The 56,419-nt window shown below is 53.2% G+C and carries 56 protein-coding genes and 1 pseudogene (1 of these 57 cut by a window edge); 26 read left to right on the forward strand and 31 right to left on the reverse strand.

The window, feature by feature from the left end:
* A partial coding sequence (locus AC2FNV_RS14775; protein WP_496773724.1) for a VOC family protein occupies positions 1-217 on the reverse strand: 217 nt, incomplete at its 3' end.
* A 135-nt stretch (positions 218-352) separates the two neighbouring features.
* Here AC2FNV_RS14775 and AC2FNV_RS14780 point away from each other — a divergent pair.
* Complete coding sequence (locus tag AC2FNV_RS14780) at positions 353-1,069, forward strand: response regulator (RefSeq protein ID WP_170607228.1); 717 nt, start codon at positions 353-355, stop codon at positions 1,067-1,069.
* Positions 1,070-1,320: 251 nt separating this feature from the next.
* Here AC2FNV_RS14780 and aspS read toward each other — a convergent pair whose 3' ends face one another.
* The 4 genes from aspS to AC2FNV_RS14800 all read right to left on the reverse strand — a co-directional run bounded on the left by aspS (position 1,321) and on the right by AC2FNV_RS14800 (position 5,565).
* Positions 1,321-3,096, reverse strand: a complete 1,776-nt coding sequence (gene aspS / locus AC2FNV_RS14785; RefSeq protein WP_170607230.1) for an aspartate--tRNA ligase — start codon at positions 3,094-3,096, stop codon at positions 1,321-1,323.
* A gap of 77 nt (positions 3,097-3,173) precedes the next feature.
* Complete coding sequence (locus AC2FNV_RS14790; RefSeq protein WP_367648177.1) at positions 3,174-3,845, reverse strand: CPBP family intramembrane glutamic endopeptidase; 672 nt, start codon at positions 3,843-3,845, stop codon at positions 3,174-3,176.
* Positions 3,842-4,489: an aminotransferase class IV family protein gene (locus AC2FNV_RS14795; RefSeq protein ID WP_170607232.1), complete on the reverse strand. Its 648-nt coding sequence runs from the start codon at positions 4,487-4,489 to the stop codon at positions 3,842-3,844. The genes AC2FNV_RS14790 and AC2FNV_RS14795 overlap by 4 nt, the downstream gene beginning before the upstream one ends.
* Positions 4,444-5,565 (reverse strand): aminodeoxychorismate synthase component I, encoded by a 1,122-nt coding sequence (locus AC2FNV_RS14800; protein ID WP_254442586.1) that lies wholly within the window; start codon positions 5,563-5,565, stop codon positions 4,444-4,446. The genes AC2FNV_RS14795 and AC2FNV_RS14800 overlap by 46 nt, the downstream gene beginning before the upstream one ends.
* 184 nt (positions 5,566-5,749) lie before the next feature.
* Here AC2FNV_RS14800 and carB point away from each other — a divergent pair, with 184 nt between their 5' ends.
* Together carB and AC2FNV_RS14810 are read left to right on the forward strand one after the other, a co-directional pair.
* Entirely contained in the window at positions 5,750-9,094 is a 3,345-nt protein-coding gene (carB, locus tag AC2FNV_RS14805) for a carbamoyl-phosphate synthase large subunit (protein WP_170607236.1), read from the forward strand.
* Between the two features lie 112 nt (positions 9,095-9,206).
* On the forward strand, positions 9,207-9,617 hold the full coding sequence (locus AC2FNV_RS14810) for a VOC family protein (RefSeq protein ID WP_170607238.1): 411 nt from the start codon (positions 9,207-9,209) through the stop codon (positions 9,615-9,617).
* A 19-nt stretch (positions 9,618-9,636) separates the two neighbouring features.
* Here AC2FNV_RS14810 and AC2FNV_RS14815 read toward each other — a convergent pair whose 3' ends face one another.
* Genes AC2FNV_RS14815 through AC2FNV_RS14825 form a run of 3 tightly spaced genes read right to left on the reverse strand, consistent with a single transcriptional unit; the run spans position 9,637 to position 14,191 of the window.
* A complete protein-coding gene (locus AC2FNV_RS14815) occupies positions 9,637-12,678 on the reverse strand; it encodes an efflux RND transporter permease subunit (protein WP_170607240.1) in 3,042 nt (1,013 codons plus the stop codon).
* 11 nt (positions 12,679-12,689) lie between these two features.
* Positions 12,690-13,727, reverse strand: a complete 1,038-nt coding sequence (locus AC2FNV_RS14820; protein WP_170607242.1) for an efflux RND transporter periplasmic adaptor subunit — start codon at positions 13,725-13,727, stop codon at positions 12,690-12,692.
* Complete coding sequence (locus tag AC2FNV_RS14825) at positions 13,724-14,191, reverse strand: MarR family winged helix-turn-helix transcriptional regulator (protein WP_170607244.1); 468 nt, start codon at positions 14,189-14,191, stop codon at positions 13,724-13,726. Before AC2FNV_RS14825 ends, AC2FNV_RS14820 begins: the two co-directional genes overlap by 4 nt.
* Before the next feature lie 156 nt (positions 14,192-14,347).
* On the opposite strand from AC2FNV_RS14825, the gene AC2FNV_RS14830 reads away from it, so the two are divergent.
* Complete coding sequence (locus AC2FNV_RS14830; protein ID WP_170607246.1) at positions 14,348-15,472, forward strand: beta-ketoacyl-ACP synthase III; 1,125 nt, start codon at positions 14,348-14,350, stop codon at positions 15,470-15,472.
* A gap of 56 nt (positions 15,473-15,528) precedes the next feature.
* On the opposite strand, the gene AC2FNV_RS14835 is transcribed toward AC2FNV_RS14830, so the two are convergent.
* Entirely contained in the window at positions 15,529-15,990 is a 462-nt protein-coding gene (locus AC2FNV_RS14835; protein ID WP_170478472.1) for a hypothetical protein, read from the reverse strand.
* A 357-nt stretch (positions 15,991-16,347) separates the two neighbouring features.
* Between AC2FNV_RS14835 and AC2FNV_RS14840 the strand changes: the two genes are divergently transcribed.
* Positions 16,348-16,926 carry a thymidine kinase gene (locus tag AC2FNV_RS14840; RefSeq protein WP_170607248.1) on the forward strand — a complete coding sequence of 193 codons (579 nt, stop codon included), beginning with the start codon at positions 16,348-16,350 and terminating at the stop codon, positions 16,924-16,926.
* 137 nt (positions 16,927-17,063) lie between these two features.
* Here the strand turns inward: AC2FNV_RS14840 and AC2FNV_RS14845 are convergent, their stop codons facing one another.
* The 4 genes from AC2FNV_RS14845 to AC2FNV_RS14860 all read right to left on the reverse strand — a co-directional run bounded on the left by AC2FNV_RS14845 (position 17,064) and on the right by AC2FNV_RS14860 (position 19,321).
* Positions 17,064-17,402, reverse strand: a complete 339-nt coding sequence (locus tag AC2FNV_RS14845; protein ID WP_170478467.1) for a tRNA-binding protein — start codon at positions 17,400-17,402, stop codon at positions 17,064-17,066.
* A complete protein-coding gene (proC, locus tag AC2FNV_RS14850) occupies positions 17,395-18,210 on the reverse strand; it encodes a pyrroline-5-carboxylate reductase (protein ID WP_170607249.1) in 816 nt (271 codons plus the stop codon). The genes AC2FNV_RS14845 and proC overlap by 8 nt, the downstream gene beginning before the upstream one ends.
* Positions 18,211-18,248: 38 nt before the next feature.
* On the reverse strand, positions 18,249-18,749 hold the full coding sequence (locus AC2FNV_RS14855; RefSeq protein WP_170478462.1) for a type III secretion system chaperone family protein: 501 nt from the start codon (positions 18,747-18,749) through the stop codon (positions 18,249-18,251).
* Positions 18,750-19,072: 323 nt separating this feature from the next.
* Entirely contained in the window at positions 19,073-19,321 is a 249-nt protein-coding gene (locus AC2FNV_RS14860) for an accessory factor UbiK family protein (RefSeq protein WP_170478459.1), read from the reverse strand.
* Positions 19,322-19,418: 97 nt separating this feature from the next.
* Here AC2FNV_RS14860 and lgt point away from each other — a divergent pair, with 97 nt between their 5' ends.
* The 5 genes from lgt to AC2FNV_RS14885 all read left to right on the forward strand — a co-directional run bounded on the left by lgt (position 19,419) and on the right by AC2FNV_RS14885 (position 23,636).
* Complete coding sequence (lgt, locus tag AC2FNV_RS14865; RefSeq protein ID WP_170607250.1) at positions 19,419-20,306, forward strand: prolipoprotein diacylglyceryl transferase; 888 nt, start codon at positions 19,419-19,421, stop codon at positions 20,304-20,306.
* Positions 20,303-21,370, forward strand: a complete 1,068-nt coding sequence (locus AC2FNV_RS14870) for a class I SAM-dependent methyltransferase (protein ID WP_170607252.1) — start codon at positions 20,303-20,305, stop codon at positions 21,368-21,370. Before lgt ends, AC2FNV_RS14870 begins: the two co-directional genes overlap by 4 nt.
* The gene (gene pgeF, locus AC2FNV_RS14875) at positions 21,367-22,125 is read left to right on the forward strand and encodes a peptidoglycan editing factor PgeF (protein ID WP_170607254.1); all 759 of its coding nucleotides are present in this window, start codon (positions 21,367-21,369) and stop codon (positions 22,123-22,125) included. Before AC2FNV_RS14870 ends, pgeF begins: the two co-directional genes overlap by 4 nt.
* A 271-nt stretch (positions 22,126-22,396) precedes the next feature.
* Positions 22,397-22,525, forward strand: a complete 129-nt coding sequence (locus AC2FNV_RS14880) for a hypothetical protein (protein ID WP_302477842.1) — start codon at positions 22,397-22,399, stop codon at positions 22,523-22,525.
* 328 nt (positions 22,526-22,853) lie between these two features.
* Entirely contained in the window at positions 22,854-23,636 is a 783-nt protein-coding gene (locus tag AC2FNV_RS14885) for a Hint domain-containing protein (protein ID WP_170607256.1), read from the forward strand.
* Positions 23,637-23,754: 118 nt separating this feature from the next.
* Here the strand turns inward: AC2FNV_RS14885 and AC2FNV_RS14890 are convergent, their stop codons facing one another.
* Entirely contained in the window at positions 23,755-24,255 is a 501-nt protein-coding gene (locus tag AC2FNV_RS14890; RefSeq protein ID WP_170607258.1) for an Lrp/AsnC family transcriptional regulator, read from the reverse strand.
* A 226-nt stretch (positions 24,256-24,481) separates the two neighbouring features.
* Here AC2FNV_RS14890 and trxB point away from each other — a divergent pair, with 226 nt between their 5' ends.
* The 3 genes from trxB (at position 24,482) to AC2FNV_RS14905 (ending at position 29,152) form a co-directional block, all read left to right on the forward strand.
* Positions 24,482-25,423 (forward strand): thioredoxin-disulfide reductase, encoded by a 942-nt coding sequence (trxB, locus tag AC2FNV_RS14895; RefSeq protein ID WP_170607260.1) that lies wholly within the window; start codon positions 24,482-24,484, stop codon positions 25,421-25,423.
* A 121-nt stretch (positions 25,424-25,544) separates the two neighbouring features.
* Complete coding sequence (locus AC2FNV_RS14900; protein ID WP_437440881.1) at positions 25,545-27,239, forward strand: adenylate/guanylate cyclase domain-containing protein; 1,695 nt, start codon at positions 25,545-25,547, stop codon at positions 27,237-27,239.
* A gap of 197 nt (positions 27,240-27,436) precedes the next feature.
* Positions 27,437-29,152, forward strand: a complete 1,716-nt coding sequence (locus AC2FNV_RS14905) for a bifunctional sulfate adenylyltransferase/adenylylsulfate kinase (RefSeq protein WP_170607264.1) — start codon at positions 27,437-27,439, stop codon at positions 29,150-29,152.
* A 120-nt stretch (positions 29,153-29,272) separates the two neighbouring features.
* On the opposite strand, the pseudogene AC2FNV_RS14910 reads toward AC2FNV_RS14905, so the two are convergent.
* The 3 genes and pseudogenes from AC2FNV_RS14910 to AC2FNV_RS14920 all read right to left on the reverse strand — a co-directional run bounded on the left by AC2FNV_RS14910 (position 29,273) and on the right by AC2FNV_RS14920 (position 30,913).
* Positions 29,273-30,151 (reverse strand): annotated as a pseudogene (locus AC2FNV_RS14910) (PhzF family phenazine biosynthesis protein).
* Between the two features lie 118 nt (positions 30,152-30,269).
* Positions 30,270-30,494 carry a DUF1150 family protein gene (locus AC2FNV_RS14915; RefSeq protein ID WP_170478432.1) on the reverse strand — a complete coding sequence of 75 codons (225 nt, stop codon included), beginning with the start codon at positions 30,492-30,494 and terminating at the stop codon, positions 30,270-30,272.
* Between the two features lie 5 nt (positions 30,495-30,499).
* Positions 30,500-30,913 carry an Hsp20 family protein gene (locus tag AC2FNV_RS14920; protein WP_170478429.1) on the reverse strand — a complete coding sequence of 138 codons (414 nt, stop codon included), beginning with the start codon at positions 30,911-30,913 and terminating at the stop codon, positions 30,500-30,502.
* A gap of 163 nt (positions 30,914-31,076) precedes the next feature.
* On the opposite strand from AC2FNV_RS14920, the gene AC2FNV_RS14925 reads away from it, so the two are divergent.
* From AC2FNV_RS14925 to AC2FNV_RS14935, 3 genes are all read left to right on the forward strand, one after another.
* A complete protein-coding gene (locus tag AC2FNV_RS14925; protein ID WP_170478426.1) occupies positions 31,077-31,301 on the forward strand; it encodes a YdcH family protein in 225 nt (74 codons plus the stop codon).
* A gap of 75 nt (positions 31,302-31,376) precedes the next feature.
* Entirely contained in the window at positions 31,377-31,865 is a 489-nt protein-coding gene (gene purE / locus AC2FNV_RS14930) for a 5-(carboxyamino)imidazole ribonucleotide mutase (protein ID WP_170607265.1), read from the forward strand.
* The gene (locus AC2FNV_RS14935) at positions 31,858-32,925 is read left to right on the forward strand and encodes a 5-(carboxyamino)imidazole ribonucleotide synthase (protein ID WP_170607267.1); all 1,068 of its coding nucleotides are present in this window, start codon (positions 31,858-31,860) and stop codon (positions 32,923-32,925) included. The genes purE and AC2FNV_RS14935 overlap by 8 nt, the downstream gene beginning before the upstream one ends.
* A 37-nt stretch (positions 32,926-32,962) precedes the next feature.
* Here AC2FNV_RS14935 and AC2FNV_RS14940 read toward each other — a convergent pair whose 3' ends face one another.
* The 6 genes from AC2FNV_RS14940 to AC2FNV_RS14965 all read right to left on the reverse strand — a co-directional run bounded on the left by AC2FNV_RS14940 (position 32,963) and on the right by AC2FNV_RS14965 (position 38,757).
* Positions 32,963-34,114 carry an alpha-D-ribose 1-methylphosphonate 5-triphosphate diphosphatase gene (locus tag AC2FNV_RS14940; RefSeq protein ID WP_496773737.1) on the reverse strand — a complete coding sequence of 384 codons (1,152 nt, stop codon included), beginning with the start codon at positions 34,112-34,114 and terminating at the stop codon, positions 32,963-32,965.
* Positions 34,111-34,884, reverse strand: coding sequence for an alpha/beta hydrolase (locus tag AC2FNV_RS14945; protein WP_170607271.1), 774 nt, complete (start codon positions 34,882-34,884; stop codon positions 34,111-34,113). Before AC2FNV_RS14945 ends, AC2FNV_RS14940 begins: the two co-directional genes overlap by 4 nt.
* A gap of 38 nt (positions 34,885-34,922) precedes the next feature.
* The gene (locus tag AC2FNV_RS14950) at positions 34,923-35,765 is read right to left on the reverse strand and encodes a DMT family transporter (RefSeq protein WP_170607273.1); all 843 of its coding nucleotides are present in this window, start codon (positions 35,763-35,765) and stop codon (positions 34,923-34,925) included.
* 166 nt (positions 35,766-35,931) lie between these two features.
* Positions 35,932-37,575, reverse strand: coding sequence for a chaperonin GroEL (gene groL, locus AC2FNV_RS14955; RefSeq protein WP_170478410.1), 1,644 nt, complete (start codon positions 37,573-37,575; stop codon positions 35,932-35,934).
* Between the two features lie 54 nt (positions 37,576-37,629).
* Positions 37,630-37,917, reverse strand: a complete 288-nt coding sequence (groES, locus tag AC2FNV_RS14960) for a co-chaperone GroES (protein ID WP_170478407.1) — start codon at positions 37,915-37,917, stop codon at positions 37,630-37,632.
* Between the two features lie 165 nt (positions 37,918-38,082).
* Positions 38,083-38,757, reverse strand: coding sequence for a DUF2161 domain-containing phosphodiesterase (locus AC2FNV_RS14965; RefSeq protein WP_170607275.1), 675 nt, complete (start codon positions 38,755-38,757; stop codon positions 38,083-38,085).
* 127 nt (positions 38,758-38,884) lie between these two features.
* Here AC2FNV_RS14965 and AC2FNV_RS14970 point away from each other — a divergent pair, with 127 nt between their 5' ends.
* The 7 genes from AC2FNV_RS14970 (at position 38,885) to AC2FNV_RS15000 (ending at position 45,167) form a co-directional block, all read left to right on the forward strand.
* Entirely contained in the window at positions 38,885-39,865 is a 981-nt protein-coding gene (locus tag AC2FNV_RS14970) for a TraB/GumN family protein (protein WP_496773741.1), read from the forward strand.
* Between the two features lie 106 nt (positions 39,866-39,971).
* Positions 39,972-40,892: a manganese-dependent inorganic pyrophosphatase gene (locus AC2FNV_RS14975; protein ID WP_170607279.1), complete on the forward strand. Its 921-nt coding sequence runs from the start codon at positions 39,972-39,974 to the stop codon at positions 40,890-40,892.
* A gap of 221 nt (positions 40,893-41,113) precedes the next feature.
* The gene (locus tag AC2FNV_RS14980) at positions 41,114-41,989 is read left to right on the forward strand and encodes an HAD family hydrolase (RefSeq protein WP_496773743.1); all 876 of its coding nucleotides are present in this window, start codon (positions 41,114-41,116) and stop codon (positions 41,987-41,989) included.
* 101 nt (positions 41,990-42,090) lie between these two features.
* Positions 42,091-42,534 (forward strand): MaoC family dehydratase, encoded by a 444-nt coding sequence (locus AC2FNV_RS14985; protein WP_170607283.1) that lies wholly within the window; start codon positions 42,091-42,093, stop codon positions 42,532-42,534.
* Between the two features lie 190 nt (positions 42,535-42,724).
* Positions 42,725-43,657, forward strand: coding sequence for a bifunctional riboflavin kinase/FAD synthetase (locus AC2FNV_RS14990; protein WP_170607285.1), 933 nt, complete (start codon positions 42,725-42,727; stop codon positions 43,655-43,657).
* Positions 43,654-44,127: a YcgN family cysteine cluster protein gene (locus tag AC2FNV_RS14995; RefSeq protein WP_170478388.1), complete on the forward strand. Its 474-nt coding sequence runs from the start codon at positions 43,654-43,656 to the stop codon at positions 44,125-44,127. Before AC2FNV_RS14990 ends, AC2FNV_RS14995 begins: the two co-directional genes overlap by 4 nt.
* On the forward strand, positions 44,127-45,167 hold the full coding sequence (locus AC2FNV_RS15000) for a threonine aldolase family protein (RefSeq protein WP_170607287.1): 1,041 nt from the start codon (positions 44,127-44,129) through the stop codon (positions 45,165-45,167). The genes AC2FNV_RS14995 and AC2FNV_RS15000 overlap by 1 nt, the downstream gene beginning before the upstream one ends.
* A gap of 56 nt (positions 45,168-45,223) precedes the next feature.
* Here AC2FNV_RS15000 and AC2FNV_RS15005 read toward each other — a convergent pair whose 3' ends face one another.
* Positions 45,224-45,823 carry a 2-hydroxychromene-2-carboxylate isomerase gene (locus AC2FNV_RS15005; RefSeq protein ID WP_170607289.1) on the reverse strand — a complete coding sequence of 200 codons (600 nt, stop codon included), beginning with the start codon at positions 45,821-45,823 and terminating at the stop codon, positions 45,224-45,226.
* A 107-nt stretch (positions 45,824-45,930) separates the two neighbouring features.
* Here AC2FNV_RS15005 and AC2FNV_RS15010 point away from each other — a divergent pair, with 107 nt between their 5' ends.
* Positions 45,931-46,950: a ribose-phosphate pyrophosphokinase gene (locus AC2FNV_RS15010; RefSeq protein WP_170478380.1), complete on the forward strand. Its 1,020-nt coding sequence runs from the start codon at positions 45,931-45,933 to the stop codon at positions 46,948-46,950.
* 51 nt (positions 46,951-47,001) lie between these two features.
* Here AC2FNV_RS15010 and AC2FNV_RS15015 read toward each other — a convergent pair whose 3' ends face one another.
* The 7 genes from AC2FNV_RS15015 to AC2FNV_RS15045 all read right to left on the reverse strand — a co-directional run bounded on the left by AC2FNV_RS15015 (position 47,002) and on the right by AC2FNV_RS15045 (position 53,666).
* Positions 47,002-47,316 (reverse strand): hypothetical protein, encoded by a 315-nt coding sequence (locus AC2FNV_RS15015; protein ID WP_170478377.1) that lies wholly within the window; start codon positions 47,314-47,316, stop codon positions 47,002-47,004.
* A gap of 449 nt (positions 47,317-47,765) precedes the next feature.
* A complete protein-coding gene (locus AC2FNV_RS15020) occupies positions 47,766-48,176 on the reverse strand; it encodes a F0F1 ATP synthase subunit epsilon (protein ID WP_170607291.1) in 411 nt (136 codons plus the stop codon).
* Between the two features lie 12 nt (positions 48,177-48,188).
* Positions 48,189-49,613 (reverse strand): F0F1 ATP synthase subunit beta, encoded by a 1,425-nt coding sequence (gene atpD, locus AC2FNV_RS15025; RefSeq protein WP_170478371.1) that lies wholly within the window; start codon positions 49,611-49,613, stop codon positions 48,189-48,191.
* 18 nt (positions 49,614-49,631) lie between these two features.
* Positions 49,632-50,507: a F0F1 ATP synthase subunit gamma gene (locus tag AC2FNV_RS15030; protein WP_170607293.1), complete on the reverse strand. Its 876-nt coding sequence runs from the start codon at positions 50,505-50,507 to the stop codon at positions 49,632-49,634.
* Positions 50,508-50,519: 12 nt separating this feature from the next.
* Positions 50,520-52,058, reverse strand: coding sequence for a F0F1 ATP synthase subunit alpha (gene atpA, locus AC2FNV_RS15035; RefSeq protein WP_170478365.1), 1,539 nt, complete (start codon positions 52,056-52,058; stop codon positions 50,520-50,522).
* A complete protein-coding gene (locus AC2FNV_RS15040; RefSeq protein WP_170607295.1) occupies positions 52,059-52,619 on the reverse strand; it encodes a F0F1 ATP synthase subunit delta in 561 nt (186 codons plus the stop codon). It abuts the gene before it with no gap.
* Positions 52,620-52,931: 312 nt separating this feature from the next.
* A complete protein-coding gene (locus tag AC2FNV_RS15045) occupies positions 52,932-53,666 on the reverse strand; it encodes a class I SAM-dependent methyltransferase (protein ID WP_170478360.1) in 735 nt (244 codons plus the stop codon).
* A gap of 61 nt (positions 53,667-53,727) precedes the next feature.
* Between AC2FNV_RS15045 and gloB the strand changes: the two genes are divergently transcribed.
* Positions 53,728-54,495, forward strand: coding sequence for a hydroxyacylglutathione hydrolase (gene gloB, locus AC2FNV_RS15050; RefSeq protein WP_170478356.1), 768 nt, complete (start codon positions 53,728-53,730; stop codon positions 54,493-54,495).
* A gap of 171 nt (positions 54,496-54,666) precedes the next feature.
* Positions 54,667-56,419, forward strand: partial view of an ATP-dependent Clp protease ATP-binding subunit ClpA gene (gene clpA / locus AC2FNV_RS15055; RefSeq protein WP_170478353.1) — the 5' portion only. 572 nt of this gene lie beyond the right edge of the window; the window shows 1,753 of its 2,325 coding nt (coding positions 1-1,753); it begins with the start codon at positions 54,667-54,669; the stop codon falls past the right edge of the window.

Genomic DNA, 56,419 nt, shown 5'->3' on the forward strand with positions numbered 1-56,419 from the left:
GGTTCTTTTCAAGGAATCCGTTTATCGGGCTGTTTTCACCCAATGGATACAGAAGTTCGATCTTTGTATTAGGTAGCTCGATAAAGACAACGGTAACACCGTGATCAGGTTCGTCCTGAGGGTCGCCCACCTTTGCGCCCAGCGCATTGCGATATTGTGCCGAAGCTGCATCAAGGTCGGGGACGGCGATAGCGACGTGGTTCAGGCGACCGATCATGGATATCTCCTCTGTTCTGCGTTGCAGCGGTTATGGGCGCTGCCCGGCCAAAGGGCAAGTGCGCCAAATTGCCCGTTAACCCGGTGTTAGCTGAGAGTTCCTAGCGTGGGGCATCTGCTGATTAGGAGTTCTGCCATGGACGATTCGGGACAATTCATAACCCGCCCCACGCCCACTAAAATGCGGCCGCTTCTCGGCCAGACCGTACTTGTGGTCGAAGATAGCCGATATGTTTGCGATGCAATCCGCTTGATGTGTTTGCACAGCGGCGCGCGCTTCAGGCGGGCAGACTGCCTAAAGTCAGCGCGGCGGCATCTGCAGATTTACCGCCCATCCGTTATTGTCGTGGATATGGGCCTGCCTGACGGCATTGGGTCAGATTTGATCGCCGAACTGGCCGATGAAGTCATTCGCATTGACGTCATTCTGGGACTCTCGGGCGATGACGGGGCCGAGGCAGAGGCAATAAATGCAGGGGCAGATGGCTTTTTGAACAAACCACTGAAATCTCTGGCCCAGTTTCAAACCGCGATCTTGCGGCATGTTCCAGAAGATAGGCGGCCTGATGGATCTGACTATATCCGTGACGAAACAATACGACCCGATCCCTTAGCCTATCAGGATGATATGGCACAGATTGCCGATGTGTTGACTGGGCCGACCGACCACCGCAGCTTGGACTACGCAGCCCAGTTTTTAAGTGGTGTTGCACGGGATGCCAACGACACGGTTCTGGCCAATGCAGCACAACAGCTGGCTTTGGTCCGCGCAAGTGGTACACCCGTGACAGTACAAGCCGCCAGAGTTGCTGGTTTGGTTCAGAACAGGTTAGAGCAGCACGCAGCCGTCTGAATTGGAGATTGCGTATTTCATAACCGCAACCATTCTGTGCGTCTGGCCTACTTTCAAACGCGGCGTACGGCAAAGGCAATCCGATCCAGCCGAAAAAAACCTCGACGAGCTGATTGAACGAGATTGAACCGCAAGTTCTGCTCAAGCAACGCGAATTAGTACAGCAAACTCAAGACAGGTCGAGGTTCCGTTCGAACCTATGCCTATCGAAAAACAACAAACCGCCCTGACAAGTAAGGGCGGTTCGGTACTTAATCTTGAGGAATAATTCTCAACCCCAGTTCCATCAACTGATCCGGCGTCGGGTCCGAAGGCGCGTCCATCATCAAATCTTCTGCTCGCTGATTCATCGGGAACATCATGACTTCGCGGATATTTGCTTCGTCTGCCAACAGCATCACAATCCGGTCGATGCCCGCAGCACAACCACCGTGCGGCGGCGCACCATAGTGAAACGCGTTAAACAACGCACCAAATCGGGATTTGACTTCGTCTTCACCGTAACCAGCCAATTCAAACGCTTTCAGCATGATGTCCGGCTTGTGATTTCGGATTGCACCGGACACCAACTCGTATCCGTTGCAGGCAAGGTCGTATTGGTAACCGCGCACATCCAACGGATCGCCTTGTAGGGCTTTCATTCCACCCTGCGGCATAGAAAACGGGTTGTGTTCGAAGTCAATCTCACCGGTTTCTTCGTCCTGCTCATAGATCGGGAAATCCACGATCCACGCAAATGCAAAGCGATCCTTTTCGGCAAGACCCAGTTCATCGCCAATCACGTCACGCGCTTTACCCGCGACTTTTTCAAAGGCTTTCGGCTTGCCTCCCAAAAAGAAGGCCGCATCACCTTTGCCAAGTCCCAGTTGTAAACGGACGGCCTCGGTGCGCTCGGGGCCGATATTCTTGGCCAGCGGTCCCGCCGCCTCCATACCGTTTTCGCCTTCTCGCCAGAAGATATAGCCCATTCCAGGCAAACCCTCTTTTTGCGCAAACGCATTCATTCGATCACAGAACTTACGGCTGCCGCCGCCCGGCGCAGGGATAGCGCGGATTTCGGTTCCCTCTTGCTCTAACAATTTGGCAAAGATCGCAAAGCCGGATCCACGGAAATGTTCCGACACAACTTGCATCTTAATCGGGTTACGAAGGTCCGGCTTGTCAGTGCCGTACCAGAGCGCAGCATCCTTATAAGAAATCTGTGGCCAGTGCTGGTCAACCTTACGACCACCTCCGAATTCTTCAAAAATGTCGGTCATAACGGGCTGGATTGTGTCAAAGACGTCCTGCTGTTCAACAAACGACATCTCAAGGTCCAGCTGGTAGAAATCGGTCGGCGAGCGATCCGCGCGAGGGTCTTCGTCTCGAAAGCAGGGCGCGATCTGAAAGTACTTGTCAAAGCCAGACACCATGATCAACTGTTTGAACTGTTGTGGGGCCTGTGGCAGGGCGTAAAACTTCCCTGGATGCAGGCGCGAAGGGACGAGAAAGTCGCGCGCGCCTTCGGGTGAGGATGCTGTAATTATCGGCGTCTGATACTCACGAAAGCCCTGATCCCACATGCGGCGACGCATCGACGCCACAACGTCAGAGCGAAGAGTCATATTGCGCTGCATAGCCTCACGACGCAGGTCCAGGTAGCGATAGCGCAGCCTGGTTTCTTCCGGGTATTCCTGATCGCCAAACACCATCAGCGGCAGCTCTTCTGCAGCACCGAGTATTTCCAACTCGCGAACGTAAACCTCAATCTCACCTGTTGGAAGTTTTGGGTTCACCAGTTCCGGATCCCGAGCCTTGACAGTGCCGTCGATACGGATGCACCACTCAGAACGAACTGTCTCGAGTTCGGCGAAAGCTGCGCTGTCCCCATCACACAGAACTTGTGTCACGCCAAAATGATCGCGCAGGTCGATGAACAAAACACCGCCATGATCTCGTACGCGATGCACCCAACCGGAAAGGCGGACGGTTTCACCAACATTGGCGGCGGTCAGGGCGGCGCAGGTGTGGCTGCGGTAGGCGTGCATGCAATATCCCTTCGGGCACAGAATTCGTCGCGCCGATACACCCCGTCGGGCGCGGAAAGTCAAGGCAGGTCGCACCGTCAGAACGGCCTGTTCACATTGCCCGAATAGAAATAGACGCCCAACCCGACAGCGAAGATTATGTTTCCGGCAATCGCGTGGAGTAAAACCGCGTAGAAAAAAGAACCACGCTTGCGGTATGCCCAAGAAAAAAGCAGGCCACCGCCAAACGTCATAACGGCGACAATCCAGCTCCAGTACATAAGATGGGCAAGCGAAAAAAGCGCGGCGTTGAGAAGGTAAACCTTTCGCCCTTGCGGAAGGATCGCATGATAACGTCGGTAAAACAGGGACCGGAACAACAACTCTTGTGGCAAGGCAGAGGCAATAGGATAGCCAGCCCAGATAAACGCCAGCAGCTCTGGCCTGTTGATTAGAAGGAAAAATGCAGCTTCCGGTCGGGTCAACATAACCATGGATGTACAGATCGCGGTCATAAAAACTGAAAAGACCAGCAACTCCTTCCACGACCAATTTCGCCAGTTGTACCTAAGCTCTGCCCAGTAAAATCCCCGAGTAAAGTGCAACAGGACAATGCCTAGTGCGGTGAACGAAAAAAGCGATGGAAACATCCAGTCAGGCGGAAAGAACACAGCGATAATTACAGGGATCGCAACAAAAAATAGGCCGAACTCCAGCTTGAGCCTATTACGGCTTGGTTCAGTTACTGCCCAGTTTTCGTGCTTTTTCACGTTGTAACAAGCTCCGCCCGGATTAGCCCCCGTAGGGAATTGCCCGCATAGACATTTTTCGCCTTCTGCAAATCACTCAATCTCAACGTTGCGGGTCTGGCCTGACCTGTATCGATGAGTTCCTCACGAAGGATTCCAGGCAACACGCCGCTTGCATCCGTCGGGGTAAGCAGGCAACCGTCAGGCGTTTCTAGAAACAAGTTACTGATCGTACCTTCGCATAGCTCGCCCCGTTCGTTAAGAAAGAGCATTTCGTCCACGCCTGATGGCAATGATGCGCGGGCAGCGTCATAGATATGACGCCTAGTGGTCTTGTGGCGAAGCCAAAAGTCGGATGCGTTCAACCTTTCTTTTGAAATCGCCTGCTGCCAGAAACATGGATTCCCTGCCAATGCTCCGGTCGTTAAATGAAAATTGCCTTTCGTATCTAGCGTAAGGCGACAGCGCAGTGCATTTTCCCCTTCTGCCTTACTCAATGCTTCAACCGCTGAAACTTTGTCGAAAGGTATTCTAAGCGTAGCCGCAGATCGTGACATGCGCGCAAGATGGCGGTCCCGTCGAATGAACCCCTCTTTTGGCCGAAAGGCCAGCGTTTCGATCAGGCGGAAATCAGGCTCAGCTGGCGGGCAAAGCGGGCTTTCCATAACGCCTCCTCATATTCGGACGGGGCAGTGCTGCCCCAAACTACACCTCCTCCTACATTCAAGGTTGCCTGGTTGTCTTCAACCATCAGTGTACGGATCGCCACGTTAAATTCGGACCGCCCATCCGGAGCGGCCCAACCAATGGTGCCGCAATAAATGTCACGCGGCCAAGGTTCGACTGAAGACAGAACTTCCATAGCTCGGATTTTTGGTGCCCCAGTGATTGAACCGCAGGGAAACAGAGCTGTCAGGATTTCAGACAAACCAATGCCCATTTGCAACTGCGCCTGCACCAAAGACACCATCTGATGGACAGTTGCATATGTTTCGACTTTGAACAGTTCTGGCACCTTAACAGATCCGGCAAGTGCAACACGGCTGATATCATTTCTTAAGAGGTCGACGATCATAAGGTTTTCAGCCCGGTTTTTTTCGTCTTCACTTAAAAAGGCGCGCCTTTGGGCGTCCTCGACAACGTTATCGCCGCGAGGTTGCGTACCCTTCATGGGGCGAGTTTCTATTTGCCCCTCTGCGTCAGTGCGAAAGAACAACTCAGGCGACCGGCTTAGCAAATCCGGTAACCCATCCTGCTCAACCCACGCACCATGTCCCACTGGCTGTCCTGCTGCCAACGCAGCAAACAAATTCCCGATGTCTCCATCAAAAGTTATGTCTATAGGAAAAGTCAGGTTAGCTTGATAGATTTCTCCGGCCCCGATGGCGTCATGAACTGCTCGAAAGGCTTCGGAATAAGTTGCTTCATCCCAACGTGGATTGAAGTCCAACACCCCGCCGGCGACCTTGGGCAACGGAGATTGATCAGGATCAGCATAGACGCCAAAACACAACAGCGGTAGGCGCCTTCCGTCAGGAATTAGGTTTGTCAGGCGCGGTTCCAAAGCATATCCCAGTTCGTAACTGGCGTATCCAGCCAGCCAAGCGCCACTCGCGCGCGCCTTATCCAGCGCCGCCATAGCATCGGGTACTTCGGCGGCTTGATCCGCACGGATAATGTCGGTGGGGCGCTGAAAACGGGTTCCTCGCCCAGCCGGTCCCTGATCAAAACGAATTTGCAATTGCGACCCCATTTGCCGTGATGCGCGATATAGAGAAAAAGGCAGCAAGTGAAAGGGGTGAAAGCGGCAAATTCGCCACTGTTTCCGATCCCTCTTGAACCTTTTGGCCCGGTCCCTATAACGCAGGACAATTTGGGCGCTTGGGCAGCGTCCGCGACTCGTGCAAAAGCGAAGGGGCCACGCCATGCCGAAGAGAACCGATATCCAATCGATTATGATCATTGGGGCGGGCCCCATTGTCATCGGCCAAGCCTGCGAATTCGACTATTCCGGTGCACAGGCTTGCAAGGCGCTGCGTGAAGAAGGCTATCGTGTCATTCTGGTGAACTCGAACCCGGCCACGATCATGACCGACCCCGGTTTGGCAGACGCGACCTATATTGAACCGATCACGCCTGATGTCGTCGCCAAGATCATCGAGAAAGAGCGCCCCGATGCCCTACTGCCCACGATGGGCGGACAAACCGGCCTGAACACATCGCTTGCCTTGGAAGAGATGGGGGTATTGGACAAGTTCGGTGTCGAGATGATCGGAGCTAAACGCGACGCCATTGAAATGGCCGAAGATCGCAAACTCTTCCGAGAGGCAATGGATCGTCTGGGCCTGGAGAATCCAAAAGCTACAATTGTTACCGCGCCGCGCAAGGAAGACGGTAATGCAGATCTGGATGCAGGTGTTCAAATCGCTTTGGGCGAATTGGAAGAAATCGGTCTGCCCGCAATTATACGCCCCGCCTTTACTTTGGGCGGCACAGGTGGCGGAGTTGCCTATAACCGCGAAGACTTCATTCACTTCTGCCGATCAGGCATGGACGCGTCACCGGTGAACCAAATTTTGGTCGACGAAAGTCTTTTGGGGTGGAAAGAATTCGAAATGGAAGTGGTGCGCGACACTGCCGACAATGCCATTATCGTTTGCTCCATTGAAAACGTCGATCCGATGGGCGTGCACACGGGTGACTCAATCACAGTCGCTCCAGCGCTAACTTTGACGGATAAAGAATATCAGATCATGCGGAACGGTTCGATTGCTGTGTTGCGTGAGATTGGTGTCGAAACAGGTGGTTCAAACGTACAATGGGCGATCAACCCAGACGACGGCCGGATGGTTGTTATCGAAATGAACCCGCGCGTGTCACGTTCTTCTGCGCTTGCTTCCAAGGCGACCGGATTTCCGATAGCCAAAGTCGCAGCGAAACTGGCCGTGGGTTATACGTTGGACGAGTTGGACAACGATATCACAAAAGTTACGCCAGCCTCGTTCGAGCCGACCATTGACTATGTGGTCAGCAAGATTCCGAAATTTGCCTTTGAAAAGTTCCCGGGTTCCAAGCCATATCTGACCACCGCGATGAAGTCGGTTGGCGAGGCAATGTCCATTGGCCGCACCATCCATGAGTCCTTGCAAAAGGCGCTGGCATCGATGGAGTCAGGACTGACAGGTTTTGATGAGATCGAAATCCCCGGACTGACTGTAGGGTCATGGGACGAAGCCGACGACAAAGCTGCAGTCATGAAGGCAATCAGCCTGCAGACGCCGGATCGTCTTAGGACCATCGCCCAAGCTATGCGGCACGGCCTGACCGATGACGAGATCTTTGGCGTGACAAAATTCGACCCTTGGTTTTTGGCGCGCATTCGCGAAATTATCGAAGCCGAACGAACCATACGCACAGACGGCCTACCCGTCACCGAAGAGGGTATCCGCAAGCTAAAAATGTTGGGCTTCACAGATGCGCGACTGGGCAATCTAACGGGTCGCTCGGAGGACAACGTTCGTCGTGCCCGCCGCAACCTGGGTGTGACAGCCGTATTCAAACGCATTGACACTTGCGCGGCCGAATTTGAGGCACAGACGCCATACATGTATTCGACTTACGAAGCCCCTATGATGGGTGAGGTTGAATGCGAAGCCCGGCCAAGCGACCGTAAAAAGGTTGTCATACTTGGCGGTGGCCCCAACCGCATAGGTCAGGGTATCGAGTTTGATTATTGCTGTTGCCATGCATGTTTCGCGCTGACCGATGCAGGGTACGAAACCATAATGGTGAACTGTAACCCCGAAACAGTCAGTACAGACTACGATACTTCGGACAGGCTGTATTTTGAACCGCTGACGTTTGAACACGTTATGGAAATTCTGACCAAGGAACAGGAGAACGGCACCTTGCACGGTGTAATAGTTCAGTTTGGCGGTCAGACTCCGTTGAAACTCGCCAACGCGCTTGAGGCGGAAGGCATTCCGATACTCGGAACGACTCCTGATGCTATCGACCTAGCCGAAGATCGCGAACGTTTTCAAGCCTTGGTCAATGAATTGAACTTGAAGCAGCCAAAGAACGGTATCGCCTCAACCGATTCCGAAGCGTTGGAAATCGCAGAAGAAATCGGATTTCCATTGGTAATCCGCCCGTCCTATGTATTGGGCGGACGTGCAATGGAAATTGTTCGCGATATGGACCAGCTGAAGCGATACATTAACGAAGCCGTAGTCGTTTCAGGAGACAGTCCGGTATTGCTGGATAGTTACCTGTCTGGTGCAGTTGAGTTGGACGTGGATGCGCTTTGCGATGGAACGGATGTACATGTCGCCGGCATAATGCAACATATTGAAGAGGCCGGAATTCACTCGGGGGACTCCGCCTGTTCTCTGCCTCCATATTCACTTACCAATGAAATCATCGAAGAAATCAAGAACCAGACATTCAAGCTGGCCAAAGCCCTGAACGTCGTGGGCCTAATGAACGTCCAATTCGCGATCAAAGAAGATGAGATTTATCTTATCGAGGTAAACCCGCGCGCCTCACGTACAGTGCCATTTGTCGCCAAGGCAACGGACAGCGCGATTGCTTCGATTGCCGCTCGCATAATGGCGGGCGAGAAGCTTTCGAACTTCCCGCTGCGCCCGGCCTATCAAGAAGGCAAGGACACCGAGATCGCAGACCAGATGACGCTGGCCGACCCAGACATGCCTTGGTTCTCAGTAAAGGAAGCAGTTCTTCCTTTTGCCCGCTTCCCCGGGGTCGATACACTTCTCGGCCCTGAAATGCGCTCAACGGGTGAAGTCATGGGTTGGGACCGCGATTTCCCCCGCGCCTTTCTCAAGGCTCAGATGGGCGCCGGGATGGTATTGCCTTCGTCCGGTCGAGCGTTCATTTCGATCAAGGACGCGGACAAGACGCCGATGATGCTTGAGGCCGCGCAACTTCTGGCCGCGCAGGGATTCACGCTTGTTGCGACACGGGGCACGCAGTCATGGCTGTCAGGACATGGTGTAGACTGTGAGGCCGTGAACAAAGTGTACGAAGGCCGTCCTGACATCGTAGACATGATGAAAGACGGCCAGGTGCAACTGGTGATGAACACTACCGAAGGTGCGCAGGCGGTTGAGGACAGCAAAGCCATCCGATCGATCGCTTTGTTCGACAAAATTCCATATTACACCACTGCTGCCGCCAGCCATGCGGTTGCAATGGCCATAAAGGCGCAAACAGAGGGCGATGTAGGGGTAAAATCCCTACAGGGCTAACGCATGATTTCAACAAAAGACTAGTAGGACCCCGGTAGTTACCGGGGTCTCTTTTCTTTGAGAATCTGGTAACCTACTGCATCGTTGACCAGTCAGTCCGTGCAGGTGTCCTATGAATTTATTCACGACATACGGAACGAACGACCTTAGTCGCGCCATTCGGTTTTACGACGCGATATTTTCCGTCCTTGAGCAACCGCGCCTTCCCGGCTGGTCAAGTGGTTGGGCTGGCTGGGGAAAAAATGCGGGCCAAGGAACCGGGTTTTGGATATGCCAACCATTTGATGCCAAGCCGGCCAGCGTAGGTAACGGGACGATGATTGCCTTTCCGGCCAAAAGCGCGGATCAGGTTCGACAATTTCATGCGGCTGGTATTAACAACGGCGGAATGAATGAAGGCGTCCCGGGTATTAGAAACCGCTACAAGCCCGACTTCTACGTCGCTTACCTTCGCGATCCGGACGGCAACAAGCTGTCATGCTTTTATTTTCACTATGACTCAGAGATGGATGAAGGCGGCTGAACCTACCGCCCTCGCTTGGTCAAACAGAAGCAAACTCTCGTTTCTCTTCGCGAGAGAAGAAAATTGAGTAAAAAACCGGTGCTGCGACCATTGTGAGGATCGTAGCAAAGGCCAACCCGCCCATGATCGTAACTGCCATCGAGACGAAAAATGCGTCGGTCAGAAGTGGGGCCATACCCAAAATCGTGGTTATAGCCGCCAGCATAACAGGCCTAAGACGTGACACGGACGCCTCGATGATAGCTTTGCGAAGAGGCTCACCCGTAGCACGAACCAAATCAATTTCCTCGACCAGCACGATGCCATTTTTGATCAACATACCCGAAAGGCTTAGCAACCCCAAAAGCGCCGTGAATGTGAAGGGCAGTCCAGTTCCCAGCAGGCCGATCACGACTCCATTGACGGACATTGGCACAAGCAACCATATGATGATCGGCTGCCGGATTGCATTGAACAAAAGGACCGATATCAGAACCATGATCAACAGGCTCAACGGCAATTGCCGACCCAGGCTTTGTTGAGCGTCACCTGAATTTTCATACTCGCCGCCCCACTCCATGTCGTAACCTAAAGGAAGTTCAATTGCTTCGACTGCTGCTCGGACTTCTGAATGGACCTGAGCTGCAGTCATGTCAGGCGGAATGTCTGCGCCAACGGTAATGGTCAGAACCCTGTCGCGACGATGCACCAGCGTATCTAATGATCTGTATTCGAACCCGTCTACCATTTGCTCGATAGGCAAAAAACGCTCGGACTGATCTGAATAAACAACCTGATCGACAATGGAATAGTCTCCATCTGCCGACCTACGCAGAATAATCGGAATCTGTCGGTCGCGCTCGCGTAGAACTCCACCCGTTATCCCGTCTGTCGAGAACTGTAGAGTCGCTGCAATATCCTCACGCGCGACGCCAGCCGTCTGCGCCCGTTCGGTGGCGTATATCGGCTGCACTGCCAATTCTTTTTCACGCCAATCATGATGCACATGCAATGCATTCGGCGAAGCCTGAGACATGACTTGAACAGCCTCTTCCGCAAGCTGACGAAGAACAACCGGATCACTGCCTGAAAAGCGCGCTTGAATCGGATCGCCACCGCCCGGCCCGAAAACCAACCGTCTTGTGCGGAACTCGCCTTCTGGGAATTGCGAAGCCCCAAATGCCGCTAAATCCGCCTGCAAACCTGGGATATCGTCAAGGCTCGCTGTTCTAATGACCATATGACCATAGCTTGGGTTCGGCTTTTCTGCCGAGTAAGTGAGCATGAAACGCGTTGCCCCCTGACCCACAAAAGTTGTGACCGATACGACATCCTCCCGTTCGCTAAGCCAGTTCTCGAAAACGGCCATGTCCTGCGCAGTACGTGCAATTGGCGTACCTTGGGGCAGTTTGTAGTGCACAAAAAACAACGGTGTATTTGAATCGGGGAAAAACTGTTGCTTCATCAGTCCGAAGCCAGCGTAGCATGCGACCGTAATCCCGATGAGACCCGCAACAACCAGCCACTTAAATCTCAGGGCCCAGCGCAGGATCGTCCCGTAGACGCGGAACAAAATTCCTCCATATGCATCGATCTCGCCCTCTTTGCCCTGTTTAAAGAAATAGTGTCCCAGCATCGGGGTCACAGTAATCGCCAAAATCCAACTAAGCAGCAGCGAGATGCCGATTACAGCAAATAGCGAAAACAGGAACTCTCCGGTCGCATCCGGGCTTAGGCCGATACCGGCAAATGCCATTATGCCAATCACAGTGGCACCAAGCAGAGGTATTTGCGTTTTCGACGCGACATCTTCGGCAGCGTCGCGCGAGGGTTTACCACGCAACATTGCGATCTGCATCCCTTCGGCCACCACAATGGCGTTATCCACCAGCATTCCCATGGCAATAATCAACGCACCCAGCGAGATCCGTTCCATCTCGATCGAAAACAGGGACATGAACAACAGCGTTCCGACAACGGTCAGCAGCAAGGTTGCGCCAACAACAACAGCTGCCCGCCATCCCATAAAAATGCCCAAAACAGCGACTACGATGGTCACTGACATGGCTAGGTTCACGAGAAAATCGTTCGAAGCCTGTTCTACCACGACATGCTGCTGATATATGGGAAGAATTTCAACGCCATATGGAATATCAGCATCAAGATCCGCGAACTTGGCATCTGCGCGTTTGCCCACTTCAACGATGTTTTCGGTCGCCAAACCAGCGATACCGAGCGTAAACGCTTCGACCCCATCGTATCGGATAATAACCTCGGGGTCGCTTTGCCGAGCACGGTAGACGTCGGCTGTGTCAAAAAGGTTGATGACCTGACCCTGTGATCCAACAGACAACCCAGCAATGGCCGAAACGCTGTCCGATCCTTCCGCTGTCAGAATTGTTGTTCGGTCACTGTCCGACCGCAAGGAACCCGAGGAGTTTACCGAATCTGCATTTGTTATCGCGTCAGTTATAGCCTGTAGCGGTACATTCTGGTTCACGGTTATTGCCAGGTTGGGTTCGATGAAGATGGCTTCTTCCGGCAGGCCTTGAACTTCGACATCGGCAACGCCTTCGACGCTTAGCAATTCCCGTCGCAAAAACGTTGCCAACTCATGCTTTTCAGAATCCGAAAAACCCTCGGCAGTCACAGCGTAGAACAACCCAAAGACATCGCCGAACCCATCATTGACGAAAGGCGCGCCAACGCCGGACGGCAATGCACGTGCCGCGTCCCGTATTTTGGCTCGTAAACGGGTCCAAATATCGGGGAGCTGGTCTCCGTCGTAGGTGGACTTGACTTCTACCTCAATGATTGAACGGCCAGGTTGATTTACGGACGTAATGGTGTCCACCTCGCCCATCTGCTGAATGGCGGATTCCAAAGGCTCCGAGACTTCCAAGGCGACCTGTTCGGCCGTCGCACCCGGGTATTCTGTAATGATGACCGCATTCTTGATGGTAAAGGCCGGGTCTTCCAATCGCCCCAGCGAAAAAAATCCCCAGATGCCCCCAAATAAGGCGATAAGAATAATCAGCCACGTGTAAATAGGCCGATCAATTGAAGAACGAGCGATATTCATTGATCAGAACCTTAGTTGGAAAGGCCAGTGAAGCGGCGGACGGTTTGACCGTCATCCAATGAGCTCCCACCCGCAACAACAATTTCGTCACCATCCGAGAGCCCCTCCAGAACGCGCACATCACCTGTTTGCGTTGGCTCGATCTTTACGGAAACACGGCTCACTGTTCCCTCATCTGCGCCGACAGGAGAAAACACCATCACGCCCAAGTCACCTTTTGCATCGGCAATTATTGCAGTTGCCGGAGCAACAATGCCAGTGCGGTTATCTTGCACCTTTGCAGTGACAGTCACGGACGAGCCAGGCAAGATTTGCAGGCCTTCTGGTGGTGTTAGGCCAAACTGAATGCGAAATGTCTGTCCCACGCTGGAAGTCTCGGCATCGAATTCGCGAATCTCCAGTGGAAATATCTCGTCACTGACAGGAAACTTTGCCGTGATTTCGATGTCATCCTGCTGACCCGTGCGCTGGAAAAGAATCTCGGGCACATCCACTTCAATCCGCAACTCCGACATATCGTGAATTCGCACAATTGGCGTGCCTGCTGAAACTGTTGTGAACGCTTCAACTGCCCGGCTGGACACTAACGCGTCAAAAGGTGAGGTAAGTGTGGCGTGTTCCAGTTCATATTCGGCGTCCCGAACAGCAATAGCCGCCAATTGCGCCGCTGTCTCCGCGTCGTCCACGGCAACTTGACTGGCGGCTGTGCCACGCAAACGCGACAGACGCGCAACGGTTCGATCAGCTTGATCCTTTTGCAGTCTTGCCCGGTTCAGTCTTAATTCGAATGGCTCCTGATCCAAACGCGCAATTAACCCGTCCTTCGGGATGACGAATCCCTCGGTTATCGGCATATCGACTATTTGACCGCCGACCTGGAAAGCCAAATCTACAGTTTGCCGTGCGGCGACTCGTCCAAAGAATTGACGCGAGAAACCCGGCGTGGTTTCACGGACCTGCATCAGTTTGACAGGTTTCGTTGTTTGATCGGCGAAAACAGGTGTGGTGGCAGTGGACAGAAAAATGCTCAGAAAAATCAGCAATTTCATTTCTTCAATCCTTCGGGAATTCCAGTTTCTATAATGTTATCTCGGATTTTTCGCGCCAAGCGCGCGAACTCGGCTGTTTCCGTGTTATTCAAGCCAGAGGCGCGGTGAAAGACCTCTCCCGCCGCTGTTTCAAGCATGCTGCGGGCATGGTTGCCCTGCTCCGTCAACACCAGTAGCCAAGCCCTCCTGTCTTCGGGGTCACGCTGACGTGAAAGATAGCCCGATGCTTCCAAAGCATCCGCGGTAGCGGTGATTGTAGACGGGACGGTCAACATATCTGCGGCAAGAACTCCCATGCGCTTCGGTTCATCCAATTTAATCAACATGTGGCATTCCTGATGACTCAGATCGGTTTCGATTTGGTCAAAACTCTCTTCCAGTTTCCAGTACAGAGCATACACACCCATCATTGCCTGAATTTCAGGACTAAGGCGCGCCAGTCGGGAACTAATGTCGTCTGTCATACGGAGACTCCACGCTTCCAAAGCGATTTACTTCATTTTTTGAACCATTCAATATGTGAAGTTAAAGATCTATTCAAGTTCCCTCGGGTCAACATCTCTTGATCAAACTCATGTGTGATTGCATTTTGTGCAGATCCGAAACATTCAGGACGCGCCATGTATACGCCCGCCATCACCGGTACCGGAGTCTTTACGCCCAAAAACGTCATAACAAATGCCGAGCTTGTCGAAGCGTTCAATTCTTTCGCCGACAGGAAGAACGCGGAAAACGCTAAAGCCATCGACGCCGGTGAGGTGGAACCGATACAACATTCGTCCGAGGAGTTTATCGTAAAGGCCTCGGGAATTGAGAACCGCTATGTTATGGACAAATCCGGCGTTCTGAATCCCGAAATCATGCATCCGACCTTGAGGCAGCGATCGGACGAAGAGCCCGGGATAATGACCGAAATGGCTGTCGACGCCTGCAACAAGGCCCTGCAAAAAGCCGGGCGTTCGGCGCAAGAGGTGGATTTGGTGATTTGCGCGGCATCGAACCACGAACGCGCCTACCCTGCAATTGCAATCGAAATCCAACAAGCACTGGGAACAAATGGCTTTGGGTTTGACATGAATGTCGCCTGTTCGTCCGCTACCTTCGGAATACAGGCAGCTGCCGATATGGTACGTTCGGGTTCGGTCAGATCAACGCTTGTTGTCAATCCCGAGATATGTTCAGGCCATTTGGAATGGCGGGACCGAGATTGCCATTTCATATTTGGCGACGTTGCAACAGCAACTCTGATTGAACGCATGGAAGACGCGAAGGGACCGCATTTCGAAATAGTTTCGACCCGTTGCGCGACCCAATTTTCAAACAACATCCGAAACAACAATGGTTTCCTTCGCCGCTCGCGCCCCGACGGCCTGGTCGACAGGCGCGATATGCAATTCATGCAGAACGGTCGCAAAGTATTTAAGGAAGTACTGCCGCTGGTAAGCAAGCATATTTCCAGTCATATGGAAGAAGAATCGATAACCAGCAGAGATCTAAAACGCCTATGGCTGCATCAAGCAAACAAAACCATGAATGATTTCATTGGGAAAAAGGTACTGGGGCGCGAACCCGAACCCGGTGAGCAACCAAATATACTGCAGGATTATGCGAATACGTCATCTGCAGGGTCTATTATCGCGTTTTCCAAATATTCGGATGACTTGGAAGAAGGAGACGTTGGACTGATCTGCTCATTTGGCGCGGGGTATTCAGTCGGCTCTGTATTGGTCAAACGGCACGCTTGAGAAGACCGACGCAGTCGCTGAACTACATAGAAAGTGATAGGGTAAAAGCTGGTCGATTAGCTGACGCTTTCCTCTTCCAAATGTAGCTTCATCTCGATCAGTACTTGTTGTAAAAGACTGGTTTCCTTTAGCAGACGCTTTGCCTCGTTCATCGTTATTATGCCGTCTTCGATTGCGGCGTGATATTCCGTCATCAACATCGCAAATCGTTGGCTTAAAGCGATAACGTCCGCATTCACACCTCCGGTGCGCGGAGTATCCGAATTTCGGCAGTCGTAGGACAAAGTAATGTTTTGAAGGTCCGCCAACGCCGACGTCACATGCGGATAGGTCGCAACAGTTTCAAGCCTCGCCACCGCATCTACCGGCATAAACCGATCAGTGTGTTCCGCATTGTCCGAGTAATATCGCCCAAGTGTTGCCTTGGACTTGCCGGTAATTTCGCACGCGGCTTCGATGCCGACATCTTTCACCAATGCCTCGGTGTGCTTTTTCAAATAGGCCCCGATATCTGCCATGTGTGCTACCTTTGCTTCCTACGCAACCGCCCCAATTCTGTCCGTGTCGGGGAAAGGGTGGGCAAATTTCCCATATTTGTCTCACAAATGAAATGCCATAATTCAAGCATCCCTCAGATATGCAGGGATTTTGTGAGTGAGTGGCGGCCGTTCGAGCCGGTAAAGAGTAATGGTGGGGCTGGATTTTCGCCTTGCTACGTTCTGGCCAAATGTTGGCCTGCGGCGGCGCTGTTGTGGAAGCGGGGGTATCCATCCCCAAGAGCTCATGCTCAACCCCGGCAACTGCAATGGCGGCGTCGCGTATTGTACGCTAATTGTTGTCTTGCCCCGCACGTCCGGGCGAATTAGACCCGCGCCATGGCAAAGTTGTATTTTAACTATTCAACGATGAACGCGGGAAAATCGACCGTATTATTGCAAGCATCCCATAATTATCGCGAACGGGGTATGGAGACATACCTACTGACCGCAAAAATCGACGGACGCGCGGGTTCGGGGCGCATAGCATCGCGAATAGGGATCTCGGAACAAGCGGACACCTTCCGAGAAGATGATGATGTTTTCAACATGATTCAAAACCGCTTGAACGCGGGTTCTGTGGCATGTGTTTTTGTGGATGAGGCGCAGTTTCTGACCGAAGATCAGGTGTGGCAACTGGCCCGCGCAGTAGATGATCTGAACGTACCTGTGCTGGCTTACGGTTTGCGTGTCGATTTCCAGGGAAAGCTGTTTCCTGGATCGGCATCCCTTTTGGCGTTAGCCGATGAAATGCGAGAAGTACGTACAATCTGCAAGTGCGGACGCAAGGCTACCATGGTCATCCGTCAGGACGAGAACGGCAATGCGATAACCGAAGGTGCACAGGTACAAATTGGCGGAAATGAAACTTATGTTTCATTATGCCGCAAGCATTGGCGAGAAGCAGTCGAAGGCTAGACAGGATTTGGCAAGCGGCGACCTACGGCGATTGTTGAGATATTGTCCAGTGCCACGTGCACCATTGTTGTGCGCATTCTTTCGGTTACTTTGCCCTAGTGCGGTATAGGGGCAGCCTAACCCATATCGCACAGCAACTAATGCATCCTGCCACCAAGCGGTACTGGTTGATCTGGACTGATCAGCACAACCTCTCCGTCTTTATCCGGCAATCCCAGAACTAACACATCGGACATGAACCGCCCGATCTGGCGCGGCGGAAAGTTGACGACGGCCATAACCTGTTTTCCGACCAAACCCGAAGGATCATAATGAGCCGTTACCTGAGCGGATGTCTTGCGCTCGCCGATCTCGTCACCAAAGTCTATCCACATCTTGATCGCGGGTTTACGTGCCTCTGGATAAGGTTCCGCACGAACCACCTTGCCGACACGGATATCGACCTTGAGAAAGTCATCGAACGATATCTTACTCACGCGACAGCTCCTTCGAACGTTCTGTCGCCGCCTGAACTGCTCGGTGCAAAAGGTTGGGGAAACCTTCTTCTGTGTGCATCAAAACCTCCAAAGCTGCTTGGGTAGTACCGTTTGGCGAGGTTACATTTTTGCGTAGTTGTGCCGGGTCTTCTTCGGCCGCCATCGCCAAAGCCCCGGCACCCGCAACCGTTGACTTAGCCAACCTCATCGCCAGATCAGGCGACAGACCCTGAGCCTCACCCGCTGCGGCGAGAGTTTCGATCAGGTGAAAGACATAGGCTGGCCCCGAACCGCTGAGGCCAGTGACAGCGTCCATCTGATGCTCATCTTCCAAACGAACAGTTTCGCCAATGGCTGACAGAAGGTTTTCCGCCAACGCCATGTCTGTGTCAGAGGTTTTTGAATTTCCGACCAGCGCCGTTATTCCCCGTCGGATGGCGGCCGGGGTATTGGGCATCGCACGAACGATTGGTGTTTCGCCACCTAATATCTGCTCAAATGTGTCGATCGAAGAACCGGCCGCAACGGATATGAACAGAGTTTCACCGCCGCCCAACGCCTTGATGGTTGGTAGAGCCTCGCCCATCATCTGTGGTTTGACCGCAACCAAAACTACGGCAGGTGCTTCAGGTAGAGCGGCATTGATTCTTACACCTTGCGATTTCAACCAATCCGAGGGGAATGGATCAATCACCCAAACCGACCTTGCGGGCAGACCGTGATCCAGCCAGCCCGCCAACATCGCCGATCCCATCTTGCCGCATCCCAGAAGCACGAGTCCCCGTTCAGCAACATGCGACACATCCATCCTTGCCCCTCCCATGCGATGCAGTTCGGGGCAAAGCTTTACGCGCGGCCGTAGGCCTCTGCAATGGCGACTTGCATCGCTTCTTCCGGGGTTCGATTGCCCCAAGTAACCAGTTGGATCGCAGGATAATAACGCTCTGCGCTCAGAACTGCAGCGTTTATCATCGTGTCAATCTGCTCTGGGCTGGCTGCCTGGCCACCAGCCAAAACGAGACCATAGCGATAAACCATCAGTTTCTGATTAGCCCAGTATGTGAATGCTCCGGCCCAGCACTGGTCATTCATCTTATTGAGCAGTTCATACAGTTCAGCCTCACGGTCTGTTGGCGGTTCCATCTCGAACGAACAGACCATACGCAGCGTTTCGTCATAGTTGGACCAAGCCAGTGTAATTGAATAAGTTCGCCACTGCCCCTCCACTGCCATGGCAATTTGATCATCACCGATCCGGTCGAAATCCCAGTCGTGATGTTCGGCAAGATGTTCAACAATGTCGATTGGATGAAGATCTTCTTCGAGATACTGCTCGGAAAGGGCCATTATGCCACCTCACTAATCTCTAGCAGTTGGGGGCTGGCAGCGCCCCAGCGCTAGTTGCCTGCTCTACAAGCCGGGCTTCCCCCTTGGGCCTGTACTAAATATGGTGCGATGTGGCAGAGTCTGTGGCAACCCCCATTTTTGGGGAAATGTGCAATAAGTTGTGGATAGTAGGCAACGCCGATCAAAATATTGGCAAAGATTGTAGCTTTGCCTTGATTAATTGCCGCGATGCGTCAAGATACACCGCACCGCAAGATCCCACGTATGGGCCGCGCGGTGTACATCTTTGCCATTTTTTTCTGAAGTCGACAGTAGCCTGCACGCTACTTGTTCAGTTGCGCCTCAATTTCCGCAAGACGCGCTTCTAACGCTGCATTTTCTTCGCGTGCTTTTTGGGCCATGGCGCGAACAGCATCAAATTCTTCGCGTGTCACGAAATCACGATCAGCCAACCAACGATCTATCATCGATTTCATCGCATTCTCGGCTTCTTCCCGGGCGCCCTGGGCAACACCCATAGCGTTGGTCATAAGTTGGGACATGTCGTCCAAAATTTTGTTACGGGTCTGCATGTCTGTACTCCGATAGCGTACTCAATTCCTATATGGGCAATGTATCGCGCAGGCTCAAGGTTGACTTGACCCGTGCACCCCGGGCAATGAGACGCACATGCAGGCTGTAATAGACTTCCCCGAATTATCCCCCGAACTTTTTTCGATTTCGATTTTCGGGATGGAACTTGCACTCAGATGGTACGCGCTGGCTTATATTGCGGGCATTCTGATCGCATGGCGCATGGCTGCTGGGGCGCTTCGTCGGCCTACTCTTTGGCCCGCAGATACACCGCCCATCAAGCCCGAACAGCTGGAAGATTTCATTACGTGGATCATCCTGGGCGTGATTCTGGGTGGGCGTTTGGGATTTGTTCTGTTCTACCAACCCGGATATTACCTTTCGCATCCGCTAGAGATTTTGATGGTCTGGCAAGGTGGTATGGCGTTTCATGGCGGGCTCTTGGGTGTCGTGATCGCGACATATGTTTTCGCGCGAAGACATGACATAGCAATTTTATCATTAGCCGATTTAGTCGCTTATACGGTTCCGCCCGGGCTGTTTCTTGGACGATTGGCAAATTTCATCAATGCCGAACTATGGGGCCGACCATCTGAGTTGCCTTGGGCTGTTATTTTTCCCGGCGCTGCTGCGCAGGACTGTCCCGGAGTTATTGCTGGCGTATGCGCACGGCATCCCTCGCAACTGTATGAGGCGATATTGGAAGGGTTGCTTTTGGGTGGGTTGCTTTTGTGGCTGGTTTATCGTCGCGATTGTTTTCGCACTCCCGGGTTTGTCATGGGCGTCTTTTTAGCGGGGTATGGCATTTCGAGATTCATCGTCGAATTCTTTCGCCAACCTGATGTGCAATTCGTTTCGGCAGGAAACCCACTAGGATTGGCTTTTCATATTGGCGGATACGGACTGACAATGGGGCAGATTTTGTCACTCCCAATGATTGCACTGGGCGTTTGGTTTGCCTTACGCGCCCGGCGAAACGCATGAGCTTAAAAGATATTCTTATCGCGCGAATTCAGCAAAACGGTCCGCTCACCGTGGCCGACTATATGACGGAATGCTTGTTACACCCAAAACATGGGTACTATACCAACCGCGATCCACTGGGTTCGCGGGGTGATTTCACAACCGCACCCGAAATAAGTCAGATGTTCGGAGAATTGATCGGGCTATGCATCGCGCAATGTTGGGTGGATCAGGGCCGGCCCGCACAAATTTGCCTTGCCGAATTGGGACCTGGGCGCGGAACGTTGATGGCGGATATTCTCCGTGCGACGCGACAAGTGCCCGGATTTCACGATGCCGCTGAAATCTTTTTGCTCGAAGCATCACCGACCCTGCGAGAAATTCAGCGTGAAACGTTGCGGGATTACTCGCCAAAGTGGATCTCCTCAATCTCAGATTTGCCCGCACTTCCGCTATTCCTTATCGCAAACGAATTTTTCGACGCACTACCGATTCGCCAGTTCTTAAGGGATGGCGATGGATGGCGCGAACGGTTGGTTGGGTCGGACGGAAAATCCTTAAATTTTGGCCTTGGGACGCGGGCCGCTCAAACTTTGCTCAAGGACCGACTCACTGACACTAATGACGGTGATCTGGTCGAATGTTGTGCAGCGGCAGTTCCAGTCATATCCTCGGCTGCGGAACGGATTGCGACCTGTGGCGGCATGGCCCTGATCGTCGATTACGGTGATTGGCGGGCATTGGGCGACACCTTTCAGGCCCTTCGGGACCACAAACATTCCGATCCACTTGAAGAGCCGGGAAAGGCAGATTTGACGGCTCATGTAGATTTCGAAGCCATAGCGCGCTCAGCCCAATCGGCAGGATGCAGTTTTTCGCGCCTCACCCCGCAAGGCGTGTATTTGGAGCGCTTGGGGATAACTGCGCGGGCACAGAACTTGGCCTCGTCACTTCAAGGCCAGGCGCTCGAAGCGCATATCTTGGCACATCGACGGTTGACGCATCCCAATGAAATGGGAAACCTGTTCAAGGTGCTTGGTATTTATCCGCCATCTGCAGCGCTGCCACCGGGATTGGAGCCATGACCTTGGAAATTCTCACCTCGGAATTGCTATCGCCTGTCAAACACGGGTTCTTCAGCAGGCGCGGCGGCGCGTCTTCCGGGATCTTTGCCGGATTGAATTGTGGTTTTGGTTCATCAGATCTGACTGAAGCCGTGGCATTGAATCGCCGACGTGTCGCTGAGGCAATGGAGGTTGGGCCGGATGCGTTGGTTGGGGTACATCAGGTGCATTCCCCCGCTGTGCTAACTGTGGATTCGCCGATCGAAGGAAGTAAACCCAAGGCGGATGCCCTTGTTACTTCCACACCTGGTCTCGCCCTGACCGTCCTCACCGCAGATTGCCAACCAGTTTTATTCTCTGATCCAGATGCAAAAGTTATTGGTGCCGCGCATGCAGGCTGGCGTGGGGCACTGGACGGCGTTTTGGAAGCGACACTGGACGCGATGGAAACGCTCGGCGCCAGACGGAGTAATACTTCAGCCGTTATTGGTCCTACAATTTCGCAGCGGGCTTACGAAGTTGGCCCTGAATTTATGGACGAGTTTTTGATGGCATCGCACGACAATGCCAGATTTTTTGCCAATGGACAGGGCGACAGACTGCATTTTGACCTACCTGCCTTTGGCCTGCACAGACTTCGCGAAGCTGGCGTGGGACAGTCTGAATGGACGCGGCATTGCACATATTCTGACCCGGAAAAGTTTTTTTCCTATCGACGCGCCACCCACGCCAAAGAGGCAGACTATGGGCGCTTGATTGCGGCGATAAGACTTTAATTTCGGGCGTAAATATGGCAACTCCGCCACTTTTCCGCCACAATTATTGTGTTTACCTGACTCAGAATCGTTTCAATTTTTCACAAGTGGTCAGGGTGTTACCTTGGATTTTGGTCTGAGAGTACCCGTCAGGTTAACAAAGAGGTACACGAAACCTTCAATTTGTCCTCAATTCATCCCGGATCAGCCTTATCCCTGCCGCAAACCCGCGTCAGATTTAGTGTTGTAACGGAAACAAGGGCGCTAGCCCGATGCAGAGCAGGACAAGAAAATGAAGCCAAAATCACGCTTTCTGACCGCCGTTGTTGCGGCCGTAATGGCGCACGAACCGGAAATGCCATGGAAGCGGGTTTCAAGCCATTCCGCCAGAGTTGCGCGCCGCTTGGCAGGTCGGCTCTGATGCGGGCCCCTTCGGAACTAAGCTGCCAGTTCCAATGGGCAAAACGCACGCCAAACTGTGCTCCGGTCTGGTGTGCGACGTCGCAGATGGGTTTGCGTCGTTTTTTTTTCGGAGCATGTGCGCGCAGGTGGTCAAAGCCTGCAGTTAAAGAGTTTGTCTGGGGGGTCATTAAATTGGCCAAAACAAAGTGTTTCTTTTTGCGGTTCGGTTTCACTGTGAAATCCGTTCTGCGGCTGCCCTGTTGATCGAAGGCAATGAACAAGACCGTCTGGCGGGTATGCGAGGGGTTCAGCCCGCCTGCACGGAAGTACAAGAGGGGACGGAATAAATGGCTATTCCAAATTCACTGGCCCGCGCGGCGAGAAACGCCGTCGAGACATCGCCTCTGCTGCGCGAAGCACCTCAGCCAGGGGCAAAGCAAAAACCGCAACTGCGGCGCTATGAAGTCAGTGCGTTACTGGAAAACGGGGACTTTTCGCAAACACGCCACATTGCACCCGCATTGCCAATGTTCGAAGATGCATTCTGTGCCTTCACGCGCGGTTCCTTAGTGGAAACGCAACAAGGGCCTATGGCCATCGAAGATCTGTTGCCCGGCGATTCAGTTCTGACGCATGGTGGATCATCTGAAACGGTGTTGTGGAAAGGCTCCGTTACGCTGATTCCGGGGCGCGAAGACTCACGCGGCCGAACTAGGCCTCTGACGCGAATCATGGCGGACACCTTTGGGATGCAAAAGCCGATGTCTGGCGTTATCGCTGGCCCGGCTGCTCGACTATTGAGCACACCGCCTCATCTGCGGCATTTGAATGGCGGTCAGCCGATGCTTACCCCAGTAAGCGAGTTTCAGGACGGAATGGGTGTAATCCAGACCCTCCCGCCGACGCCTGTCGAACTGTTTCACATCTGCTTGCGAAGACACTCTGTGATCCGCGTCGACGGACTGCAGTTTGAAACCTATCACCCTGGCTCAAATGCCGTTCGAACGATCAGTCATTCCTTGCGCTCCATTTATCTCAACTTATTTCACCACATAGATTCGTTGAGTGATTTCGGGCCGTTGCTGGTGCCGCGCGCCGGAGACGGTGAAATTGATGCAATAACCGCGTAATGCATTGATCGTTAATGCCAGTGCGGGGGCATGATGCAGATTTTATTTAGTTGGGTGATCTATTTGACTGTGGTTTCATTGCTGCCGCCCTGCAAAGCTGACCAAACAAAAAACACGGTCAGGCGGTCCGGTTCATCCGTTCTTCCAAGACGTCAAATGGCACGCCTGGCTCGTCTTTTGCGCCTCGGATAACAAGTGACGTTTTTACGCTGGCCACATTGGGTGTCGTCAACAATTCACCCGTTAGAAACTGTTGAAAGCTGCTTAAATCTGGCGCTACGCATTTCAGGATAAAGTCCACTTCGCCATTCAACATATGACATTCCCGAACCAGCGGCCATTCGCGGCATCGTTCTTCAAAAGTGCTCAGTTCGGTTTCAGCCTGGCTCTCCAGTCCAACCATAGCAAAAACCTGAACTTCAAAACCCAATTCGCGGGCATCAACCTCAGCGTGATAACCACGTATATACCCTGCGTCTTCCAACGTGCGCACGCGCCGCAGGCATGGAGGTGCGGAAATACCGACACGTTTTGCAAGCTCGACATTAGTCATTCGACCGTCGGACTGCAGTTCAGCCAGAATTTTTCGATCGATCTCATCCAGCCGCGTCGTAACCATCAATGACTCCTGAAATTTACCAGTTCTTATAACAGCGCCCTGCTAATGCGCAATAATCTTTCGCCTCAGCGCAACATTCTGCATTTTGATCGCATTCCATCTCTTTTCTACGAAAACCTGGCATATCAACTTCATTGTTCAAAAGGGCTTTAAGCCCCCTGCTGCCGTCGCTATATCCAATCGCGGCGGGCTGCAGCCCGAGGCAGGCAGATTGAGTGGGGGCACCATGGCAGAGACACGACACACGAAGGTTCTGATTATTGGATCAGGGCCGGCCGGATACACCGCAGGCGTTTATGCAAGCCGCGCAATGTTGGAGCCCATATTGGTGCAAGGAATTGAACCAGGCGGCCAATTGACCACCACGACCGAAGTGGAAAACTGGCCAGGGGACACCGAAGTCCAAGGCCCGGACCTGATGGTACGCATGCAGGATCATGTCAAGGCAATGGGCTGTGAGGTTATCGGCGACATCATCAATGACCTAGACCTAAGCAAACGCCCTTTCACAGCCACTGGTGACAGCGGTACGATTTACACTGCTGATGCGGTGATTTTGGCCACTGGCGCCCGTGCAAAATGGCTCGGCTTGCCATCCGAAGAAAAATTCAAGGGCTTTGGAGTTTCAGCTTGTGCCACCTGCGACGGGTTCTTCTATCGAGGCGAGGAAATCGTGGTTATTGGGGGTGGCAACACTGCCGTCGAAGAAGCTTTGTTTCTGACAAATTTTGCCAGCAAGGTGACCCTAATACACCGTCGTGATGAATTGCGCGCCGAAAAGATCCTGCAGGATCGGCTCTTGAAGAATGAAAAAATAGAACCTCTTTGGTTCCATGAGCTGGAGGAGGTCGTCGGCACTGATACACCGTTAGGTGTCGAAGCAGTTCGTGTGAGAAACGTGAAAAGTGGGGAAATAACAGAGATACCCTGTAAAGGTGTCTTTGTCGCGATCGGTCACGCACCTGCGAATGAGCTGGTTAAAGACAGCCTCGAGACGCACATGGGCGGCTATGTCGTGACTAAGGCAGGCTCGACCGAAACATCGATTCCGGGCGTTTTTGCGGCGGGTGACTTAACGGATCATATTTATCGGCAGGCGGTCACCAGTGCCGGGATGGGCTGTATGGCCGCGTTGGATGCGGAAAAGTTTCTGGCGGAGCACGATTAAAAATTTTTCCTGCGCCTAATAGCAGGTTCACTGACCCAAGTGCGTCGGCAAACTGCGGTTGGGGTCTATTGACCCCTGCCCTTCACCATATCAGACTCGGCGTTAGTAGGGCACGATATGGATGATTTCATTGGAAAACGCACTTTGGCGCGGCGGATGGGCAACCCGACTTAGGATCGCAACTGGCCTGGTGCTATTTGTGTTCGCGTTTTTCCACTTTATTAACATAGGCTTGGGACTGTTTCATACCGACCTGTTGCATGGGATGCAAGAAAGTCGTCAGTTGGTCTCTCGGCACAATGTGTTTAGTGCCATATTGTATGTCGCCCTGTTCATCCATGCGACACTGGCTTTGCTGTCGTTAGCACAGCGGCGGACGCTTCGGATGACATTAAGCATGGCGTTGCAAGCAGTTTTAGGGTTACTGATTCCCATTCAGCTAATCGCACATATCGTGCAAACCCGTTACGCCCATGAAATTTATGGCGTCAATGACGAGATGGGGTACATCATCGTCTTGATGTGGCCCAGCACCGCCATCTGGATGCAGAGTTTGCTGATCCTTCTGGTTTGGATACATGGGTGTATTGGCTTGCATATGTGGCTGCGCTTGACCAATTGGTGGCGGGCCATTGTACCATACCTGATTGGATTTGCCGTATTTGTTCCTGGTTTTGCACTCGCTGGCGTGTTGACCGAGGGGCGCCGATTGTGGGCAGACTTTGCCGACCCGTTTTTGCGCGAACAATATATTGAGCATTACAATTGGCCTTCTCCAGAAGAGTTCGATGCACTATTTGGCGTCACCGACGCATCGATGACGGTATTCTGGTTGGCACTGGCTTTGACCGGATTGACCTACCTAGGGCGCAAGTTTTGGCGCCGGCGGCATTCCGTTCGGGTGCGTTATGTTAATGGCCCCGAGGTCGTTTCAGAAAAAGGCATGACCTTGCTGGAAATATCCCAGGCAAATGGTGTGCCCCACACGGCGTTGTGCGGCGGCAAGGGGCGTTGCACCACTTGCCGAATATTTGTCGAAGACGGCGGAGACCAATTACCGGCACCAAGTGACATTGAGGCCCGAAGCCTGTCGGCCGTCGGCGCACCTGATGGTATGAGACTGGCCTGTCAGGTACGCCCGACAGCACCTTTGACCGTGTTCCGAGTTTTTCGTCCTGACGGAGGGCGCGGCAGGGCTCATGCCAGTCAAGGGCAGGAAAGGCAGCTAGCGGTTCTTTTTTTGGATATGCGCGGCTTCACCGCCCTAACTGCCGGGCAGTTGCCATATGATATCGTCTTTCTGCTGAACCGGTTTTTCGACGCCATCGTACCGGCGATCACCGCAAATGGGGGCACAGTAGACAAGTACATGGGCGACGGTCTGTTGGCGATGTTTGAAACCAGAGACGCGGCCAGTTCCGCGTTGGCAGGCCTGAATGCCGCAGCGGGGGTTGGGCATGCCCTTGAGCGTTTCAATCAACAACTAAAGGCTGAGGGTAGTCCAGAAATCAGAATAGGCATGGGACTGCATTTAGGTGATCTGGTTCTGGGTGAGATTGGCGCAGCCAAACACGCGCCCCGAACAATAATCGGAGACGCAGTCAATGTGGCCAGCCGCCTCGAAGCAGAAACCAAAGCCCTGCGGGTCGAACTCCTCGTTTCCCAATCGGTCTTGCTTGCAGCTGGCCTTGAAACAAACCCAGACGAACTGCGCGATTTCCAACTTCGCGGCGTTTCCGAATCTGTGCCAGCGTTACCGGTGGAGAGGGCCTCGGATCTTGAACTTCGATTAAAGCAAGAAGAACAAATTGCCTAACAGACGACCCCCAAACTGAAAACAAGGGAAAATTTACCTGTCAATAATTCTGGGTTTGGGAATTTTTCCCAAGCTCCGTAAAAACCTCATATTTCATCCTTTGTTTCAGGGACTCTCTGGACTTTGTCGAAAGTCCGGGGCACATCGTTTGGCAACACTTCGAAAAACGTGAAAATCTAACAGATACGAGTATTCCTATGACGATGTTAAGCAACTTGGCACCAATCCCTGAGCTTTACGTGTCTTACGAGTCTGCTCAAAAACTTAAGGCCGAAGCAGCAGATCTGACAAGCTGGGATCTGACGCCGCGCCAGATCTGCGATCTGGAGCTGTTGATGAATGGCGGTTTCAATCCATTAAAAGGGTTCCTGAGCGAAGCTGACTACGACAACGTCGTAGATAATATGCGGCTTGCTGACGGTACCTTGTGGCCGATGCCAATCACGTTGGATGTCAGCGAGGATTTTGCCGAGCGGATTCAACTGGGACAGGACATTGCTTTGCGCGATCTCGAAGGGGTTATCCTGGGCACAATGACCGTGACCGACCGCTGGATGCCGGACAAGCATCACGAGGCCAAGATGGTCTTTGGCGCAGATGACCAAGCGCACCCTGCGGTGAACTATCTGCACAATGCGGCCGGGAAAGTTTACTTGGGCGGCCCAGTTACAGGTATCCAACAGCCTGTCCACTATGACTTCAAAGCTCGCCGGGACACACCGAACGAGTTGCGTGCTTATTTCCGTAAACTGGGTTGGCGTCGCATCGTGGCATTCCAAACGCGAAATCCACTGCACCGGGCGCATCAGGAATTGACTTTCCGTGCCGCAAAAGAGGCTCAGGCCAACTTGTTGATCCATCCTGTCGTTGGGATGACCAAACCGGGCGACGTAGATCACTTTACCCGCGTGCGTTGTTACGAGGCCGTTTTGGACAAGTACCCTGCATCCACGACCTCAATGTCTTTGGTGAACCTAGCAATGCGCATGGCCGGCCCACGTGAGGCCGTCTGGCATGGCCTGATCCGCGCCAATCACGGTTGCACCCATTTCATCGTTGGCCGCGACCATGCTGGCCCTGGCAAAAACAGCAAGGGCGATGACTTTTACGGCCCGTATGACGCCCAGGATTTGTTTCGCAAGTTCCAAGATGAAATTGGCGTCGAAATGGTTGATTTCAAACAGATGGTTTATGTGCAAGAACGGGCGCAATACGAACCTCATGACGAAATCCTGGACAAAGACCAGGTTACAATCCTGAACATCTCAGGCACTGAACTACGTCGCCGTTTGCGCGAAGGATTGGATATTCCGGAATGGTTCTCTTTCCCCGAGGTCGTGCAGGAGTTGCGCAATCGCTTTCCACCACGCTCGCAACAAGGCTTTACCGTCTTTTTCACCGGTTTTTCCGGCTCGGGTAAATCCACTATTGCCAATGCGTTGATGGTCAAGCTGATGGAGATGGGTGACCGCCCAGTGACGCTGTTGGATGGCGATATAGTCAGGAAAAACCTTTCGTCCGAGTTGGGCTTTTCGAAAGAACATCGCGACCTGAACATCCGCCGGATCGGCTATGTCGCCAGTGAGATCACCAAAAATGGCGGAATTGCAATTTGCGCCCCAATTGCACCCTACGAGACCACCCGTCGCGCGGTTCGTGAAGAGATTGAGAAATTTGGCGCTTTCTGTGAAGTGCACGTTGCAACAAGCATTGAAGAATGTGAACGCCGCGACCGTAAAGGTTTGTACAAACTTGCCCGCGAGGGGAAAATCAAGGAATTCACCGGAATCTCTGACCCTTATGATGTTCCAGCAGATCCTGAGTTGCGCGTTGAAACAGAAAATGTCGAAGTGGACAATTGCGCCCATCAGGTTCTGCTTAAATTGGAGAGTATGGGCCTGATTGCAGGGTAAATTAGGGTGGTGTCTTCACAGACACCCTTTTCAGGACAAAGCGACAGCATGGTACCAAGCGTCGGACATGCATCGGTGACTGTGCTGATGAAAAGGAACAGGCTGCTCTTGATATGTTGCCTAAACCGGGAGATCCACCTGCCCACGCATCAGGACGAATCCTTGACCAGCTACCTTTACGCCAGTCATTGCATCTGTTGGTCCTACACGGGTCACCGTTGCTTGCCCAGGCCGACCCATATCGTGTCCTTGCTCGGCTATGAAGGTATCTTTTTGCATTAAACCGTGACGCCAAAGATAGGCGGCCATGGCTCCAGTCGCGGAACCTGTAAAAGGGTCCTCGGGCGGGCTGGGCGGTACCATAAGAAGGCGTGAAAAGGTATCCCCTGCGTTAGTCGCACCATTCAGTGTCACTAGGAAAGGTTCGGCCAAATCCGAACTGGCAAGACCTACGGACTCTGCGATTTTGGACAATGGGTCCAAAGCAAGCCGCGCGGCGCGCAAGGCATCGTGGTCGCGCAGAATCGTGACGCAACAGGGCAGTCCGGTAGAAACAAATTGCGGTGGTGAAATTATAGCCTCTGCGGGTAGGCCTATCGCAGCAGCGACAAGATCAACCGGGACATAATCACCAAACTCGGGCGCGACCTGCGTCATCTCAATTTCATCACCTTTCAGGTGGATAGAGACGATTCACGCACCTGTCTCCAGAGTTAAACTGTCGCCTGAAAACAGGTTACGTGCACGAAGTGCTTGAACCGTGGCAATCGTTGGATGCCCGGCGAAAGGAATTTCCCTGCTGGCCAAAAAATACCGGACACGAACATCAGCAATGTCGGATGGTCCGGTAAAGGTGCACTCCACCAAAGAGGTTTCGCGCACGAATGACGTGCAAACGTCATCCGGCAGATGCGCCGCATCATGAACCACGGCGCACCCGTTTCCACCAAATGGGCGGTCGGTAAACGCATCTACCCAATCAAAATCAAACCAGCTCATGATTATTCCCGCGTCTCCGTAAGTTGGCTCGGGGTCGCACCCCATCAGGGCACATCCATTGCCCGACCCGGCAGGAATGTCACGTCATTTATATAGTGAATTTTACCTCGCCGACGATTCAGTGCACCGGGACAGGAGACATGTCGTTCTGGCGCGCCAAAACGAATGCAAGCTTTCGGTCCGCTACCAGTGCCAATCGTTGTCCATCAGAATCGTGTACGGCATAAAGTTGGTCCAAATCGCCCGCCTGATCCCTAAGATCGCTTGGCAGGTCAGCAACCTCGACCGTTTTGACGTAAACGATGCGGTCACCTTCGGTGTTGAGTTCAATAGGTGTATTCATAGCCCTTACCCCTTTTTTATGTTGATTGTTTGCACCACGGTTTCAGGAACGGCGCGGGTCAGATCCACGTGCAACAGACCATTTTCCATTATCGCTTCGCCCACTTCGACCCCGTCGGCCAACACAAACATGCGCTGAAACTGACGTGCCGCAATACCACGATGCAAGAATATACGACCCTCGCTGTCGTCGTTTTGACGGCCACGGATCACAAGTTGACGATCCTCGATCGTAATCGACAGGTCCTCTTCGGCAAACCCTGCCACCGCCAGAGTAATTCGATATGAAAAATCAGAAGTCTGCTCGATATTGTAGGGTGGATATCCTTCGTTTCCGGCCTTTGCTGACCGCTCCAAAAGGCGTTCCAACTGCTCGAACCCCAAAAGATGCGGGTATGAGCCAAGAGTAAGTTTCGACACGTATATTCGTCCTTTTTTGCCAAAGCGACGTATGTGGCGGCCCCGTTCTGGCAACCGCTTGCAATAACATATGGGAACAATTCAGGATGTCCACAAGGGCTGGCCCGATTCAAATCAAGACACTATCTTGTGTAGGAAGCACCGCCAAAAACATGAGTCGCCCATGAATGCGCCCACTGACATTTCCATGAAGACTGACGAGGTTTTGAGGGTCGAACTCGAAGTATTTCGACGGCAACACCGCGATCTTGACGAAGCGATTGAAGCACTGCAGGCCAAGGGTACATCAGATCAATTAACAATAAAACGGCTGAAAAAGCAGAAACTTCGCCTCAAAGACATTATTAGATTGATCGAAGATCGTCTGACCCCAGATATCATCGCCTGAAAACCCTGCTCTACATTGCCACCAAGGTGGATTTGGCTATAGTGCGCGCTCTTTCTAAGGGCGGAGTGCTGGCGGATGGGCGAGATCAAAGTTGGAATCATCATGGGCAGCCAGTCGGACTGGTCCACCATGAAGGAATCCGCCAATATTCTTGATGAACTGGGCATCGCTTATGAAAAACGCATTGTCTCAGCTCATCGTACCCCGGATCGGTTATGGGAATACGGAAAAAGCGCTGTGTCTCGCGGGTTGCAGGTGATAATCGCCGGCGCAGGAGGAGCAGCCCATTTACCCGGCATGATGGCTTCGAAAACACGGGTGCCGGTTATAGGTGTTCCTGTGCAAACCCGCGCGTTGTCGGGCGTTGATTCACTTTATTCAATCGTTCAGATGCCCAAGGGCTTCCCGGTTGCAACAATGGCCATTGGATCGGCTGGAGCCTCAAATGCAGGGTTGATGGCAGCAGGCATTCTTGCCTTACAGGACGAAGGGCTAGCCAAACGGCTGGACGCCTGGCGTGACGCGTTGTCCGCTTCTATTCCTAAGGAACCCGTTGATGAGTAAGGCACTGCAACCCGGCGCGAAAATCGGGATTTTGGGTGGTGGTCAGCTTGGGCGGATGCTCTCGGTTGCTGCAGCCCGACTGGGATTTGTAAGCCACATCTACGAGCCCGGCCCTAACCCGCCTGCGGGCCAGGTGGCTGCCCATGTAACAACTGCCGCGTATGACGATGCCGATGCGCTGACATCCTTTGCTGCTTCGGTGGACGTCATCACTTACGAGTTCGAAAACATCCCGACCGAAACCTTGGACCTGCTGGAGGCTCACCGCCCAATCCATCCGGGACGCGAGGCTTTGCGTGTTAGTCAGGATCGTCTGACCGAAAAAGCCTTTCTGCAGGGTCTTGGGCTCCGAACAGCACCGTTCGCTGATGTCACCGATCTCGAAAGTCTGCGTATTTCAATTGAACAGATTGGTGCTCCAGCAATTCTAAAGACCCGCAGGTTTGGCTATGATGGAAAAGGTCAGGTCAGGCTGCTAAGGCCCGAAGATGCTGAAACAGCGCTTTCGGAGATGGCCGGAGCGCCTGCCATCCTCGAAGGTTTCATCGACTTCAGCCATGAAATTTCAATCATTGCCGCGCGGGGATTGGACGGCCAAGTTTCATGTTTCGATCCGGGCGAAAACGTTCACCGCAATGGCATCTTGCATACGACGACAGTCCCGGCTCGTCTCCCACCCGCGATGCGGACAGACGCGGTATTGCTTGCGGCCAACATATTGAACGCGTTGGATTACGTGGGCGTAATGGGAGTCGAGCTGTTCGTGACACCAGAAGGCCTGATAGTTAACGAGATCGCTCCTCGAGTTCATAATTCTGGACACTGGACGCAGAATGGATGTGCTGTGGATCAATTCGAGCAGCATATTCGAGCGGTTGCAGGGTGGCCTCTGGGCGATGGACAGCGTCATTCGGATGTGGTGATGGAAAACCTGATTGGCGACGACGTGAATAAAGTGGCTGATCTTGTGCAGGAACGAGACGTGGCCTTACATCTTTATGGCAAGGCTGAGGTCAAGGCCGGTCGAAAGATGGGACATTTCAACCGCGTCATTCGCTGATGCGCTCTACGAATACCAAATAGGTCTTCGCTGGACTTTAGGCAGCAAACCGGGCAGCAATATCGCCTGACATATAACTTAATCGCCCAGCGGACAAAGTGGCCGCAACCCGGAACGTTTTGGAGTCCAATATCACCAAATCTGCACGTTTTCCGGTTGATAAAGACCCTCGATCAGTCTTTCCCAACACGCGCGCGGGGCCAGAAGATACGAGATTCCAAGCGCCAGCCAAATCCATAAACCCGCTATTTGCCAACATCAGAGCCGCGCGACGCGGGCTTGGGTAATGGTAATCAGAAGCAAGCGCATCGCACAGACCCATCGAAATTAAGTCAAGCGCGCTCACGTTTCCTTTGTGCGATCCCCCGCGTACTACATTTGGGGATCCAAGTACGATGAAATCCCCTTCTTGCCGCGCCGCTTCTGCGGCTGCAAGTGTCTCAGGGAACTCAGATATTCGTACTCCGCGCGTACGCCATTGCGATCTGGTTTCAGCGGTCGCGTCGTCGTGGCTACCCAATCGGACGCCATTCGCGGCAAGGGCCATGCAAAGTTCATCCAATGCCGCAGGAACTTCGTTTCGGCGCGCATGTAAGGTCTTCAGCAACTCAAAGTGGTTCTCTGGGCTGCGACCAGCTTTCAATGCTTGCCCGGTAAGTCGCGGCGGCGTGCGCCCTTCGGCCAGTCGGTCATGCGGCAAGTGATCATTGAAAACCAAATAGGGAACCTCCAACGCGGCGACGCGTTCAGGTAGTCCCGCAAAATCGTCAAGCATATGCGTTTCAAATCGCAACTGCGGGATCAGATCGGTAACAACACTATCTTTGACCTCAGAGATACCCCTGAAAACTTGATCAGCAAATTCCGGGCCGCGAACCCCGCCCTCCCAGCTGTGGAATTGGGCCAAGACAGCAGTCGTAATTCCATTTGCGGCCAGTTCCGCCTCAACCGAAAGTATGCCTTCGGCAATCTGCTTCATTGCTCCACGTCGCGGAGCAATATGGCGCTCGAACCCGTCACCATGCAGGTCAACTATTCCGGGTAAAACGATATACCCGGATAAATCAATGCACCGCCCAGTTTGTTTTGACTGCACCAAACCATCAGCAATGCTAAGGTCAGCGCGAGCTAAACCATACTCCGGCAACAGCACATCTGCACCGGAAAACGTCAACTCCAGTGCCGTCATCTAGTCGAATCCGAAGCTGGTTCTGCACAATCTTGGCCAATACAGATTTCGTCGATCACGTCCAAAACCCCATCCAGCCAAGTAATTTGGGGATCGAACTCTCCAAACTCGATAAAGTGAAGCGCTTGCGCCATCACACGTGGGTTATTCATCATAAAAGTATGTGTCACCGGCATTACGATGTGATCGGACATGCCGTCGACCTTAGTGGTCTCCACTGAGACTTTGCCATCATCTGGTCCATCAATCAGCGAGGAAAAGAAGGGATTCAGCGAGTTTTCACCGGCAATTACCCCGAGCTCAAATTCAACCGGCGGCAGGAGGCGTGGAACGCCTTCTGGACCGGTCCCCAATGCCAGCCCCGCAGGACCGTGCAGCAGGCCAAAAACTTCCCAGTCCCCCAACTCGTCTACCAATTGACTACCCTGATTTGGCGGACCCAACATTACCACTCGGCCCAGATTTTCCGGCTGATTGTCTTGCATCCAGTAACGCAAAAGGATGCCGCCCATGGAATGCGCAACCACGTTGGCTTTGTCGTCCCCACAACCCGTAAATGCTTCGGGCAACGTCTGGTTGGCCAAATCATATATCGGCAGGTCTGTCGAAGGATATCCGGGCCGCACAACTGTGTAGCCGTGCGCTTTGAAGAGCTGCTCCATAACAGAAAATGAAGCCTCAGTGCGTGCCAAGCCGTGCAACAGGACAACGCATTTCGCGCTGACCGCTGCTGGAACTAAAAAGAAAAACGTGGCGAGAAGCAACTTCATGCCCGCTAGTTAAGGGCTGCGCCGTCCTGATGGAAGCCCTAGCGGCGCGGCAAGCGGCCGACCGCCAACCCAATCCCGCCCAAAACCATGACTGCACCGAGTAACAGTTCAAAAGATGCGACCTCGCCTAACAACAGCACGCCTCCGATGATGGCAATGACGGGAACACTAAGTTGTACGACCGCAGCTATTGCGGGCGAAAGTCCGGGCAGAACACTATACCACAAGGCATATCCCAGCCCAGATGTCACTGCGCCAGACAAGGCAGCCAGGACAAAACCCATACCTGTCATTTGCCAGTACATGCCCGAGATTTTCAAAGCGATGGCGGTCACTGGCAACGCCACGACAAAGTTTGCCGCAGTGCCAGACAAAGCATCAGGTTCGGACCGCCCAGCCAACGAATACGCCGCCCATCCTATACCAGCACTGGTCATTAAAAGAGCGCCTTTGGTGTCAACTTGCACAGCGCCGGTCGGCCATAGAACGTATGCAAGCCCGAACAAGGCTATACCCGCGCCGATCAGTTGACGGGACGTGGGCACCAGCCCAGTCAATGCCGTAAAAGAAAACATAGAAATCTGCACGACCCCAAACAGGATCAGTGCGCCCAGGCCTGCATCAAGCGTTACATAAGCCAATGAGAAACCGACCATGTAGACAGACAGCGCGCCTGCTCCGATCACGCGTCGACGATGTAGCACGGGCAGTTTTTTACCGCTCCAAAGCACCAACGCAGCAAGCGTCAACGCACCTGTAAGAACCCGAACCACCGCAAAACCAGAAGGATCGGCCGCCCCGCTGTCAATCGCCATGCGATTGAGGATAGAGTTCGCCGCAAATGCACACATAGTCAAAGCGGTCAAAAGGAACAGTCTCATATCCACCACATATCGGTTCAGGCCACCTTTGCACACTCTGAATCGGCAGACAGCGATGCCGGTTTGATTGTTGGTTTTTCGGAACTTAATCTGAAATCGGTTGTGCCAAAAACGAAACGGGGCCGCCCAAGGGCGACCCCGCGGACAAGTCTGAGACCTGAGCAGATTACATCATGCCGCCCATTCCGCCCATGTCAGGCATACCGCCGCCTGGCGCTGCACCTTCTTTGGCAGGTTTGTCTGCAACCATCGCTTCGGTGGTAACCAACAGGCCCGCAACCGATGCCGCATCTTCCAGAGCGGTACGGACAACTTTGGCCGGGTCGATGACGCCGAACGAGAACATGTCGCCATATTCTTCGGTTTGTGCGTTGAAGCCGAACGCGGCATCTGAGGACTCGCGAACCTTGCCAGCAACTACGGCACCGTCCACGCCAGCGTTTTCAGCGATCTGACGCATCGGCGCCTCGATCGCCTTGCGGACGATGTTGATACCAGCGTTCTGGTCCGCGTTTGCGCCTTCCAGTTCGTTCAGTGCTTTGCCTGCCTGAACCAGCGCAACACCACCGCCCACAACAACACCTTCCTGAACGGCAGCGCGGGTTGCGTTCAGAGCATCGTCAACACGGTCTTTACGCTCTTTCACTTCAACTTCGGTCATGCCGCCGACGCGGATAACAGCAACACCTCCTGCCAGTTTGGCAACGCGTTCTTGCAGCTTCTCACGGTCGTAGTCAGAAGAGGTTTCTTCGATCTGGGTGCGGATCTGAGCAACACGTGCTTCGATCTCGGCTTTCTCGCCTGCACCGTCAACGATGGTGGTTTCGTCCTTGGTGATTTCGATCTTCTTGGCAGTGCCCAGCATGTCCATTGTGACATTTTCAAGCTTCATGCCCAAGTCTTCGCTGATGACCTGACCACCGGTCAGGATCGCGATATCCTGCAGCATGGCCTTGCGACGATCGCCAAAGCCAGGTGCTTTGACAGCCGCGATTTTCAAGCCGCCACGCAGTTTGTTCACAACCAAAGTTGCGAGCGCTTCGCCTTCAACGTCCTCTGCGATGATCAGCAGCGGCTTTTGCGACTGGATCACCTGCTCAAGCAGCGGAACCATTGGCTGCAGCGAAGAGAGTTTCTTTTCATGCAACAGGACGATGCAGTCGTCGAGTTCTGAGATCATCTTGTCTGCGTTGGTGACAAAGTAAGGCGACAGGTAACCACGGTCGAACTGCATACCTTCGACAACGTCGGTCTCGGTTTCCAGACCTTTGTTTTCTTCGACGGTGATAACGCCTTCGTTACCAACCTTCTGCATCGCGTCTGCAATCTGCTGGCCGATCTCTGCTTCGCCGTTGGCCGAGATGGTACCGACCTGTGCCACTTCTGCCGAGTCTTTGACTTCGCGCGAAGCCGCTTGGATTCCCTCAACGACCTTGGCGGTCGCCAGGTCGATGCCGCGCTTCAGGTCCATCGGATTCAGTCCGGCAGCAACCTGCTTCAGGCCTTCTTTGACGATAGCCTGAGCCAGAACGGTTGCCGTAGTGGTACCGTCACCGGCTTCATCATTGGTGCGGCTGGCGACTTCTTTCACCATCTGCGCGCCCATGTTTTCGAACTTGTCTTCCAGTTCGATGTCCTTGGCGACAGTTACGCCATCTTTGGTGATGCGAGGTGCACCGAAAGACTTGTCCAGAACCACATTGCGCCCTTTAGGGCCCAGGGTCACTTTTACCGCGTCGGCCAGGATGTTTACACCCGCCAGCATACGGTTACGGGCATCGGTGTCGAACTTGACGTCCTTTGCAGCCATTTCGTTTCTCCTTGAGAAATTATGTTGTGATGAAGATCAGAGAAAGCATTCGGCTTACTCAATGATCCCCATGATGTCGCTTTCTTTCATCATCAGCAGCTCTTCGCCGTCGATCTGAACCTCGGTGCCCGACCATTTGCCGAACAAAATCTTGTCGCCAGCTTTAACAGCCATCGCGATCAATTCGCCGCTGTCCTTGCGTGCTCCCTCGCCGGTCGCAACGACTTCGCCTTCACTTGGCTTTTCTTTTGCGCTGTCGGGAATAATCAGGCCGCCTGCGGTTTTTTCTTCGCTTTCCACGCGACGAACCAGCACACGGTCATGAAGCGGTTTCAATGCCATCTTTGCAGCTCCTTGGGCTCAAAGTTTGTTTATCCTCCCCTCGCCAAAAAGCGAGGCGTTAGCACTCGACGTCTCCGAGTGATAACGACGCATAGCTAGGGGGTGATCGGGGACGAGTCAACAATGTCAGGAAAATTTTTTAGTGTACGCTCGTCAACAAGTTGCTCAGCTGGTTTCTTCCCAACTATAAGCCCAGTGCTTCAAACCTTCGGACCCGACGGCTGTCAGGGTATAGACGCCTATTTCTACCTTTTCAAACCATCCGTAGTGATTGTCACGCATCAACCGAGTCGCTCCGCTAACACCGGTTGAGCCTGCAACTTCTGAGCCCTTTGTCGCCCCATGTTCGGCCAAATAAGCGGCGCACTTCAGAGCATCCTGACGATACGCCGTCACAATTCCATGCCGCGTTGCCCCTCCCGCGTTCGGATCGCCTGAGAGCCGGTCAAATTCGCGTAACAATCGGACAGACTTGCTTCGATTTTTACGCGGCGCATATGGTCCGGGGTCACATTGTACTTCGACCCTGCGATCGGGTTTAACTGTAATCAGCCCAAGCCCTAGTCGACGGCACAAAGACAGATTATCTCGGAGAGCACGCCGAGCAGTGCGACCTTTAGGTTTGCAAACCGCTATATATACCTGATCCGTTATCGTGAGTCGCGAAATTGCCTGATGAAACAAGGCCAAAGTGAACCTCAATTTCAACTCTACAATAATGGGCGGATCATCTCCCTTGACGGCGACGATATCTGCGGCGCCAACCTCGCCTTTAACTGTGTACCCCTGACGCTCTAACAGAGCCTTGACGGGGGGATAGAGATCCTGCTCGCGGTCCATGGGACCATGCTAGGCAGATTGGCAGGGAATGCCAGACCCGGTCCTGAAAACATATCGTCTTGCATGGATTAAAGTCAGGGGGCTAAAACCTCACTGTGACCATCGTGAACGAGGCAGAAAGATAACTATGCGCGTGTTGATTCTACTCACTTGCTTACTTCTGCCGATTTCGGCGTACGGAGCCTGCGAAGGACGCGATCTGCGGCTGGAAATGTCGTCTGAGGAAAGGGCAGAATTGGATAAAGCGTTGTCTTCAATTGTCTTCCCCGAAGGCAACCATTGGATCGCTCGGAAAGACAATACGGTGTTACATTTGATCGGCACGTTGCACACCAATGACGAAAGGATGGGCGACGTGGTCGAAAGGCTGACGCCAACCTTGTCAAAGGCAGATGCCTTCTACTTCGAAATCACTCAGGAAGAAATGGACGCTTTCGAGCGGGATCTGGCGCAGGATTTTAGCCCAGTAATGATTACCTCGGGCCCAACACTGATCGATCTGATGGCCGAAGAAGAATGGGCGGCCCTATCCGCAAATCTGGCAGAGCGTGGAATTCCAGGGTGGATGGCCGCCAAAATGCGGCCTTGGTTCCTGAGCATGATGCTAGGCATTCCACCTTGCCTGATGGAAACACCGGATTTCGACCGGGGCATGGATGCCCGCCTGACTGAGATAGCCAAAGAACACGCGATCCCAAGACACTCTCTGGAAAGCGTCGAAGAGTTAATTGCCATGTTCGACAGCCATTCACTGGAAGAACAGGTGCAGTCTTTGGTCAGGCTGGCAGGCGCGCTGCAGTCAGGTGATGACCAACTCATGACCATGGCAAATGCTTATCTCGAGGAAAAGCACGCGGAAATCATTCAATTGGCGAAAATACAGGGACAAAGGGCCTCAGGCCTGACGCCCCAGGAATTTGAGGCAGAGTGGGAAGGTTTTGAAGACCAGCTGCTTGTGCAACGAAACAACAATTGGCTGCAAAAAATTCTGCCTTTGAAAGACCAAACAGTAGTCATCGCAGTAGGCGCCGGGCATCTGGCGGATACTCACGGCCTGTTGCGCCAACTTGAGTTGGCTGGATACAAACTGGAAAGAGCACCGTTCTAACCTGCGGTCCAAGCCAGACCAACCGTCGCAGCCCCGTCCTGTCGCGTGACAACAGGTTCTGCCAGCCCTATAAGGCCCGCAAATCGTACATCCTCAGGACACTGATATGACAATCCAAGTTTTTGGCCATAAATCACCCGACACTGACTCGACTGGTTCTCCTATAGTTTGGGCTTGGTATCTGAACGAAGTAAAAGGCGAACAGGCCGAAGCCGTGCTGTTGGGCGAACCCAACACCGAAGCTGCTTTCATGCTGGATCGTTGGGATCTGCCAAAGCCACGCATTATCAACGAGGTTACCGAAAGCGCGCCTGTTGTCATCGTTGATACGAACAATCCAGCAGAGTTGCCCGACAACATAAACCAAGCTGATATCCGCGCGATCATCGACCACCACAAGTTGGTTGGTGGGCTGGAAACGAAGGGCCCGATCGACATCACCGTACGCCCACTTGCATGTACAGCGACCATTCTGGTTGATTTGATGGGCGAAGACGCGGCTAAAATGCCTGACTGGGCCAAGGGCGCAGCGCTGACTTGCATCCTGTCCGACACTCTGGAGTTCCGCTCACCCACAACCACCCCGCACGATCGTAAAGTGGCCGAGAGCCTTGCAGCGGAACTTGGATTAGATATCTCGTCCTATGCCGCTGAGATGTTTGCGGCAAAATCCGATGTCTCTTCTTTCTCGGACGCCGAGTTGATCCGAATGGATAGCAAGGAATATGAGGTCGATGGAACCAAGTTCCGAGTCTCAGTTCTGGAAACTACCGCGCCTGGTGTCGTACTGGATCGAAAGGCGAGCTTGGCGGAAACTATGATCGAGGTGTCGAAAGAAGACGGTGTCGATCAAGTCCTTTTGTTCGTTGTCGACATCCTGAATGAAGAGGCAACCTTGTTGGTGCCCAACGACGTGGTCAAATCAGTGGCTCAAAAGAGCTTTGGCGTGACGGTGGAAGGCGACTCTGTTGTTCTGCCGGGCATCATGAGCCGGAAGAAACAAATCATACCAAACCTTAAAGTGTAATACGCGACCTCAAAGCGCCCTACATGGGCGCTTAGTCTTCTTAATGCATCCGCGCGCGCGAAAGCCTATTCAGCATGATGAAAAAAGATTTCTCGTAAGTCTTTCTGAGTGCCAAAAAATTTCTGTTGTTGTGCGGAAGATAACAAGGCCTCCTATAGCCAATCATAGAAGCCTCTGTCATAGGGATCGGTACATGATACGTCCCGCCCCATGAGGAACCCATGACCCAAATCATCTCCACGCTTTCGGAAATCTCCAATCGATACAAAGCACTCTTTGTCGATTTGTGGGGCTGCGTTCACAATGGTATTACAGCCTATCCCGAGGCCGTAGCAGCATTGCAAGCCTATCGCGCAACAGGTGGTCGTGTAGTTCTGGTGACCAATTCCCCTAAGCCCCGCGCAGGTGTTGCAGAACAACTTGTCCAATTCAATGTGCCGCGCGACACTTATGATACCATCGCTACAAGTGGCGACTCGGCGAGGTCAGCAATGTTTCGCGGCGCGGTCGGTGAAAAAGTCTATTTTATGGGCGAATGGGAACGAGACGCCGGTTTCTTTGAACCGCTGAAACTGCTGGATCATCCATTGCATATTGAACGTGTACCACTTGACCAGGCTGACGGGATCGTCTGCTGCGGACCTTTTGATCCAATGGCAGACCCGGCGGTAAACAGACCGGACTTCCTTTATGCCAAACAGAAGGACATGAAGTTACTTTGCGCGAACCCCGATATCGTCGTTGACCGCGGCGAGGTACGCGAATGGTGCGCGGGGGCGTTGGCAAAGCTTTACATCGAGATGGGCGGTGAGAGTCTGTATTTTGGAAAACCACATCCGCCTATCTATGATCTGGCGAGGCGCAGGCTATTGGAACTCGGGGCAGACATTGCGGACTCAGATATTCTTGTGATCGGAGACGGGCCGCAAACTGATATTGCTGGCGGCATGGGCGAAGGCCTCGATTCCTTGTTCATTACTGGCGGATTATCCGCTGTAGAAACGAAAACGTCGCTCCACCCCAACGAAGATGCCTTAAGATCCCACAACGAAAAAGAAAATATCAATCCAACTTACTCGATTGGGCGTTTGCGGTAGATAAAAAAGACTTGATTTTCTGCAGTTGCGAAGTAATAAAGTTGCCAACAGAGCACAATTGACGGTCTTTTGTTGCTCATACGATTCTTGATGAGGGCATCATGTTGGACAATCTTCCTCGCGGGACGATCTGCATAGAAGACATCGAAATGGGTATGACCCGGTACCTGTGCAAAGTAGTAACCGACGAAGATATCGAGATGTTTGCGCAGATCTCGACCGACAGAAACCCTGTGCATCTGGACGATGACTACGCGCGCGACACGATTTTTGAAGGTCGTATTGCTCATGGCATGCTAACAGCCGGTTTGATATCAGCCGTAATTGGCGAACAGCTTCCCGGCCACGGAACGGTGTATATGGGCCAATCCCTGAAGTTCCTCGCACCCGTTCGCCCCGGAGACATGGTTTATGCCGAGGTCAAAGTGATCGATATCGACTTTTCCAAGCGCCGGGTTAAGCTGGATTGCCATTGTTCGGTTGATGGCAAGAAGGTATTGGTTGGCGAAGCCATGGTGCTGGCACCTTCTCGCAAGTTCGACTGATTTTCGGACAAAACAACGTTGTTTTGGGCGCTTTAGACCCCGCAGGTTTACCCATTGCGGATGGATTATCCTTTCAAAGTTGGTCGATAAGACAGATAGTTTGGGTTTTGCGCCACAAATGCAAATTTCGGAGTGTGCTCAGCGCAATGAGATGCTTGAACCCTGTTCTCAGTCCCGCTAGGCAGTCGTTATGCAGATCATCCGTGACTTTCAGTTTGTCGAGCCAGAGAATCGAGGCGCAAGCGTAGCGATCGGGAATTTCGATGGGGTGCATTTAGGCCATCGGTCAGTAATTGAAATGGCTCGCAATGTGGCGCCGGATGCGCCACTGGGTGTTCTGACCTTTGAACCACACCCACGTGAATTTTTTGCGCCTGACGCGCCTCCATTTCGCTTGATGCGTGGCAATGCCCGGGCACACCGATTGGAAAAGTTGGGTGTCCAAAAGCTGTACGAGCTACCGTTTAATGCTGGGCTCGCCGGGCTCACACCTAAAGAATTTGCACAAAACGTGATATGCAACGGATTAGGCTTGTCGCACGTGGTCGTTGGGGCCGATTTCTGCTTTGGCAAGGCAAGGAGTGGGACAGCGGCCGACTTGGTGAAGTTTGGGCAGGAAATGGACTTTGGGGTAACCATTGCTCCGCTGAAAGAACGTTCGGAAAACGTTGTGTCGTCGACAGCAATTCGGGAGGCATTGAGCGACGGGAGGCCGCGTGATGCTGCAGCTATGCTCGGACATTGGCACCGGATTGAAGGCGAAGTAATCGGTGGCGAGCAGCGCGGGCGTGAGCTTGGATTTCCAACCGCTAATATGTCAATCGAAGGACTCCACCCGCCAAGATTCGGAGTGTACGCCGTATTGGTTGACGTTCTTGGCGGACCGCATCAGGGCAGCTATTGCGGCGCAGCGTCTGTTGGCACTCGACCCATGTTTAAAGGCGAAATTCCAAATATTGAGACCTATCTTTTTGACTTCTCGGGCGATCTCTACGGCGCGACTCTATCCGTTGCTTTAGTTGAATATCTGAGGCCGGAAATGACTTTCGACGGACTTGATAATTTGATCGCAAGAATGAATGACGACTGCGCGCAAGCCCAAGATATTCTGGCGGCTCTATGACAGCTGATCCGATTGATCGATCTGGCCTGACCCCAAAGTTTTGGGAGCGTAAGCCCCTGCAGAAGATGAGCCCGAAGGAATGGGAGGCGCTGTGCGACGGGTGCGGGAAGTGCTGTCTGAACAAGCTTGAAGATGAGGATACCGGTGAGGTTGCGCTTACTTGCGTAGCCTGCCGCTTATTTGATGATGAGACCTGTCGCTGCACCCAATACGATATTCGGCATCAATTTGTGCCGGAGTGCATCGTAATGAGGCCGGACAATATCGACGATCACGCCTACTGGCTGCCGCAAACTTGCGCCTACCGTCTTTTGTGGGAAGGCAGGCCCCTTTATGATTGGCACCCGTTATTGTCTGGTACGCCGAACAGCGTTCACAAAGCCGGAATCTCGGTTCAACGTCGCACTGTCTCGGAATTTGAGACCCCCACAGAGGAATGGGAAGATTACATTATTGAGGAGCCGACCTAATGCATTTCGCCTCTGACAATTCCGGTCCAGTTCATCCCGAAGTTCTGGCTGCCCTGGCCAAAGCAAATGATGGCTATCAGATGGCCTATGGCGCCGACACTTTGATGAACGAAGTTCGAGATCGAATTCGCGGGATATTCGAGGCCCCCGGCGCGGCGGTTTATTTGGTTGCTACTGGCACCGCAGCGAATTCTCTGGCTCTGGCCACTCTTTCCAAACCATGGGAGACGGTATTCTGCTCTCCCGTAGCTCATATACACGAGGATGAGTGCAACGCGCCGGAATTTTACAGCGGCGCAAAACTGACCCTCGTGCCTGGCGGCGACAGAATGGCGCCCGATGCCCTGCGCCAATCCATCACTGGCGAAGAAACCCGTGGCGTGCACGGGCCGCAACGTGGACCGGTTTCGATCACTCAGGTAACGGAACGGGGAACGGTGTATACTCTGGAAGAGCTGCAAGCACTTTGCTCGGTAGCCAAGGAATTCAACCTGCCCGTTCATTTGGATGGTGCCCGATTTTCTAACGCCTTAGTCGCGCTGAATTGCTCGCCCGCAGATATGACATGGAAGGCCGGAGTTGACGCGGTTAGTTTTGGCGGTACAAAAAATGGGCTGATGGGGGTCGAAGCCGTTGTGTTCTTTGACGAAAGTAAAGCCTGGGAATTCGAGTTGCGCCGAAAGCGCGGGGCACATCTGTTTTCGAAACATCGCTATTTGTCGGCGCAGATGGCAGCCTATCTAAAAGATGATCTTTGGCTGAAGTCCGCGCGTCAGGCCAACGCCAATTGTAACAGGCTAGCAAATGGCCTACGCGACGCGGGTGCTGAATTTCCGTATGAACCGCACGCCAACATGATTTTTGCAAACCTTACTCGTAAACAGCACAAACGCCTTCACCAGGCTGGTGCGGTTTACCATTTGTGGGCCGGTACGCTAGATGGCTCTGACGAAGAAGAATTGCTGACATGCAGATTGGTTTGTGACTGGTCCATTACAAACGAGCAGATCGATCAATTTTTGAGCCTGTTGCAGGGGTAAGGGGCTTTACCCCCTACCTGATCAGTTGTTCGGTTTAATACGTCCGAAAACAGGGACTACTTCATCTCGGCCAAGTGCCGGTCCAAATCGTCCAGACGATCCTGCCCCCAAAACCTCTGGTCATCCGGGGTGATGTAAAAGGGCGCGCCAAAGACTCCCCTGTCTACAGCCTCTTCCAAATTGGCTGCATAGGTTTCCGCACCAACCAAAAGACCACTGTCGGCAAGATTCGGGTCAAAGCCTGCTTTTTCAAGGCAATCACGAATGACCGCGTCGTCGGCAATGTCTTTTTCCTCGGCCCAGCACGCCCGCAAAAGCGAGTGGCAAAGTTTACCGACGTCGCCTGATCCATCCTTAATCGCGGCAATCACCGCATAGGATGACGGTGCAGCGTTGGTCGGCCAATGTGCTGGTTGCAAATTGAAATCCATCCCAAGATTTTTTGACTGACGCAATAACTCTTGTGCCCGGTATTCGATCCGCGAAATATGCCTGTCTTTGGGTGGGGTCCCTCCGGTGCGACCAAACAACGCGATGATATCCAGCGGTTTGTAGTTGATCGTCGCACCATGTTTTGCGGCAATCTCTTCCAGCCTTGTTCCTGCCAAATAAGTATACGGCGACAGTGTCGCAAAAAAGTAGTCAATCTGGGCCATGTTCAATTTCTCCGCTGCGTTATCTTTGCGGGACGGTAAGGCCATGCTAAGCGGTGTCAACATCACGAATCTGTCACATAGCCATTGCTGCCGGGGATAATCAGCCGATGCCGACACTTCACGAACCCAAGCTAATTGCTGGGAACGCCAATCTTCCGCTTGCCGAAACCATAGCACGACGTATGAGCCTGCATCGCGGCGTTGACCAAGGCCTAGTTGATGCAAGGGTTGAAAGGTTCAATGACGGTGAGATATTTGTCGAAGTTTTCGAAAACGTCCGCGGCGAGGATATGTTCATTGTCCAGCCGACCTCAAACCCGGCAAACGACAACCTGATGGAGCTACTGATTATCGCAGATGCCCTGCGCCGATCTTCGGCTTCGCGGATTACTGCTGTGATTCCTTATTTCGGCTATGCCCGGCAGGATCGCCGTACCAAAGCCCGAACACCAATCAGCGCCAAGCTAGTCGCGAATATGTTGACTGGCGCAGGAATTGAGCGGGTTTTGACCATGGATCTGCATGCGGCGCAAATTCAAGGCTTCTTCGATATTCCCGTCGACAATCTTTATGCGTCACCGATCTTTGCGCTGGACGTAAAAACTCAGTTCAAAGGCCGAATGGAAGACCTGATGGTTGTATCGCCTGACGTTGGCGGTGTGGCTCGTGCCCGCGAGCTGGCAAAACGGATCGAAGCCCCCTTGTCTATTGTTGACAAGCGACGGGAAAAAGCAGGGGAAGTGGCCGAAATGACAGTGATCGGCGACGTAAAAGACAAAATCTGCCTTATCGTTGACGACATGTGCGACACCGCTGGAACGCTCTGCAAAGCCGCTCAGGTGCTAATCGATAATGGTGCAAGTGAAGTACATTCGTACATTACACATGGCGTGATGAGCGGTCCGGCGGTTGAACGTGTGACCAACTCGGTCATGAAATCTCTGGTTCTGACGGACACAATCCAACCTAGACCTGAAGTCGCAGGCGCCTCGAACATCCGCATCGTGCCTACTGCCCCGATCTTTACCCAAGCGATCCTCAACATCTGGAATGGTACGAGTGTTTCTTCGCTGTTCGAGGATAAGACGCTGACACCAATCTACGAGTCGCTGTATCATATGGATTGATCGTCGCAATTTGGCCGGCGGCCGCCGTTTGATGGCCGCCGACTGATTAAATCAATATGTTTCGAGCGAGACGTTCAAGTCCATTTCGGCCTCGGGGTCATAGTCGCTGAGATCCATTACAGAAAAGAACTGTGCGCATACAGGTGACTCCATTTCCTTTTTCAGGACATCTTGGAAATCTTCCGAGCTTTTGAACTGTATGATTTCCAGATAGGTGCCGTCTGGTTTACGGACGAGTTCACGACGTAATACTCCGGGCTCGTGCGCGACGAATTCTTTCTGAAAAGTCTGGGATGCGGCCAGCAAATCTGCTTCTGTTTTACCCTCGGCGAGTTTGATTGGGACCAAAACTGTAACAGGCGACATAACACTTCTCCTTTGTTATTTTATGTCGCTTCCGTCTTAGGTGTATATAGGACGTTATACGTCTTATTTGATAATCAAAGTGCTCCATTTCCTTCATCGATGATATCTAGGGTGTCATCAGATATTCACTTGAAACATCGTCTACTTACAATAACTGTTCCCTTTAGCCGGAATCACGGAAATACCGGAAATGCGTAACCATTTCAGCGTTTTGTAGAGTCATTGCTTCTCAAATTTCGTTGACCCAACCAGTGAGCGTCCAACCGGCCTAGCCTAGTTTCGCGGAAACATCTCGACAACGTTCCAAGGCAAGGGAAACAATTTGAGTTTCCAGCGCGGCGTCGACATGTCTTCAAAACGATACCGAAATTTTTCCCACCAATGTGATCAGCAAAAAAGGGCCCCGCTATTGCAGGGCCCTTTCAATAATGTCCACTTTTTGAGTGCCTTTACAGGCTCATATGCGTTCCCAAGGCTTCCATATCAGCTAGCATCTTCGCAGCATCATCAACGATGGTTTGATCATCGCCATTCTTGGCTGCATCGTGCGACGCGCGCGCCTCGGCGATCAATTCATCCAGATGCGAGCGGGTCACTTCTGCAACCGGAATCGCTTTCTCTGCCAGAACCGAGAGGCCATCGCCATTGATTTGCGCAAAGCCACCGGTGACCAGATACTCGCTGGAACCTTCAGGTGCATCAACTTTCAGAATGCCAGGTCGTAGCGTCGTAATGGTGGGGGCGTGATCCGGCATCGCCGTCATGTCCCCATCCGCGCCGGGAAGCTGAACCGCTGTAGCCGCAAGCGAAGCAAGGCTCCGCTCCGGGCTAACAAGGTCGAATTGCATGGTGTTTGCCATCAGGGATTCTCCTTAGGCGGCTTCTGCGGCCATCTTCTCCGCCTTGGCAATAACTTCGTCGATGCCACCGACCATAAGGAAGGCCGCTTCGGGAAGGTGATCGTATTCGCCAGCCACAACAGCTTTGAACGAGGAAATGGTAACATCCAGCGGGACCTGAACACCAGGCGATCCAGTGAAGACTTCGGCAACGTCGAATGGCTGCGACAGGAAGCGTTCGATTTTACGGGCACGCGCCACTGTCAATTTGTCCTCTTCCGACAGTTCGTCCATGCCAAGGATGGCGATGATGTCCTGCAGTGATTTGTAGCGCTGGAGGATTTGCTGAACGTCAGTCGCAACCTTGTAGTGCTCTTCTCCAACGATCGCCGGGTCAAGAAGACGCGAGGTCGAGTCAAGCGGATCAACCGCAGGGTAGATACCCTTTTCCGAGATCGCGCGGTTAAGAACAGTTGTTGCATCCAAGTGAGCGAATGAAGTCGCTGGCGCAGGGTCAGTCAAGTCGTCCGCAGGCACGTAAATGGCCTGAACCGACGTAATCGAACCAGCTTTGGTCGAAGTAATACGCTCTTGCAGAGCGCCCATGTCAGTGGCCAAAGTCGGCTGGTAACCCACCGCCGAAGGAATACGGCCCAGTAGGGCTGACACCTCAGAACCTGCCTGCGTGAAGCGGAAAATGTTGTCGACGAAGAACAGAACGTCAGTACCGGACTGATCGCGGAACTGCTCCGCCAGGGTCAAACCGGTCAGAGCAACGCGGGCACGTGCTCCAGGAGGTTCGTTCATTTGACCGTAAACAAGCGCCACCTGCGATTCCGACAGGTTGTCCGGCTTGATAACGTTCGATTCAATCATCTCGTGGTACAGGTCGTTCCCTTCACGGGTCCGTTCACCAACTCCCGCGAACACCGAGAAGCCCGAGTGCACTTTCGCGATATTGTTGATCAGTTCCATGATCAGAACGGTTTTACCCACACCAGCGCCGCCGAACAGACCGATCTTACCGCCCTTGGCGTAAGGGGCCAGCAGGTCAACAACCTTGATACCGGTGACCAGAATTTCCGACTCGGTCGACTGTTCGTCGAACTCGGGTGCCGGTTGGTGAATCGCGCGGGTTTCAGTCGCAGCTACGTCACCCTTTTCGTCGATAGGCTCACCGACGACGTTCAGGATTCGACCCAGGGTGGCGTTACCCACCGGAACCGAAATCGGACCGCCAGTATCTGTCACGTCGGCGCCTCGAACCAATCCTTCGGTTGCATCCATCGCAATGGTGCGGACAGTGTTTTCACCCAGGTGCTGGGCAACTTCCAGTACCAGACGCTTGCCGTTGTTTTCGGTTTCCAGCGCGTTCAGAATTTCAGGCAGCTGATCTTCGAAGTGTACGTCGACGACGGCCCCGATGATCTGTGTGACTTTGCCTTTTGCATTCGCCATGTTTCGTCTCCGGTTTTCTTACAGCGCTTCGGCGCCGGAAATAATTTCAATCAACTCGTTGGTGATCACAGCCTGACGCGAACGGTTGAACTGGATCGTCAGCTTGTCGATCATTTCACCCGCATTGCGCGTCGCGTTGTCCATCGCGGACATCCGTGCACCTTGTTCAGACGCTCCGTTTTCGAGCAGAGCCGAGAAGATTGCGGTCGCAACCCCCTTGGGCAGCAGTTCGGCCAGAATGGCCTCTTCGCTTGGCTCGTAATCGAAAACAGCGCCACTTTCGTCCCCCTCAGTTTCTTCGAACGAAGCGGGGATGACCTGTTGCGCGGTCGGGATTTGGGTAACGACGTTTTGGAACTTCGCGTAGAAGATCGTTGCAACGTCGAACTCATCTCCGTCAAAGCGGAACAGAATGTCCTTTGCAATGTCCTGCGCATTGACATAACCAATTCGCTTGACCTCGCTCAGGTCGATATGTCCTACAAACAGATCGCTAAAGTCACGCTTAAGCGCGTCGCGGCCCTTTTTGCCAACAGTCAATATCTTAACCGTCTTGCCTTTGCCGCGCAGTTCTTCTGCTTTGGCGCGGGCCAGCTTGGCAATGTTGGCGTTGAAACCGCCACACAAGCCACGTTCAGCTGTCATAACAACCAGCAGATGGACATCATCACTACCCGTACCACGGAGCAGCTTAGGGGCGCTGTCGCTGCCGCCAACCGAAGACGCCAACCCCGCCATCACGGCATTGAACCGCTCGGCATAAGGGCGCGAGGCTTCGGCAGATTCCTGGGCGCGGCGCAATTTTGCTGCCGCGACCATCTGCATGGCCTTTGTGATCTTGCGGGTCGATTTGACCGACTCGATCCTGTTTTTAAGGTCCTTCAGACTAGGCATCAGAACCTCCTCTTATGCGAAGGTTGCGGCGTATTCGTCGATCGCTGCTTTGATCTTGTCAGACGCTTCACCTTTTATCTTAGGATCTTCGTCAGTAATCCACTGAAGCAGGTCGGCATGCTTTCCGCGCAAATGCGCCAGTAAGCCGGCTTCATAACGGCCGACATCCGATACGTCGATCTTGTCGAGGTATCCGTTGGTGCCAGCAAAGATGACGCAGACGATTTCCGCATTGGTCAGTGGCGAATACTGCGGCTGTTTCATCAGTTCGGTCAGACGCGCACCACGGTTCAGCAGCTGCTGGGTTGCGGCGTCGAGGTCCGAACCGAACTGCGCAAACGCAGCCATTTCGCGGTACTGAGCCAGTTCCAGCTTAACCGGACCAGCGACCGATTTCATCGCGTCGGTCTGAGCCGAAGAGCCCACACGCGAAACCGACAGACCGGTGTTCACAGCAGGACGGATGCCCTGGTAGAACAGTTCGGTTTCCAGGAAAATCTGACCGTCGGTGATCGAAATCACGTTGGTCGGAATAAACGCCGAAACGTCGCCGCCCTGAGTTTCGATAACCGGCAGCGCGGTCAGCGAGCCTGCACCGAAGTCTTCGTTCAGCTTCGCAGAACGCTCCAGCAGGCGGGAGTGGAGGTAGAAAACGTCGCCAGGATAGGCTTCTCGTCCGGGCGGACGACGCAGTAGCAACGACATCTGGCGATAGGACACAGCCTGTTTCGACAGATCGTCATAAATGATCAGTGCGTGGCGGCCGTTGTCACGGAAGTACTCGGCCATCGCGGTGGCGGCATAGGGTGCCAGGAACTGCATCGGCGCCGGATCAGACGCGGTTGCTGCCACGACGATCGAGTAGTCAATTGCACCGGACTCTTCCAGTTTCTTGACCAGCTGCGCAACAGTCGAACGCTTTTGACCAACCGCAACGTATACGCAGTACAGTTTCTTCGACTCGTCGTCGCCAGCTGCGTCGTTGTAAACTTTCTGATTTAGGATGGTGTCCAAAGCAACAGCGGTTTTACCGGTTTGGCGGTCACCAATGATCAGCTCACGTTGGCCACGGCCGATCGGGATCATCGCGTCAACGGATTTGAGGCCAGTCGCCATCGGTTCATGGACCGATTTACGCGGGATAATTCCAGGGGCTTTAACGTCTGCAACGCCACGCTTGGTTGCGTTGACTGGACCTTTACCATCAATCGGGTTGCCCAGGCCGTCAACCACACGACCCAAAAGTTCGTCCCCAATAGGAACGTCCACGATCGAGTTTGTGCGCTTGACCGTATCGCCTTCTTTGATGTCACGGTCTGTACCGAAGATAACGACGCCAACGTTGTCGCTTTCAAGGTTCAGCGCCATGCCCATGATGCCGCCGGGGAACTCGACCATCTCACCGGCTTGCACATTGTCCAGGCCGTAAACACGGGCAATCCCGTCACCGACGCTCAGCACGCGGCCGATCTCGGCCACTTCGGCTTCCTGACCAAAATTCTTGATCTGGTCCTTCAGGATTGCAGAAATCTCTGCAGCTTGGATTCCCATTTATCCGACCTCTTTCATTGCATTCTGTAGGGAGTTGAGCTTGGAACGGATCGAGGTGTCGATCATCTGCGAGCCCACTTTTACGACAAGACCGCCGATGAGACTTTCATCAACGATCGCATTTATTGTGACTGATTTGCCCACACGCTCAGACAGCGTTTTGGACAGTTTATCCAACTGAGTCTTGGTCAAAGCCTTGGCCGAAGCGACATCCGCTGTCACTTCACCGCGCTCCTCCGCCAACATGTCCCGAAGGACCTGAACCAGCTGCGGTAACACAAACAGGCGCCGTTTTTGCGCCATCAGGCCCAGCGTGTTGCGTAGAATCGCGTGGAGACCCATTTTTTCGGCTATCGCGGTAATCGCGCCTTCTTGATCTGTGCGCGAGATCAGCGGCGAAGCAATCAGGTCGCGCAATTCTGCACTTTCACCCAACGCTGCTGCCAGATCATTGATGCCGGTTTCCAGACCTGCGAGGTCTTTGTTCTCTTTGGCGATCTCGAAGATCGCTGTGGCATAGCGCTCGGCAATGCCTGTGGAAATCGAAGCTGGTTCGGACACGTCCACCCTTCCGATATTTTAGGCCCCGAATTCGCGTTGCGGCAGCTACCCCGGGGGCGTGAAGACACCCCGTCCTTAAGGCCGGGGATCAAAATCACCGGGGATGTAGCAGAGCCGAACCAAGCTAGCAATATAATATAGTGGTATCGCATTTATCCACAAATACTTTATTTTCAATAAGTTACGACAAGTGCGACCCTTTGAGCCGCCTAGATTGTTTGAAAAATGTCTCGAAAGTGCAGCTTTTTGCGATTCCTGAGGCCTATTTCCCACAAATCCTAAGGCCATTTAACAAAGTTCGCTTTGCACAAATCAGGCTGGTTTCAGTAATCCATCCAGTGCCTTTATTGGACGCTTTGCAGCATCTTTGGTCACGCTTCCACTTGGCGGTCGAATATGCTTACTGGCTTCAACCATCAGCACCCCACCTGCCATAACAGTTGGAATCCGCTGTCCGGTCTTTTCAATAAGTCCGCCGGATTTCAGCCAGAACCTTCTGTAAGTTGGCGGCAGATACAATGCTGAAAAGTGTTTCTCTGGCGCAAAATGATGCTCGCGCAGCTGGCTTTCAAGTTGGCCAGCAGTATAGGGGCGACCAAATCCGAATGGCGTGCGATCGGACCGCGACCAAAATCCGGCGCGGTTCGGCACGACAAACAGAACCCTTCCTCCCGGGCCTAAAACCCTCCAACATTCATCCAGCAGTTGGCTGGGTCTTTCCGAAGTTTCCAGCCCATGCATCACCACGAGCTTGTCAATATGCCCCGTCTCAATAGGCCACATGGTTTCTTCGGTCAGAACCGAAACATTGGGCATGCCCGCAGGCCAGGGCATCACACCTTGAGGCCCCGGCATCAAACCGATTACCCGACGCGCATCTGCAAGATACGGACGCAGCAACGGGACAGCAAAACCAAACCCAGCCACTGTCTGGCCTTTGGCTTCCGGCCACAATTCCACCAATCGCGTGCGTATCGCCGCCTGTGCCGCACGCCCAAGGGTGCTGCGATAGTAAAAATTCCTCAGATCCTGCACATCAAGATGCATTGCGGACACCCGATCAATCGGCTTAGCTGTGCGCAGTCTAGCAACGAAAGGGCAAAAGACCATGCCTCTTGAAATCATCACCATCCCATGCCTCAGCGACAATTACGCCTTTCTGGCACATAACGACGCAAGTGGTGAGACCGCATTGATCGACGCTCCGGAATCCGGCCCAATTCTTGCTGAATTGGCAACTCGTGGCTGGCAACTCAACCACGTTTTGCTTACGCATCACCACTGGGATCACGTTGACGGACTGTCTGATATTCTGGACCATTATCCAGCCCAAGTGATCGGTGCGGCTACAGATGCACATAGACTGCCCCCGTTGGACGTTCAAGTTTCCGAGGATGAGACATTGCAGATATGCGGCGAACGGGTGCACGTATTCGATGTATCCGGACACACAATCGGTCATATCGCATATTATTTTCCCGAAAGCAGCGCGGTATTCACAGCCGATAGCCTAATGGCACTTGGATGTGGCCGGTTGTTCGAAGGCACTGCCGACCAGATGTGGGGATCCCTATGCAAACTTGCAGCGTTGCCAGATGAAACAATGGTGTATTCAGGCCATGAATATACACAGTCAAATGCAAAATTTGCGGTAACAGTGGACTCTGATAACCCGGCGCTCATTAAACGGATCGCTGAAATCGACAAAGCTCGCGCCGCTGGAATACCAACTGTCCCGTCACAATTGGCGTTGGAAAAGGCCACCAACCCGTTCCTGCGCGCGGATAATCCAGCGATTCAGGCTAAATTGGGTATGAAAAATGCCCGACCCGAATCTGTTTTTGCCGAGATCCGGTCTAGAAAAGACCGATTTTAGTGCCTATCTGTCGATCTTCATTGTCACGGTCACAAGAAATGTGACTGTCAAGTGAAAGAAAACCCTTGAAGCCGAGCCACTATCAACCAAACTCTAATAGTATGAGGACATGGTTGTAATGGGGTTGCGGCCTTTGCTGCCCTTTTCGACCCAATACAGAGGAGCACCCGCGTGCCTTCATTCTCGAGCACACTAGAACAAGCCATACACGCGGCCTTGGCGGCCGCGAATGAACGGCGACATGAATTTGCGACGCTGGAACATCTTCTTCTGGCGTTGCTGGAAGAGCCAGACGCCATTCGGGTTATGAAGGCCTGCAGCGTAGATCTGGACGAGCTGCGTGGCACTTTAATCGAATTCATTGACGAAGATCTGTCAAATCTTGTGACCGACATAGACGGGTCCGAGGCAGTGCCTACAGCGGCTTTCCAGCGGGTCATTCAACGCGCTGCCATTCACGTTCAAAGTTCTGGCCGAACAGAAGTGACCGGTGCGAACGTCCTGGTCGCCATTTTTGCCGAGCGAGAAAGCAATGCGGCATATTTCCTGCAAGAGCAGGATATGACGCGCTATGACGCGGTGAATTTTATCGCCCACGGTGTGGCCAAAGACCCGGCTTATGGCGAAAACCGTCCAGTTACAGGTGCCGACGAAGCCGAAGAAGAGACGCAGTCCTCCTCTAATGACGCTGAACAGAAGGAAAGTGCGCTTGGAAAGTATTGCATCGACCTGAATGCCAAGTCACGAGCTGGCGATGTAGATCCTTTGATCGGTCGTGCGGACGAGGTGGAGCGCTGCATTCAGGTTCTTTGCCGTCGTCGGAAAAACAATCCACTGCTTGTGGGTGATCCCGGCGTTGGCAAAACTGCGATTGCTGAAGGTCTTGCGCACAAAATTGTGGCTGGTGAAGCACCTGATGTCCTGTCCAACACAACAATCTATTCACTGGACATGGGAGCCCTACTTGCTGGGACCCGATATCGCGGTGATTTTGAGGAACGCTTGAAAGCAGTCGTTACCGAGCTGGAAGACCATCCAGACGCGGTTCTTTTCATCGACGAAATTCACACTGTGATAGGCGCCGGTGCGACTTCGGGCGGCGCTATGGACGCGTCCAACCTCCTGAAACCTGCTCTGCAGGGCGGTAAACTGCGCACCATGGGTTCGACCACTTACAAAGAGTTCCGTCAACACTTTGAAAAGGACCGCGCGCTGAGCCGCCGTTTCCAAAAGATCGACGTGAACGAGCCTTCGGTTGAAGACAGCGTAAAAATACTGCGCGGTCTGAAGCCCTACTTCGAAAAGCATCACGAGATTAAATACACTGCGGATGCAATCAAAACCGCGGTGGAGCTGTCGGCGCGTTACATAAATGACCGCAAACTACCGGACAAAGCGATCGACGTGATTGATGAGGCCGGTGCGGCTCAACACCTGGTCGCCGAAAGCAAACGTCGCAAGACCATCGGCGTCAAAGAGATTGAGGCCGTTGTCGCCAAGATCGCGCGTATCCCACCCAAGAACGTCACAAAAGACGATGCTGAAGTTTTGAAAGATCTCGAAGCTTCGCTGAAACGTGTGGTATTCGGGCAGGATGAGGCTATCGAGGCGCTTTCCAGCGCGATCAAGCTGGCCCGCGCAGGTCTGCGTGAGCCTGAAAAACCCATTGGCAACTACTTGTTCGCAGGTCCAACCGGTGTGGGTAAGACAGAGGTAGCAAAACAACTGGCGGATACGCTAGGTGTGGAACTGTTGCGCTTCGACATGTCGGAATACATGGAGAAACATGCTGTCAGTCGCCTGATTGGCGCACCCCCAGGTTATGTCGGCTTTGACCAGGGCGGTTTACTGACCGATGGCGTTGACCAGCACCCGCACTGCGTGTTGTTGTTGGATGAGATCGAGAAAGCACACCCGGACGTGT

Source organism: Ruegeria sp. BHSA163, assembly GCF_059613365.1.

Excerpts from the sequence above, each read along its gene's own strand:
- pgeF (WP_170607254.1), top strand. The coding sequence starts at position 21,367 with ATGACCTTGGAAATTCTCACCTCGGAATTGCTATCGCCTGTCAAACAC.
- AC2FNV_RS14940 (WP_496773737.1), bottom strand. The coding sequence starts at position 34,114 with ATGACGGCACTGGAGTTGACGTTTTCCGGTGCAGATGTGCTGTTGCCG.
- AC2FNV_RS14965 (WP_170607275.1), bottom strand. The coding sequence starts at position 38,757 with ATGGACCGCGAGCAGGATCTCTATCCCCCCGTCAAGGCTCTGTTAGAG.
- atpA (WP_170478365.1), bottom strand. The coding sequence starts at position 52,058 with ATGGGAATCCAAGCTGCAGAGATTTCTGCAATCCTGAAGGACCAGATC.
- groL (WP_170478410.1), bottom strand. The coding sequence starts at position 37,575 with ATGGCTGCAAAGGACGTCAAGTTCGACACCGATGCCCGTAACCGTATG.
- purE (WP_170607265.1), top strand. The coding sequence starts at position 31,377 with ATGGGCGAGATCAAAGTTGGAATCATCATGGGCAGCCAGTCGGACTGG.
- atpD (WP_170478371.1), bottom strand. The coding sequence starts at position 49,613 with ATGGCGAATGCAAAAGGCAAAGTCACACAGATCATCGGGGCCGTCGTC.
- AC2FNV_RS14980 (WP_496773743.1), top strand. The coding sequence starts at position 41,114 with ATGACCCAAATCATCTCCACGCTTTCGGAAATCTCCAATCGATACAAA.
- trxB (WP_170607260.1), top strand. The coding sequence starts at position 24,482 with ATGGCAGAGACACGACACACGAAGGTTCTGATTATTGGATCAGGGCCG.
- aspS (WP_170607230.1), bottom strand. The coding sequence starts at position 3,096 with ATGCACGCCTACCGCAGCCACACCTGCGCCGCCCTGACCGCCGCCAAT.
- AC2FNV_RS14970 (WP_496773741.1), top strand. The coding sequence starts at position 38,885 with ATGCGCGTGTTGATTCTACTCACTTGCTTACTTCTGCCGATTTCGGCG.
- carB (WP_170607236.1), top strand. The coding sequence starts at position 5,750 with ATGCCGAAGAGAACCGATATCCAATCGATTATGATCATTGGGGCGGGC.
- lgt (WP_170607250.1), top strand. The coding sequence starts at position 19,419 with ATGCAGGCTGTAATAGACTTCCCCGAATTATCCCCCGAACTTTTTTCG.
- AC2FNV_RS14780 (WP_170607228.1), top strand. The coding sequence starts at position 353 with ATGGACGATTCGGGACAATTCATAACCCGCCCCACGCCCACTAAAATG.
- AC2FNV_RS14975 (WP_170607279.1), top strand. The coding sequence starts at position 39,972 with ATGACAATCCAAGTTTTTGGCCATAAATCACCCGACACTGACTCGACT.
- AC2FNV_RS14815 (WP_170607240.1), bottom strand. The coding sequence starts at position 12,678 with ATGAATATCGCTCGTTCTTCAATTGATCGGCCTATTTACACGTGGCTG.
- AC2FNV_RS14985 (WP_170607283.1), top strand. The coding sequence starts at position 42,091 with ATGTTGGACAATCTTCCTCGCGGGACGATCTGCATAGAAGACATCGAA.
- AC2FNV_RS14905 (WP_170607264.1), top strand. The coding sequence starts at position 27,437 with ATGACGATGTTAAGCAACTTGGCACCAATCCCTGAGCTTTACGTGTCT.
- AC2FNV_RS15005 (WP_170607289.1), bottom strand. The coding sequence starts at position 45,823 with ATGGCCCAGATTGACTACTTTTTTGCGACACTGTCGCCGTATACTTAT.
- AC2FNV_RS14935 (WP_170607267.1), top strand. The coding sequence starts at position 31,858 with ATGAGTAAGGCACTGCAACCCGGCGCGAAAATCGGGATTTTGGGTGGT.
- AC2FNV_RS14880 (WP_302477842.1), top strand. The coding sequence starts at position 22,397 with ATGAAGCCAAAATCACGCTTTCTGACCGCCGTTGTTGCGGCCGTAATG.
- AC2FNV_RS14915 (WP_170478432.1), bottom strand. The coding sequence starts at position 30,494 with ATGAATACACCTATTGAACTCAACACCGAAGGTGACCGCATCGTTTAC.
- AC2FNV_RS14820 (WP_170607242.1), bottom strand. The coding sequence starts at position 13,727 with ATGAAATTGCTGATTTTTCTGAGCATTTTTCTGTCCACTGCCACCACA.
- AC2FNV_RS14995 (WP_170478388.1), top strand. The coding sequence starts at position 43,654 with ATGACAGCTGATCCGATTGATCGATCTGGCCTGACCCCAAAGTTTTGG.
- AC2FNV_RS14890 (WP_170607258.1), bottom strand. The coding sequence starts at position 24,255 with ATGGTTACGACGCGGCTGGATGAGATCGATCGAAAAATTCTGGCTGAA.
- AC2FNV_RS14885 (WP_170607256.1), top strand. The coding sequence starts at position 22,854 with ATGGCTATTCCAAATTCACTGGCCCGCGCGGCGAGAAACGCCGTCGAG.
- AC2FNV_RS15045 (WP_170478360.1), bottom strand. The coding sequence starts at position 53,666 with ATGCATCTTGATGTGCAGGATCTGAGGAATTTTTACTATCGCAGCACC.
- AC2FNV_RS14835 (WP_170478472.1), bottom strand. The coding sequence starts at position 15,990 with ATGGCAGATATCGGGGCCTATTTGAAAAAGCACACCGAGGCATTGGTG.
- AC2FNV_RS14840 (WP_170607248.1), top strand. The coding sequence starts at position 16,348 with ATGGCAAAGTTGTATTTTAACTATTCAACGATGAACGCGGGAAAATCG.
- AC2FNV_RS15010 (WP_170478380.1), top strand. The coding sequence starts at position 45,931 with ATGCCGACACTTCACGAACCCAAGCTAATTGCTGGGAACGCCAATCTT.
- AC2FNV_RS14795 (WP_170607232.1), bottom strand. The coding sequence starts at position 4,489 with ATGGAAAGCCCGCTTTGCCCGCCAGCTGAGCCTGATTTCCGCCTGATC.
- AC2FNV_RS14945 (WP_170607271.1), bottom strand. The coding sequence starts at position 34,884 with ATGAAGTTGCTTCTCGCCACGTTTTTCTTTTTAGTTCCAGCAGCGGTC.
- AC2FNV_RS15020 (WP_170607291.1), bottom strand. The coding sequence starts at position 48,176 with ATGGCAAACACCATGCAATTCGACCTTGTTAGCCCGGAGCGGAGCCTT.
- AC2FNV_RS14900 (WP_437440881.1), top strand. The coding sequence starts at position 25,545 with ATGATTTCATTGGAAAACGCACTTTGGCGCGGCGGATGGGCAACCCGA.
- groES (WP_170478407.1), bottom strand. The coding sequence starts at position 37,917 with ATGGCATTGAAACCGCTTCATGACCGTGTGCTGGTTCGTCGCGTGGAA.
- proC (WP_170607249.1), bottom strand. The coding sequence starts at position 18,210 with ATGGATGTGTCGCATGTTGCTGAACGGGGACTCGTGCTTCTGGGATGC.
- AC2FNV_RS14830 (WP_170607246.1), top strand. The coding sequence starts at position 14,348 with ATGTATACGCCCGCCATCACCGGTACCGGAGTCTTTACGCCCAAAAAC.
- AC2FNV_RS14855 (WP_170478462.1), bottom strand. The coding sequence starts at position 18,749 with ATGGCCCTTTCCGAGCAGTATCTCGAAGAAGATCTTCATCCAATCGAC.
- AC2FNV_RS14825 (WP_170607244.1), bottom strand. The coding sequence starts at position 14,191 with ATGACAGACGACATTAGTTCCCGACTGGCGCGCCTTAGTCCTGAAATT.
- AC2FNV_RS15000 (WP_170607287.1), top strand. The coding sequence starts at position 44,127 with ATGCATTTCGCCTCTGACAATTCCGGTCCAGTTCATCCCGAAGTTCTG.
- AC2FNV_RS14950 (WP_170607273.1), bottom strand. The coding sequence starts at position 35,765 with ATGAGACTGTTCCTTTTGACCGCTTTGACTATGTGTGCATTTGCGGCG.
- AC2FNV_RS14925 (WP_170478426.1), top strand. The coding sequence starts at position 31,077 with ATGAATGCGCCCACTGACATTTCCATGAAGACTGACGAGGTTTTGAGG.
- AC2FNV_RS14990 (WP_170607285.1), top strand. The coding sequence starts at position 42,725 with ATGCAGATCATCCGTGACTTTCAGTTTGTCGAGCCAGAGAATCGAGGC.
- AC2FNV_RS15015 (WP_170478377.1), bottom strand. The coding sequence starts at position 47,316 with ATGTCGCCTGTTACAGTTTTGGTCCCAATCAAACTCGCCGAGGGTAAA.
- AC2FNV_RS14860 (WP_170478459.1), bottom strand. The coding sequence starts at position 19,321 with ATGCAGACCCGTAACAAAATTTTGGACGACATGTCCCAACTTATGACC.
- AC2FNV_RS15030 (WP_170607293.1), bottom strand. The coding sequence starts at position 50,507 with ATGCCTAGTCTGAAGGACCTTAAAAACAGGATCGAGTCGGTCAAATCG.
- AC2FNV_RS14810 (WP_170607238.1), top strand. The coding sequence starts at position 9,207 with ATGAATTTATTCACGACATACGGAACGAACGACCTTAGTCGCGCCATT.
- gloB (WP_170478356.1), top strand. The coding sequence starts at position 53,728 with ATGCCTCTTGAAATCATCACCATCCCATGCCTCAGCGACAATTACGCC.
- AC2FNV_RS14870 (WP_170607252.1), top strand. The coding sequence starts at position 20,303 with ATGAGCTTAAAAGATATTCTTATCGCGCGAATTCAGCAAAACGGTCCG.